Below are 47794 nucleotides of genomic sequence, written 5' to 3' on the forward strand. Positions count from 1 at the left end.
AAAAATAATAAGAGATATAAACATTATATATTCATTATTGAATAAGAGTATGTTAATATTTTGCGCTAACATGGCTATGGTTTATTTTTTATAAAACAGACGCGATAATAAAACATAGTGTCTGATTGTCGCGTTTTGATTATGACCATGTGTATGAGTTTTACCCATTATTATTTATAACAGCAGAGGTTACTATGAGCAACACTATCGATCTAGAAAGCTTGAACGTAGATGAACTACGCGCCATCACTGAAAATGCACAGCAGCTTATCAGCAAAAAACAAGACCAGCGTCTATTTGATGCGTACACGCAGTTTGAAGCCATCGCTGAAGAATGCAACACCACGATTGAAGAGATTCTAAAAGCGGGCGAGAGCTTAGAGAAAAAACGCAACATCAAATACCGCAACACCGAAAATGCCAGCGAAACTTGGACTGGCCGTGGCCGTAAACCAACATGGCTGGTAACCGCATTAGAAAATGGTCAAGACCTAGAAGACTTTGCCGTGTAATTTTGGCAAAGGGAGTGATGATAAAGAGAATGTGTCAATAAGACGTCATAAATCATCATTAGACTGTCATAACATAAATAGGCAGTCTATAAAGCCAGTATCTACCTATACAGATACTGGCTTTTTTATGGTTGTTTTTTACTGTTATTAATGAGCGATTGTTTGTTATGATGGTGGCATTTTTATACTGTTTAAAAGAGTAGTGAGCTGTGGCGACATCCCAAGACTTTGCCCAAAAGCGTCCGCGCAAGCTATGGTGGCTGGTAGGCGGCGTGCTGTTTATGCTGATGGTACTGCTGCAAATGCCCGCCTCTTGGCTACTTGGTAAATACGCACCCGATAACCGCTATATACAGTATGTATCAGGCAATATCTGGCAAGGGTCGCTAATTTGGCAGCTGCCGACCAGTGGCGGCGCGCTCACAGGTTCAGGGACGTGGACATGGCAGCCGTGGCAGCTGTTTTTGGGCAAATTTGGCGCAGATGCCCAGCTGCAATCAGGACAGACGCGGCTGGATGGTCAGCTGAGTATTGGCCGTCATGGCTGGTCTGTGGCAGAGATGGATGGCAAAATTTCGCCAGAGACGCTGCGCCGACTTATTAATTGGCAGCTGCCAGACACGCCCATTCAGGTCAATAATTTACAGCTCGCCTATCAAGACGCCGATAGCGGACAGGCGGCAGGATTTTATGATGCAGATGGGCAGCTGACATGGGTTGGCGGTACGCTCGGTTATCCAAGTGGTGGGCAGCATCTGTATTTGACCATACCACCGATGCGCGCACAATTAAGCGCTGAACAAAAAGACAATCAAGCGCGTCTGCAACTTAATTTATTGGACAATCAAGACAAGCGCCTTGGCGATATTTATATTGATGGCAATCAGATGCTCGATATCAGCTTAACGCAGCGTTTATTAGAGCAAATGCCCAACTATAAAGGCAAAGCGCCGCAAGATACCAATGTGGTGAGCGTGCGTCAGCCGTTGATGCAGTTGGGGGCGCGCTGATGGCAGTAGCAATGAGTGCTTTGAAACCGTGGCTGGCGCGAGTACAGCGTACAGGCGTATTGTGGTTGCTGCTAGCGATATTTTGGCTGTGTTGGGTCGCAGCGCAGCTGCTATGGCTCATCTTAGCACCGCCGCGCGCACCGATGCTGCCGCCTGTGCCCTTGACGCCAAAAAGCACCATGAGCGCACAAAACAGCAGCCTGTTTGCCTTATTTACTGATGACGCGCCCGCCGCTACCAGCACGCCGCCACCCAATGTCAGCTTGACTGGGGTACTGCTGGCTGAGCCTGCATCCCTATCGTCTGCAATGCTGTCGGTCAATGGCGAAGTCGCCAACTATCGTATTGGCAGCACTTTAAAAGGCACGCAATATACCTTGGTGGCGGTCGACTGGAATACGGCCGTCATTAGCGATGCGCAAAACAAACAGACGGTAGTACGTCTTGCGGACAATTTGTCTTTAGATCAAAATCGTCCAGCACCAAACACCGTACAAAATGCCGCTTTGCCTGCCAATACCAGTGGTTTGCCCGCCTATGATGGTTTAGCGAACTTGCCTAATATGATACCCAGCGGGCCAATGGTGAATCCCAATGCACCAGCAAACAATACTGACGATAGAGACAGTGGGGCGGTCGCACCAGAGAGTAATAATCCTGCGGATGCTATCGACAGTGCCGCAGAGGCGCTGAAGAATAACCCTGCCAGTTATTTAAGCCGTATGGGTGTGATGGCATCAGGTAGTGGTTATCAGGTCACAGCGGCGATGCCTGCCAATATACGCAATCGTTTGGGTTTAGAATCAGGCGATAGAGTGCTCAGCGTCAATGGCCAGAGCGTGGGCAGCAATCCTACTCAGGATGCCGATTTGCTAAAACAAGTGCAGCAATCAGGCGAAGCACAGATACAAGTACAGCGCGGCGAGCAGGTAATTACCATTCGCCAGCAGTTTTAAGCCAATACAGCCTCGTGATGCAAGGTGACGGCTATCGATCTATTTTTGGTAATAAGTGACACAACAGCGAGTAACTATGATTACAGGTAAGACCAAAAAAGCAGGGTATTCTGTGGGTAAGGCTGCGCTATCACCTATCGTGGCACCGCTGGTACAAGCAGTGCGTATGCTGTGTTTGAGTGTGCCGCTTTGGGTAGCGGCGACGGGCTTTGCCAATGCTGAGAGTTGGAAAGTCAATCTGCAAGATGCCGATATCAAAGCCTTTATTAATGAAGTGGCGACCATTACCAATCAAAACTTTGTGCTCGATCCGCGTATTAATGGCAATGTCACAGTCATCTCTAACCGCGCCTTATCACGCGAAGAGATTTATCAGCTGTTTTTAAGCGTGATGCAGGTCAATGGTATCGCAGCGATTGATTCAGGCAATACCATTAAGCTTGTGCCCGACGCGGTCGCCAAGCAATCGGGCGTGGCGGTCGACTTGCGTGGTAATAGTGCAGGCGAAGCATTAGCGACCCGCGTGATTTACTTAACCAACACGCAAGCGGCAGAAATCTTGGGCGCGATTCGCCCCTTGATGCCGCAATCTGCGCACGCGGCTGCCGTCTCTGGCGTCAATGCTTTGGTGCTTTCGGACCGTGCTGAGAGTTTAAACCAGCTGACCGCGTTGATTCGTGATTTGGACAGCAATGTTAATGATAGCCTGCGCGTCATTCCGCTGCGTCATGTCGATGCTGAACGTATGATGGAGCTGATCAGCGCGCTGACCGCAGGGACAGGCGGTGCGCAATCGACAGGCAGCAATCAACTCAAAGTCATTGCAGACGCCGCAAGCGACCGTATCTTGGTTAAAGGCAGTCCTGAGATGATTGCCAAAGTCCAAGCGATGGTTGAGCAGCTGGACACCATACCCACTCGCCGCTTAAGTGGCTTGCGCGTTTTTCGTTTAAAGTACGCCAGCGCAGGGCACATTGCTGAGATGCTGCGCGGCTTACTGGCCAATCAATCAATCAACAGCACGGGCGCAACCTCAACCTTAGAGCCTGCCTCGTTAGACAATGCCAGTGGTGGTACAAGTACGTTAGGCAGTACAAGCACTGCAGCGGCTAGTAATACACCCGCCACCAGCGTCACCAATAGTGGCAACGTGAGCAGTGTAGGCACGGGTGGTATTGGTGGACGACCCTTTAGCATTATTGCAGACGAAACCCAAAATGCCGTTATTGTCAACGCCGCGCCTGAGCTGATGCTCGAGATTGAAGATGCGGTCAATCAATTGGACAGTCGGCGTGCGCAGGTCTTGATTCAAGCCGCTATTGTGGAAATCTCAGGCGACGATGCCAAGCAGCTCGGAGTCCAGTGGGCGCTGGGTAATGCCAATAGCGGCTATGGTGTGGTTAACTTTAGCAATGTCGGCGCGAGTGCCACCTCACTTGCCGCAGCGGCGCTCTCGGGCGGCTCGTCAACGGCGATTAGTGCTGCTGCCAGCTCCATTGCAGGCGCGCTCATTGGTATCGGCGACAGCAGCAAAGACAGTAATGGCAACACGCAATTTTATGGCGCGATTTTGCAAGCGCTTGACTCCACCACCAGTGCTAATTTGCTATCTATGCCCTCTATTTTGACGCTTGATAATGAAAAGGCGAGCATTTTAGTGGGTCAAAACGTGCCCTTTGTCACAGGCTCGTATACCACAAGTGGCAACAGCTCAGACAATCCTTTTCAGACCATTGAGCGTAAAGACATCGGTATTAACTTAAACGTCATACCGCATATTGGTGACAACGGCACCGTGCGTCTCGAAGTCTCGCAAGAGGTGTCTTCTGTCGTGCCAGGCAGCACATCCAATGCCAGTGGCTTGATTACTAATAAAAGCCTTATCAATACCACGATATTGGCGGACGATCAGCAAACCATTGCTTTAGGCGGCTTGATGCGCGACAACACCACCACCAATCAACAAAGCGTTCCAGGCCTTGGCAGGGTGCCTGTGATTGGGCGCTTGTTCCGCTCGGACAGCGACAGTACGCAAAAGAGCAACCTGATTATCTTTTTGCAGCCAACCATCTTGCGCGACGGCGGCGCAGTCGCCAGTGTGACTGAGCGCAAGTACAATCAAATGCGCGTGTTGCAACTGGTCATTGATAAAAACGGCACGATTAAGCAACTGCCACTTAGCGGTACTGAGGGCTGGGATGGTGATGTAAGCCAAGATTATGAGCTGATGCCCTTAAATCCTTTAGTGCCCAAACGAGACCAAAGCACGGCACCGTCAGGCTTTACCAGAGTCAGTGAGGATGCGAACACCAGCACGGGTGGGCTGCGCACTTATCCGCTACAGCGCTGAGGATGATAATGACACAATCAAAAGGTGCAACGACGCAGACCGATGCGTCAACGCCCAATAAACAGGTTAAGAGACGTCCTAAAAAATGGCAACTGCTACTGCTAACAGGTATTGCGCTTACACTTATTCCAAGACGCAGTAGTCGCCGTACAGATAGGGTGACAAACAATCTACCTTTAAAGAATAGGACTGATGCAGACAAATAAAGTATAAATTTGTGCCACTCTATGTCTGTTAATGGCGTTTCGTGTAAGTAATGTCATGAAAAGCGATAAGCTGTGCTCCTTTGCGCTATCATTTTGGGTATTATTAAAAGAACTGTCGTTACTCTACTGATCGTGCCCTTTATGACCATTTTTTCTCGTTTTGCTCATTTATTCTATGCATCGCGCTTGCCCTTAAGCATCGCAGTGATAGGGCTGCTGTTTGGCTGCCAGCCGCAGCCCAAATCGATGTTCGAGCAGCAGGCAGAATTTGAGACGGTTGAATCAAGTGACACTGCAGCTACAGATGCGCAAACGAATACGGATACGACCGCTGTGGTAAAACCTTTACAGGCTGTCGATACCTCAGCGCCGACGATAGATGTCGTGCATCGTCAAGCCATCGCTCGGCAGCGTGGCTGTCCCGCTGATAATGCCGATTGCCAATCATTTGAGCTCAATGTTTTACACTTCCGTCCAGAGCAACCATGGCTCACCACCATTATGTGGCAAAGTATTGCGCGTATTTTAGCGCCTGAGATGCCATTAACCAGCCAAGACGAAGCCGCTAAAAAGACGGTTAGTATCTTGTTTAATCAAATTGCCTATAGCGAGCAGCGAGTCAAGACCTTACCGCTACACCAGCGTATTGACACTGACTTGGTTTTAAACCCTCAAAGTACGGCGCAAGCTAAGGCCGCAAACACCCAAACCGACGCGCCCGCTCATACTGGATACTTGGTTATACGTCTGACCAATACAGATACAGGGGCTGAACGCCAGTTTGCACACTATGTAATGCTGGATATGCAAACCCAGTTACAACTGACGCTCTCTGACATTTTGCTGCCGCATATCACGCATGAGCAGTTACTAGACACCTTTCAAGATGCCAAAAAAGAATGGCTCAGCACGCAAGGCATCGCCGCTGAAAAACAAGATGATTGGCCACTTGCTTTATCAAAGCAGTGGTATTTAGATAGCGAAGGACTGCACATGGTCTATCAGTCTGAAGAGCTGCTGGCAGGTAATACCGAGGCGGTAGACTTAATGGTACCTTATGGATTAATCGACGGTTTAATCAAACCGCGCTACATCGTCCATGCCGCTACTGATAAATCAACGGATAATGAAAAAGCACCGAATACGGCGAGCGTCAGCCTAGAGAGCGAATAACCAAATAATTAAAGAATAACAACTATATATCGTCTTAAACTCACAACAAAAAACTTATTAAAAAGGACACCATGCTCACCGCCGACACCATATGCCCACCACCACAGATGCCAATGTATCCGCTGATTGATACCCATACCCATTTTGATGATGCCTCATTTGTGCCTGACCGTCCTGAGCAAGCGCAGTTGGCATGGGCGCGCGGGGTGCGGCATTTACTATTGGTGGGCTATGTAAATGAGCACATAGCGCGTCTGTATCAAGTACAAAAAGAACTAAACCAGCTGGCAACGACCGCTGACCCAGTACCCAAAGCCCACGTGGCGTTAGGATTACATCCCTTTTATATCGACCAGCACACAGAGGCGCACTTAGAGGCTTTAGCAGCACAGATTAAGACAACGCGTCCCATTGCGATAGGCGAGATAGGCTTAGATACCTTTACTACTGATATGAAAGCGCCTGACATGGTTGCTAAGCAAACGCGATTTTTTCATGCCCAGCTAGACATGGCTGTTCAGTATCAGCTGCCTGTGCTGCTACATATCCGTAAAGCACATGCCCAAGCGCTTGCTATATTAAAAAAACATGCTTATAACGCGCATGAGTTAGGCGGTATTGCCCATAGTTTTAGTGGGGGAGAACAAGAAGCCAAAGCCTTTGTGAAACTGGGTTTTAAGCTTGGTGTCACAGGACAAATTACCAATCCCAATGCCAAAAAACTGCGCCGCGCCATTAAAGCGGCAGTGCAAGAATATGGCATCGCCTGCCTCGTCATCGAGACTGACTGTCCTGATATGCTGCCTGTTATGTGTCAGCCTAACCATAACGAGACGGTAGAGGGCGCAGCTGCAATGACACGCAATACCCCCGCCAATTTGACATGGGTACTCAATGCGTTAAGTGAGCTGCTAAACTGCGCAGCTACTGACCTTGCACCGCAATTATGGCACAATAGTTGCTACGCACTACAGTGTGATTGGGCGTATCCCGCTTAAACACATAGCGGCTGTTTATACTAAGATAAGATGAGTAATTATGAGCGTAACAACGACCCACGCAGTCAAAGATGCAAATGTTAGTTTTGATGTGAGTGATGAAACACCATCCAAAGATGATGATCAATACGAGCGCCGTTTTCAAGGGACTAAAACCTTGTATAGCGAAGCGGCGTTTGCGCGTTTTGCAAATGCGCATGTTTACGTGATTGGTGTCGGTGGGGTTGGCTCATGGGCGGCTGAAGGATTGGCACGGACAGGGGTCGGCACGATTACCTTGATTGATATGGATGTTTTGGTCGCCTCTAATGTCAATCGCCAGCTGCCTGCATTAGATGAAACGTTTGGCCAAAGTAAAATCGAAGCGATGGGCGCGCGGTTGACGCAAATTAACCCCAAGCTGACATTAAACTTAGTGGATGATTTTTTAACGCCAGATAACGTTGCCGCATTATTACCTGATAAAGCAGCAGCAAAACAAGCGGCATTAGAAAATAGACCAGTGGTTATTTTAGATTGTGTTGATGATATGTCTGCAAAGCTTGCTATTGCATTGCACTGCCGTTTTAATAAACTAAAGCTTGTGTGTGCTGGCGGGGCTGGTGGTAAGATTGACCCTAAGCAAATTACTGTTAGCGATTTAAAAGACTGCTATCAAGATCCACTATTAGCAAGGCTTAGAAACAAATTACGTCATGAAAAGGGCATCAATAGTCAGTTAAAAGAAAAGTTTGGTATTCGCTGTGTGTATTCTACAGAGCCACCTATTGTTGATAAAAGCTGTCAGACGAACGGTTTGCATTGCGGTGGTTACGGTTCTGCAGTGACGATTACCTCAATAGTTGGTATGATGATGGTCAGTGAAGCGCTTGGGCTGATTGGCAAAGCGTGAGTGCTCATGATACGTGACAAGCATTTAACTCTATTTCCTGTTGAACTATGGAGACTTAAGTGTCTACTTATACTTATCCAATAGCCGCCGATGAAAAAGCACGCATTGCTAAATTGCGCGAATATAAGGTTTTAAACAGCGATGTTGAGCCTGCTTTTTCACGTCTGACCAATATGGTCAAGATGTTCTTTGATGTGCCTATTGTCGCTATTACCTTTATGGATGAAGAAACGCAGTATCTAAAGTCACCTCATGGTCTTGGTAGTGTCTGTAGTACGCCGCGTAGTGCTGCCATCTGTAATTACACGGTATTGTCTAACGATGTGTTTGTCGTGCCTGATTTGAGTGCTGATAAGCGTTTTATTCACAATATTTTAGTGACCGAGCCGCCACATATTCGCTTTTACGCAGGCGCGCCGATTGTTTTAAAAGAAGACAACCAAACATTTCGTTTGGGCTCGCTATGTGTGATAGATACCCAGCCAAAGCACGACTTTGATAAACAAAAACAGCAACTACTTGCTGAGTTTGGTGCGATGGCGGCAGATGCATTGCAGCTACACAAAAACCAGCGCCAAGCCAAACACGACAGTCAAATGAAGTCTGAGTTTTTGGCCAATATGAGTCATGAAATCCGTACACCCATGAATGGCATCATGGGTATGGTCGATATGCTAGACGATACGCCGTTGACAGAGGAGCAGCGCGATTATGTGGACAATATCAAGACATCGACCGACCATTTACTTGTTATTATTAATGGTATCTTAGACCTATCCAAAGTCGAAGCGGGTAGAATGACCATTGATAGTGTGCCGATGAATTTATCGGCGCTTTGTAATGAAGTGGTTAGCCTATTTACTGCCAAAGCGCGAAAACGTGGTTTAACGCTTGATTATCACTACACAGGCGAGCTGTCACCTTATGTCCAAGGTGATCCCGTGCGCTTAAAGCAGATATTGGCCAACTTGGTGAACAATGCCATTAAATTTACCCGCGAAGGTGGGCGCGTTAATATCAATGTGACTTATGCTTTGTACAGTAATTGGTCGTATTGTGTGGTTCAGGACAAAGACAGCAATGATGAAAACTGTAGTGAGATGATATGTATCGCAGTGACTGATACGGGCGTGGGTATCAAGCCTGAGTCATTAGAAGCAATTTTTGATGCATATAATCAAGCAGACAAATCGACGCATCGCCTATATGGCGGCACAGGATTGGGGCTATCAGTATGTAAATCTTTAGTTGAGCTGATGGGTGGCAGTATCCGTGTCAAAAGCGACGTCGGTGTGGGTACGACCTTTGAGGTGATTTTACCATTACCAACACTTGATCATGAGCAATATGAGGTTTCACAGTACGCAACCCGCGTTGAGCCTGAACCATTGACCCAGTGTACAGGACACGTTTTATTGGTCGAAGACGACAATGTGAACGCCATGATTGCCAAAAAAGCCTTAGTCAGCTGCGGTCATACGGTCACACACGTTATGGACGGACAAAAGGCGGTGGAAGCCTTTGCCGATGATCCCAAGCATTATGATGTTATCTTAATGGATCATCACATGCCGATTATGGATGGTATTCATGCCACGCTTAAATTGCGTGAAATGTATGATGAGGCGACGCTGCCACCCATTATTGCTTTAACTGCTAATGCGATGGACGGCGAGCGTGAACGCTATTTGCAAGCAGGTATGCAGGATTATTGTACCAAGCCGTTTAAAAAGGAGCAGTTAAATGCGATTGTTCAATATTGGCTCATGCACAAGTATTCAATGCAAATGGACTGAATTTTTAATGACAATAAAAAAGCGCCTCAATTTGTATGAGGCGCTTTTTTGTTGGCTAAGCGTTGGTAGTGCTTAGTTGACACGCGTCTGATAATCGCCCGTACGCGTATCGACACGAACCACTTCACCTTGTTGTACGAATAATGGCACGCGAACCACGGCGCCCGTTTCTAGTACCGCAGGCTTACCACCGCCGCCAGAAGTATCACCGCGTACACCTGGATCGGTTTCGGTAATTTCTAATTCAACAAAGTTCGGTGGAGTCACTGATAATGGCACGCCATTAAATAGAGTAATCACACAAAGTGCATTGCTGTTGTCTTTTAGCCATTTTCCTGCATCGCCAAGCGCCGCCTTGTCTGCTTGCAGTTGGTCATATGTCTCAGGGTGCATAAAGTGCCAAAACTCACCATCGTTGTACAGATAGTTCATTTCTGTATCGATCACGTCAGCCGCTTCTAAGCTATCGCCTGATTTGAAGGTTTGCTCAAGCACTTTACCGCTGCGTAGGTTGCGCAGTTTGACACGGTTAAACGCTTGACCTTTACCAGGTTTGACAAACTCGTTGTCGATGATGGCACATGGGTTGCCATCGAGCATCACTTTTAGTCCAGCTTTAAATTCATTGGTAGAAAAACTTGCCACAAAAGACTCCTAGGGGGTTGTTAAAAATATGATAATCAACCAGAGCAACGACACGTGATAAGACGTGGTTGGATTTGGTGGGCATACTTTGATAGCGCGCTATAGAACAGCGTATAATGTCGTTTTGAGCGCACATATTAGGCTGTCATGATAAACCATTTAATCACACAAAAAAACTGGCAAACACAATTATCCGAGGCCATCACCTCGGTCGATGAACTGCTTGCGCATTTAGACTTAAGCGCGCATCGAGCAGACGTTTATGTCCCGCAGCATTTTAAGCTGCGTGTCCCGCACGGCTTTGTTGCCAAAATGCGCGTGGGTGATATCAATGACCCATTATTAAAGCAAGTGCTGCCTGATACGCAAGAACAAATCGCAGTGACAGGTTATGTGAGCGACCCACTCTCAGAAAATACCCAAAACCCAATCAAAGGTCTGCTGCATAAATACCAATCAAGAGTTTTGATGCCGATTACAGGTGCGTGCGCAATTCATTGTCGCTACTGCTTTCGCCAGCACTTTGATTACAATGCAAATATGCCCACTGTACAAGTGGGTGACGAGATTGTTGATTATATCCGCGCGCATGCTGATGTGAATGAAGTGATATTAAGTGGTGGTGACCCACTGAGTATCAGTAACAGGCGTCTGTTCGCATGGCTCGATGTGCTTGAAGGTTTGCCGCAAATAGATACCATTCGTTTGCATACCCGCTTGCCTGTGGTCATTCCTGAACGTTTAGACGAGGCGCTGCTGGCGCGTTTGCAGGCGAGCCGCTGTCAAATTGTCATGGTCATTCATTGTAATCATGCCAATGAGTTGGACGCGCATACCGCAAGCTATTTGCAGCGCGCACATGCAGCAGGCATTACTCTGCTCAATCAAGCCGTGCTCTTAGCAGGTATCAACGATAGTCTTGAAGCGCAGGTAAACTTAAGTAAAAAACTGTTTAGTAAAAATGTACTGCCTTATTATTTACATATTTTAGATAAAGTTGCTGGGGCGGCACACTTTGATATTGAGGAATCAGCGGCGATTAAGCTGTACTGGGAGGTATTAGCGGCGCTACCAGGCTACCTTGTGCCCAAGCTTGTCAAAGAGTTACCGAACAAACCCTTTAAAGTGCCAGTGGATATCTATACTGACCCAATATCATAAATATAGATTATAATTGGTTGTCGTTTATCGTTATTTTGACATCTGGCAGCATGGATGTGCTAGCATGCATAATACAGCCTCATAGTAAGCATTTGTTTCCTATTGATTGTTTTATGGTTGGTTTAACATAGGTATCTTACGATACATCGCGATAGCTGTTGCTACAATCTTTTGCAGCGACTGATAAAATGGAGATAGGCATACTTGATATTCATAGGAAGTGAATAGTACAGGCTCTATATTATGATAAAAGGAGCAAGTATGAATGCAACAGCTGCACGACCAGCACAGAGTTTGCTTGACTTTTCGTTAGTCACTGCAAGCCAACAAACAGAAGCCACTAAAGAGCAGCAACTGCTCAAATGGACAGCCAGTCTACCTGCGCAGCCTGAAGACAAACAAATTGCTCAGTTAGAAGCGATTTTAACCACGCTCAATATGAGCACCATAGATGATGTACAACGTCTACAGTTGATGAATACTGTATTGACGGCATTACAGCGTTTGCTTGCTAGGTTGCGTAAGCATTATGTGCATGAGGTTGGCGCATTAAACGATGACCAGCAGCGTACTGTAAAAGCCATAAAGTCTTTATGCTACTTGGCGATTGCAGTCTATGATGGCTTGGTGGTACGTCTGAGTGCGGCCGCTGATTATGCCGCGCATCAAGCGCCAAAAGGTTGGCGTAAGTTATTAGGTGCTGGAGATGAGTCGCCAAATACGGTATTACTCAATACCGCCATCTATCAGTCGATGGTGCTCTACCAGCGTCTTATTTTTGAAAAGGCGCTATGCTATGAGTCTACTCCAGCATACGTCTGGGCGGCGCTTAATCGCTTGTACTTAACCGCCTCGATGCATCACATTACGCATAAAGATATCAGTAAGCAGGTGGCTACCGCCCAGCCTACCAGCATTCATGAGCTGTATAGCCAGCTGTGTATATATGAGCTGTTAAATACTTTAGCGATGCGGCGCTCAAACTTAGTGTTACTACAACGTCTGTTACCAGTATGGAGCAAACATATTGTTGTGACCTTTGAGCCACAGACACGCACCCGCTTGTTTGTGAATTTAAACATCAATCAGCCCCCTGAATATTTGACAGCCTCTAGTACTATTAATCCTTATAAAGAGGGCAGCTTATGCTTGTTTATCGAGCTTGAGCCTTTTTTGTCTTACCTACAAACGCAAAAGTCTGATATAGAAACAGCTGAGGACAAAATCAATGAGTATCGTCTCATCACTGAAGTGCTGTCTATGCTTCAGCATCGCTATATTCAGCGTCAAGTAGCACCGCTCTCACCACAATCGGTGATGCTTGAAGCCAAGATTATTACTGGTTTTGATAATATTCACTATCATGTTGCAGGACAGCGCAGTCTTATGGCACTCATTGCACCTAAGAGTTTGCCTGCCAAACACCTACCGATAGCAGATACCAAGCTACCCGCTAAGGGCGATACCCACACACTAAGCATCATCTTGCCGCAATACAGTCAAGCGGCAGACAGTATTAAAATACTGCGGCTGCTGACCGCACAGGATATTGTAGAGTGCAGTACAACAAAACCGTTATCAGGTGCAAAGGCCACAACCTTACCACCCATATTTACCGCAAAAACTGTCAGTAAAAATACGCTAGGGAATAGCGCCTACACGAACCTACTTGCGACCGCACCACCGCGTCTTAAAAATATGAGTTTGTTTTTATTGGACAGTGATAGTGACACACAAAACTGGTCTCTTGGTGTCGTACACTGGTTAACTATTGACAATGCGTATGTCGAAGCCGAGGCACAAATTATTGGTCACCGACCAACAGCATGTGCATTGCGTCTTGAGCAAGGGGATACGCGCAGTCAGCGATTTGTGCCTGCATTACTGCTTGGGCGTGACAGTCGCTTGCAAACGGGCTGTAGCATTCTTGTGCCCTCGTGTCAGTTTAAAAGTCAAGACCGCGTCATTCTTCGCCTACAAGACAAACAGAAATCGTTACGCTTACAGCGACGGCTTTTAACCACAGAGCGATTCAGTCAGTTTGAAGTGGCGCAATTATAAGTACGGATTATGTATGCAGAGCCGTAAAAAATAAGATAAGGTGTGCTAATATTGTAGAGTATTTTACTGTCTGCTACGAAAACGACTTACAAATCACGGCGCAGGCATCTTTATTACATAATGTATGTCAGGCCATACCGTATTTATATAGGCAGGCGATTAAACTGCTTACAAATGGCCACAGTGATAAGGTTTATTATGCAAACCAGAGCGCTTCTTAATCTGTTAGTGATAGATGATGATCAGCTGTACGCTGAACGTATTGTGGGCCTGTTGTCTCATTATTATGATGAGGTCAATTTAGGCTTTTTAGACGACAAAGAAGAGCTGCTAAAAGCCTTGCGCAGTCAGTGGGATGTGCTCGTATTTGGCCGTGCCTACGACATGAGTTTTACCGATGTGGTCGGCGTTGTACAAGAACAAGGCGTGGATCTGCCAATCATTGGTCTGATTAGTGCCGAGCTGGCTGCAGCCAGTAATGATGATGGGTTACCTATCGCTATTGACGACACTATGGTCAAAGCTGTTGCACCTGAACATGAAGCCCAAGTGGTGCTGAGTATTTGTTTGCAGCATGCCAGCCTATGCAGTCGCCGTGAACTAAAAGGTCTGCGTGACATCTTATCTGAGGCTGAGCAGCGTGCCAATATCTTGATTCGCAACTCCAAAAGCGCCGTGGCGTATCTTGATCAAGGCATTCACATTTATGCCAATGACCCATACCTTGAAATGTTCGGCTACGACAGTATGACCGACATTATAGGCGTGCCTGTCATTGACTTGATTGCTAATAAAGACAATGTAAAAGATTTTAAACAATTTTTGCGCAAGTTTGATAAAGGCAGTCGTGATCAAGTTGAGTTTAAATTTGAAAGTCGGCGCATGGATGGCTCGACGTTTGAGGCCAAGTTGCAGCTGGCAGCCGCGACCTTAGAAGGCGTGCCTGTCACTCAAGTGATTATTCAAAATAATGTGGCAGATAGTGAAGAGATTGCCAGACGCTTAGCGGCAGCGGAACGCCAAGATACATTAACTGGACTCAGTAACCGCCGCGGTCTAGAAGAGCAGCTGGCGCTGGTTTATCAAAAAGTACAGTCAGGTCAAGGCAGCGCGGCCTTGTATTATATTCAGCTCGATAATATCGGCAAAATCAATAGCAGTATTGGTTTACAAGGCGTAGACACTACCATCCAGCAAGTGGGACAGCGTTTAGAAGCGCTGGTTGAAGAGGGTCATGTTAGCCGTTTTGGTGATACCACCTTTACTATTTTGGTGGAAGATTTGACCACGCAATCTATCAAAGATCTGGCAGAACGCCTGCGTAATGAGATTGGCAGCATGCCTATTGAGGTGGCGCAGCGTACCGCCACAACGACCATCAGTATCGGCATCGTTAAAATCGAGCAAGGCGCTGCCGAACCACAGGTGTTACTAGAGCGGGCGATTGATGCGGCAAGTACAGTACAAATTGAAACCAAAAATCATGGCAACAGTTATCACTTGTATGACCCCAGTCAACATGCCAGTAGTGATGATATGGCGCTTGCCGAATCTTTGGTCAATGCCATTACTAACAGCCGCTTTGAGCTGTCTTTCCAGCCGATTTATGACATTGATACTGACCGCAGTGACTTTTTTGAAGTGTATTTAAGTCTACCACTGGGTGACGCAAACGACACGCGCCTCACGCCTGAGCATTTTATGGCAGTTGCAAAAACCCACCAGCTGCGCGAAAAAATCGATCGCTGGGTGCTCATTAATGCTTGTAAACAACTGAATACTGCTCGTAAGCAGCACCCCGATGCGCGTATCTTAGTACAACTGACCAGTGCCTCTTTGGTGGATAAACAGCTGCCCAATGTCGTCAGTCAATTAATTAGAGCCATCGGTGGGGCACCGAATGCATTGACCCTACAATTTAGTGAGCAAGATGTCATCAATCATTTGACCGTGGCCAAAGCCCAGTTTACAGCGCTCAACCAAACTGGCTGCCAAGTCGCGATTCATCATTTTGGTAATTCTGCCAAATCCATTGAAATTGCTGATACGATGCAGCCGCAAATGGTTAAGCTGTCGCGCAACTATATCGACAATATCAACAATGAAGACAACTTAGAGACCGTCAAGGCGCTGATTACCCGTGCCAACGAGCATCATATCGATGTGTTAATGCCCTATATCGAAGATGCAGCGACCATGTCTGTGTCTTGGAGTGTGGGTGCACGTTATCTGCAAGGTTACTACCTTGAAGAGCCAAGTTTACAAATGCACTTTGCCGAAAGCGGCGCATAAAAAGTGATAGTAGAGAGGGTAACATCATCAGTGAACAAGCTGAATGATGGTTGTGGTTTTTAGTAGAGCGGTAAGTAAGTTATGACAGAAACGAGTAAGCGATATTTGGGCGTATTGACAGTAAGTATGTTGATGCTAAGCGGTTGCAAGTCGCCACCACCTGATTATCGAAACCCTGTCAGTTTACCTGCGTATACACAAGGCGATGCAGCAGCAGGACAAGAAATATATAACGATGCTTGCGCGCAATGTCATACCTTAAATCCAGGACACAACAATAAAGGCCCACAGCTGATGAATGTGTATGGCGCGCCTGCTGCTGATTTGAATGATTATGCTTATAGTGATGCGTTAAAAAATACTCACTGGGTATGGGATGCGAATCGTTTAGATCATTACATCGCCGATGCGATGAAAGCCCTGCCAGACACCAAAATGCTGGCAGATCCAATGCCTGATGCTAAAGAGCGCGCGGATGTGATTGCCTATTTGTCCACTTTGCGTCAAGAAAAACCAACAACACTCAATCAATAGTCCATATCAAACCAATTATGTGAAGTAACGACCAATGTAAAATAACAACAAGGTACTGCTTTTTTTATGTCTATTGCCAATCCGCACCAAACCGCTATAACCGATGAGCAGGCGCGCGTGGCGCACTTGCTCACACAGATCAATCAGATTGTCCTTGATAAGCCTAAAGTGGTGAAGCTGGCGCTCAGTTGTGTACTGGCAGGCGGGCATCTGTTGCTCCAGGATTTACCTGGTATGGGCAAGACAACACTGGCGCAAGCCTTAGCGCAGCTGCTTGGCTTGTCATTCAATCGCGTACAGTTTACCAATGATATGCTCCCTGCTGATATTTTGGGCATGAGTATCTATGATCAAAACAAGCTGAATTTTGAGTTCCGTAAAGGGCCGATTTTTACCCAGCTGTTATTGGCAGATGAAATCAATCGCTCCAGTCCTAAAACCCAAAGCGCCTTACTTGAAGCAATGGAAGAAAGGCAAGTGTCCCAAGATGGCAAACGCCATACATTGCCCGAGCCGTTTTTTGTGATTGCGACCCAAAACCCATTACAGCAATCGGGCGTGTATCCTCTGCCTGAGTCGCAATTAGACCGTTTTTTAATGTGTCTGTCTTTGGGGTATCCCTCGCAGGCTGCCGAGCGTGAATTACTGCGCGGGCAAAGTCGCCGCGCGCTACTAGAGCAGATGAGTGCGGTGCTCGATACCGATGCGGTAATGAACGCACAGCAACAAGTGACCGAAGTGTACGTGTCCGATACGGTACTCGATTATTTACAGCGCTTGGTCGCAAAGACGCGCGCCAGTCATGAATATCATGGCTTGTCACCGCGTGGTGTCTTGGCGCTGCTACGTGCTGCACAGGCCTATGCCTATGTCTCTGGGCAGCAAGAAGTCGCCCCTGAAGATGTACAAGCAGTGTTCCCCGCAGTGACGGACCATCGTTTGGGACAGCCATTTTTGCCTGCACATATCGAGCATCATCAACCTACCCAAACCATCGCTCAGCGTATCGTCAATGATGTGCCTGTCTTGACCTAATCGGCGCACAGCGCATAAACAAATAAGGTGGTTATGCCTGTATTTTCACCGTCCCTAACACGCTTACCCAAGACGGCGCTGGCACGTTGGTTTGCCAAGCGCGCACCGCGTAGTGACGAGGCGCGGCTGAGTGTGCGCAATGTCTACATTTTTTTTAGTAAAGAGGGTTTGCTATTTGCGCTACTGCTGCTGATTACTTTTGTGGCAGGTATAAATTACGGCAACAACTTGGTATTAGGATTGTGTTTTTATTTGGTCAGTATTTGGCTGATTAGCTTTCATATCACCTTTGCGCACCTATCAGGTTTGCAGGTGCGATTACTGGAGCTGACTACCGCTGAAGCAGGGGAGCCTGTGTGGGCAACTATTGAGCTGAGCAGCCGTAGCAGCAAGCCCAGACGCCAACTGCGTTTTGTGTTTGATGGACAAGATGCTGATAATAAAGACACGACATCCGAGCAAACCGCCGTGGTCTTATCCAATATTAAGGAGGCGCAAACACTACGCCTACCTATCATGACGAACAAACGCGGTGCGCTGATATTGCCGCGGCTGCACATCAGTACGGTATATCCGCTCGGCATCATGCGCACATGGTCGTACGTGTATTTTGCAAGGCAGACGTGGGTGACCCCCAAGTCATTACCCTTTGATTGGCAAGCCAATACCCAAAGTGTACGTGGTGACGAACAAACCGCAGGCGGACAATATGTGTCAGGCCAAGATGACTTTGAGCGCTTGGATGACTATGTGTCTGGCGAGTCGCTCGCTCGCGTATCATGGGCGCATGTGGCGCGTGGTCAAGGGATGTTTACCAAGCATTTTGCTGACCCTGTAGGTCACGAGCAGGTGCTGCAGTATACCCAAATGCCAAGTATGCATCATGAAGACAAGCTGCGTGAGCTGGCTTACGCTGTTAAGATGCTCGGACAAATGGGCGTGCCATTTCAGATGTATCTGCCGCAAGACAGTGCGGACAATCATAAAGTCGGGCAGGGTGATGCCTTTGTACAAGCGTGCTTGATTCGCTTGGCAAAATTGCCTTAATGGTTTATCTGTATCAGTCGTTAATCTGTTTTTATTGATCAAGCCCAACCACCAGCCAATAATAAAAAAATAAGGGATGAGAAAACCGCCATGGCGAAGGCAAGCGATGTGACCGACACCACAGACATCCATTTTGCCGCATTGGCACTTGGTATGCCTACGCGCACGCCAATACAGCCGCGTACTCGCTGGCAACGTATCATGGCGCTTCCTGCCTATTATTGGCTACTGATTGCTCAAGTCGTCGTTATCGTACCGCATGCCGCGCATCTGCCACTATGGCTCATTGGTTTTGCGCTTATCAGTATTATGGCGCAGCTGCCCGCTGTTAAACGCCGCATCCGCCCCTATGGTCAGATCAAACGCTGGTACCAAGGCATGCAGATGTTTGGGTTTTTATTGGGGCTTTTGGGGTTGTGGCTGACCTATCAGACGGCTTTCGGGCTGGATATGGGTGTGGCGTTTTTAGTGCTGTGCTTGGTCAGTAAGCTGTGGGAGCTGTATAAGCGGCGCGATGCGTATGTGGTCTTAAATCTGTCGTTATTCGTCGTGGCAGCGCTGTTTTTGATGGATCAAGGGGTACTGACAGCGATTCAGGCAGTAATAGGTGTTTTAACGGTATTACTGGCCTTTATTGCTCTAAATGACGATGGCAATACAGACGGTGAAGGTCGTCTGCGTAGCCTTGGGGTCTTATGCGCCGCCGCTTTGCCCTTACTGGTGGTACTGTTTTTATTTTTTCCGCGTTTGCCGCCCTTGTGGTCGGTGCAGCTCTCAGGCCAGCAAGCTAAGACTGGCGTGTCTGATAGCATGTCGCCTGGCGACTTTGCCAATTTAAGTCAGTCCACCGAGCTCGCCTTTCGCGCTGAATTTACAGGCGAGCGCCCTGCCCAAAGTCAGCTGTATTGGCGCGGGCTCGTATTTAGCGATTTTGATGGTGTCACATGGCGACCACACCCAAATGAGGATACGTGGCGCAGCGGTGAGTCAGCGCCTCTATGGATACGCCAAGCGATAGCAAGCATACCAGAAGCGGAACAAAACAGTCTTGAGCAGTACCGCATTATTCTTGAGCCAACCCAGCAAAACTGGCTATTTGCACTTGATTACCCCTTACCAAGTGACCGCTCGATCCTATTGACTTCTAACTTTACGCTACGTAATCAAGAGCCTATAACGCAGCAGCGCCGCTATGACGTACTGCGCTCTCAGTCCATGCAGATTGATGACCAGCTGAGCGAGCGTGATGAACGTATCAATGTCACCTTACCCAGCGCAGGTAACCCAAAAGCGCACGCGCTGGCGAAACGCTTGTTCGATGAGTCTGGCAACGAGCCTATACGCTATATTCAAGCCATAGAGCGTATGGTGCGACAGGGTAATTTTCGCTATACGTTGTCACCGCCGCCACTCGGTGACGAGCGCATCGATGATTTTTTATTCGACACCCAAGCGGGATTTTGTGAGCATTATGCGTCAAGCTTTGCTTTTATGATGCGCGCGGTGGGTATTCCTGCACGTGTCGTGGCAGGCTATCAAGGTGGCAGGTTGTCGCGTGGTGGCGGGGTGTGGGAAGTGCGCCAACTGGACGCGCACGCATGGGTCGAAGTGTGGCTCGCGGGACAGGGCTGGGTACGTATGGACCCTACGGCATTTGTCGCGCCTGAGCGTGTCGAGTCGGGTATGGAGGCGGTCACTGCCTCACAAGGCGCGGCGATGTTCGGTGATGGGGCGGGCGCGCAAATCAGCTATCAACAGTATCAGATGCTCCAAGCACTGCGCCGCTTTTCAGATCAAGCCAGTTATTATTGGCAAAAAGACATCGTCGGCTATGACCAAGACAAGCAAGAAAACGCCCTATTAAAATGGTTTAATATCCGTTCGATGACCGAGCAGCTGCTATGGCTGATTGGTAGCGTATTGATGCTTGCGACTTTGATTGTCTTAACCCTTTGGTATCGCCGCCGTCACAAATGGCATCCTGCCGACCGCCCTTTAGTACAACTGTCCAAGCGTATTGGTAAGCAGCAGCAAGCGCTGGCACGGGCGGATAATGAAGGGCAGCTGGCGTGGCTAAAGCGTCTGGTAGACAGCGGTGAGATTGAAGACAGTGACACCATTGCTGCCTTAAACCTTACCGCGCAGCGCTATCGGCAACTGCGCTATGGTCGTCTTAGTGAAAAAGATATCAAAGACGCGGACTATCAAGCGGCGCTCAAACAGCTGCGTACCGATGTACAAACGGTGTATAAGTAATCTATAAAATGTCTAGGGCGTGTCTTCATTTTTATCCCATTTAGTCATAGACGTTTGAATTGAAGACACGCTCTAACCATCCAAAAAAAACAGCACATCACCGCTTGGTCATGTGCTGTTTTTTAGATAGGCGCAGATAGCGCATATTAATACGCATCATCGACAAATTTAAGCGCAGAGTTTTTAATGCCCCAAATCAGCTCAACAAAGGCGCGATTGTTGGTTAGGGGTTCACCATCAATAATCAGCGCATAGCCTGCGTCATCAATCCACAAAAATACAAAGCTGGTATCAGGAATCAGCAAGTCTACCTGCTGAAAGAATGAAATGGCGCGCCCTTCAACTGCCCAACCGCGTGTTTTTTGGCGCTGCATAAAGCCTGAAAAGTCTGCTGCTGCCACACTTAACGTATCCGCTTCGTCCTGAGTGTAACCAATACGTGCCAAACAAAAACCATCGTCAGAAGCAATGGCCGCGCGGCGCTTACCTGAAAGACTGGCCACCACGTACGGCAAGAATTGATCAAGCGGCAAATCAGGTGCTGGCAAAAAGGTCGTTAGTTTCTCGATAAACCCTTGCTCATCAAAACTCTCAAGCCACATTTCAGGATATTCTTTTAACCAAGTCGATATCAGCATCGTTTCATGATGCGACAAAAGCGCCTGTAATGATAGTTGCATGGCCGTCGGCTCACGCTGCGAAAATGCCTCAAAGACACCCGCAGGTGTTAAGGTAATGTAGGATTTGTCAGCGTTTTCGAGAATAGACATAAAAGCGACCTCATAAAGTGCAAAAGCATCAATAATAAAATGGCAAACCCACAGGCTTGTCATCAGCTAGGGCATATCATACAAGCACATCAAGCAGCGCCCATAGTAGCGGTACGCATCAAGCTTCTGTACCCTTAGTTTCTACATTATCAACTGTTTCGGCATACTGATTTTGTTCTAAAGACTTTTGACAGGCGCGCCAGCGTTCATCAAATTGCCAATTACTCTTACCCAAACGAAACCAAACGATAGAGAAAGCCACACGGTCATTACAGGCCAAGCAGTGCGCAAAAAACTCATCTTCTATTTGTTCAATACTGCGGATGTCATGCTCTGCTTGAGCATGCATCAATTCCACAGTGATGTTCTTGGCAATCTCTTTGGCATCATCGCTACTGATACGCAAGCGATGCGACTGTACATTTAATGATGGCGTAACAAGCACACTCCAGCGCGTCGCAAACGTGCTGCTGTGGCGTATATAATCAAGCTTGTTGATACAGTTTAAAAACGCCTGCTCAATCTGTAGATGCAAGCGCCCTTGTATCATAGAAAATATCTCCAAACCTTCATAAGGAATGTCGTACCAGCAGGCGTAGAAATAGTCGGCAACCGCACCTTGTAAAGGCTCGCGCTCAGAGAGCTGAAGCGCTGCTTTGATACGCGCTTCGTGATAAGGGCGATGGGTTGGATTGGCAAACACCTTACGAGAAAAATGGCGAAATGTACGGCGCGCTACCATCTTGTTATCATCAATTGTAGAAAAATCGACCATGATAATATCCTCTATAATCAGATACCAAACCTATAATGAATCACGAGTGCAACATCACAGCTTTAGTAAAAAAATAAGTAAGCTTATGTGGCGGCATTATCAACGTATCTACCATGCACACAACCTTGGGTCTATCACAGCCGATGGCAAACCATGATACGACCGACCATTAATCCAATAACGTCTCCATCAAATCGAGCATAAACTCGGCATCTTCTTCGCTCATAGCCTCAAAGCCTTCGTTAAAGCCCAGCTCGTCGAGTACCGCTTTACCGTCAGCATCGTTATGAAAGCTGAGTAAGGTCTCCGTAAAGGCTTGCGCATCCTCACAGTTGCCCTTAACCAGCATTACATGGCTGATATCAGCAATGTCGCTTTCAATCAATACCTGTAGTTGCATCTTGGTCAAACGTGACAAACCGTGATAAATCTCAGCTAAGAAAAACCCTGCTTGTGCCTCGCCTTTAATAATCTTGCGCGCAGCAGCTTGGTAAGTGTCAGTGACATCCCAAACCAAGTCGTCTTCGGTTAAATCGACCGCCTCAAGCAAACGCAGACCAATCAATTTAACATCGCGGTTGTCCGCCATAGCAATCTGTGCGCCTTTTGGCAGCATATCTAATGCCGTGATATCACTGTTTGCAGCGGTAGCAATCACCATTTCGTCCGATTTGTTAATCGGACGCGCAACTGCGCGGTAACCATGCGTGCGAATCAGGTCGGCTGCATCAAAAGGGTTGGCGTAAATCACATGAACGTCGCTGCTGCTGACCAAGTCTTCTTGTTCTTTGTGCGAAGAGGGCATGTTTAGGTGCATTTTTAGCCCTGTACGTTTTTGTAGTAGGGTATTAAACATGTGCCAACCTGCAAAGCGCTCTGGCGAGAAATCAGGGGCAATGAGCATGTTATAAGCTTTATCAGTCATGATTTATTTGTCCTCATTGGCAGTCATGTCAGCATATTGCGCGCGTGCGGCGTCAATTTTGCTACGCGATGGTTTACGACGTACTGAGGTAAAGCCTACCGTTTTGCCGTGACGGACATTCGGTACGACCGTGGCATAGACCCAATAATGGCTACCATCTTTACATAAATTTTTGACATAACCATGCCATTTATTGCCCGCTTCAACCGTACCCCACAAGTCGTTATAAGCAGCTTTTGGCATATCAGGGTGGCGCAAAATATAGTGCGGTTTGCCAATCAATTCCTCTTCGGTATAACCACTAATCTCTACAAACGCATCATTAACGTGCGTAATCATACCGTCCAAATCAGTGCGCGAAACGATCAATTTGCCATCAGGATAGGGGCGCTCAATATCTGAATCGTAAACCACACGTGAGCTGCCATCGTGATAGTTCATGGTGACCGCTTTGGCGGGAGCATCAGGTTTTACAGCGTCAGCAAGTACAGAACCCATGCTTAACTCCTTTTATCTGTTTATCATTGTCATCATTATTCATAAGCCAGCGATTATTTCCCACTCACTATGGAGTTATAACAGATTGGCAAGAGCGCTGGCAGCACGTTTAATGTCCAAAAATATCAGACCCAGCTTTGCATTGGGCTTGGCCATAATGGTGAGTACCGCCTCGTCACCTGCAGACGTCATGATAACGTAACCTTGCTCACCTTGAATCATAATGCGATCCATACTCCCGCGCGCCAACTCACGCCCTGCACGATCACCCAATGACAGTAGCGCCGCTGACATCGCACCCACACGATCTTCATCCACATTTGAAGGTAATGCTGAAGCTATGACTAAGCCGTCATTAGAAATCAAAGCAGACGCTTCAACGTCGGTAGAGCCACTGTTCAAATCTTCTAAGACTTGTTGGAAAGAATCTGTACGCATAAGAGTATCTCTATCAGTGATGGTGGAATCGATATGTCGCTAAAAATAAAACCAAAAAATAGTTTTGTTTAAAGGTTGGATATTATAATACCTTACTATCTATATTGATATCCCTATATTGATATAGTTTTTATTATTTTATAGATTATAACCGTTCATCTAATAATTTACACCCCTTATAAACAAATTGTTATAGCTTGTTTATTGAGGATACTATCTTTTGTTGGGTTTTTTGTCATAAAAACGCATATTAATGGTGCTTATAAGTCATTTTATTGGTTTTCGCAATGAGATTGCGCGATGATGACGCATAAACAGCCACTCATCCTATTATAGGAATAATATTTCTATAAGTCTGATAACCGTTCGTGATATAAGTAGCATTAGTTTGTATAGAGGTACATAAGTCTATTAAAAATACTGATAAAAGTAGAACAAAGGTTTTAGGGCGTGTCATCATTTATACAGCGAGGTTTAAAATAAGATAAATCGTCGTCAAACAAGAAAATTGCAGAGAATATAGGCATATTTACAAAACTTTTGATGCTGTTTGGCAAGATTCAGCCAGTTTAAGACCGCTAAATGAGTCAATGTGCTTATTGAGGACGCACCCTAGCGATAAGGCTATTTTCGCAGATGCGCTTATCTTCAAACATAAAAAAGCCCCGAGTGATTCGAGGCAGGGCGTTGTTTATAAGACTGTAAAAATGGGTAAGCGCTTAGCGCCACTGTCCCTGATACATGACGCGCTCGGCAGGATTCAGTCCTATCTGCGCGCACAGATCAGCAGGACGGGCGATGTCCCACAGCACCAAGTCGGCATCACAGCCTACTTCGATTTTGCCTTTATTATCCAGTCCCAGCGCTTTTGCTGCGTGGACGGTCGTGCCTGCTAAGACTTCTTCAGGCGTCAAATAAAACAGCGTGCAGCCCATATTCATCGTGAGCAATAAGGATGTTAATGGTGATGTGCCAGGATTACAGTCGGTAGACAGCGCCATCGGCACGCCATACTGACGCAAGGTATCAATCGGCGGCAAGGTGGTATCGCGCAAGGTATAAAATGCCCCTGGCAGCAAGACAGCGACCGTGCCGTGCGCCGCCATCTGCTGAATGTCGGCTTCGGACAAGTGCTCTAAATGGTCGCTCGATAATCCTTTATATTCGGCGACCAAGCTGCTACCACCCATGTTCGACAACTGGTCGGCGTGCAGCTTGACAGGCAAATTCAGGTCGCGCGCGGTATCGAACACACGCTTGATTTGTGCGGTACTAAAGGCAATGTTTTCACAAAAGCCATCGACCGCATCAATCAAGCCCTCGCTGTGTAACACCTGCATCCAGTCGCACACCGCGTCGATATAGTCATCGCTGCGTTCTTTGTATTCAGCGGGTAGGGCGTGCGCAGCAAGGTAGGTGGTGCGGATATGCACAGGGTATTTGTCTGCGAGTATACGCGCCGCTTGCAGCATCTTGCGCTCGGTCTCAAGGTTCAGACCGTAGCCTGATTTTATCTCGATACTGGTGACGCCTTCTGCCAATAGCGCTTGCAGGCGCTTTTCACTTTGCGCCAGCAAGCTATCCATGCTCGCATCGCGGGTGGCTTGTACGGTCGCGACGATACCGCCGCCTTGTTTGGCAATGTCTTGATAGCTTGCGCCGTGCAGTCTTGCCTCAAATTCATTACTGCGATTGCCCGCATAAACCAAATGCGTGTGGCAATCAATCAGTCCTGGGGTGACCCAGCTGCCTTTGGCATCGGTAATTTTAGCTTTGCTGTAATCATGCAGATGCGGCGCGATGTCTTGCTGTGCGCCCAGCCATGCGATGCGTCCGTCTTTAATACCAATGGCAGCATCAAAAAGTTGCCCGTACAGCTCGGCGTTGTCATCTTTTTGTTTTGCTAAATGAAAGCCATACTTTTTTGAAAAAGTCGCGACGTTGGCGTTAATAATCACGCTATCAAAGTGGCTAAATCGGTCGCTGTTACTTTCATCAATATTGGAATTATTAATATCAGAATTATCAGTCATGCAACGTCTCCTGTGATGGGTTTACGATGAGTGTAGAAGCTGCTGCTCAGTAATCAGTGCCAGCAAGCGGGCAGCAACTTTCGCGCTGCGCTGGTCGATATCAAAGGCGGGATTAATCTCGGCGATGTCCGCGACTTTGACTTTACCTGTAGCAAAAAGATGCTGAATGCAGCGCTCGACAAAGGGCAGGGCGATACCATAAGCGGCAGGCGCGCTCACCCCAGGTACGATGGCAGCGGGGAAGCAGTCCATATCAATGGTCATATACAGCACGTCAATCTCTGCCATAAAGGCATCTATCTGAGCGGCAATCTTTGTCCACGGCTGCTCGGCGCACGCTTCATCACTGATGATAGTGACTTGTAAATCCTCGGCGCGGTCAAACAAAGCAGCGGTATTAGAAAAACGGCTGACACCAATGCAGCAATAGTGAAACGGCTGTCCGTGCGCGTTTAAGTGCTCGCTAATCTGACGAAACGGCGTGCCAGAGGTCGCCATAGGTGCTTGACGTAAATCCAAATGCGCATCAAAATTTAAAATACCGATGCGTGGTAGTTGGTCGTTGTTTTTACGAGCATTGTTGTTATTTTCTTTATCGTTATTGACAGTTAAATGCTGCCATAAGCCTAAAAAGCTGCCGTAAGCAATGGCATGACCGCCGCCAAGACCGACCGCCAAACCGCCTTGATTAAGCACTTGCGTCATTGTGTCGGCGTATTGCTGCTGGGCGGTTTCTAGCACGTCATCGGACAGCGTATCCTCATCGAGACAGTGGATGTCGCCTGCATCGCCGAGCAGCTGTGCCAAAGCATTATCATCACTGTAGCGCTGCTGGATTGCCGCTGTGATGGGCAGTTTGGCAAAGGCTTGGCGAATCATCGGCGGCGCGTCTTTTGCGCCCACACGTCCTTGATTGCGGCGCACCCCTTGGTCACAGGCAAAGCCTACGAGTCCGACCGCCTGTGCACTGTATGGCGCGGCGACTTGATACCAGTAGCGGGCGCGTGCGCTCTCAAAAGGCTCGGCGCGACCTGTCCAAAGATGGCTGTCCATCGCGCTCGTCTGTACGCTGATGCTCATAAAGTGTTTCCTTATATTTTTGCTAAACCTATCCTAAGAGATAAACGCCAACGCGCACTCTAAAAATAGCAATGCGCGTGGTGGTGAAGCTTAGCGGGCGTGATACCAATCGGCGCGCAGCGCTTGCCAATGCTCGGTGAGTGCGCCACTCATGACCAGCTGTTTTGCCGCTTCGATATCGGGGGCAAAGTAGCGGTCCTTGTCATAAAAACTCACCTCATCACGCAAGCGCTGATGCGCGGTATGTAGCGGTGTGGAGGTCGCAAGGTCGCGGTGAAAGTCGATGCCTTGCGCGGCGGCAAGCAGCTCAATACCGATGATGGTCGCGCTGTTATGTGCCATTTCAAAAAGACGGCGCGCGGCATAAGTCGCCATCGACACGTGGTCTTCTTGGTTGGCAGAAGTTGGAATACTGTCCACGCTGCCAGGGTGGGCGATGGATTTGTTTTCAGAAGCGAGCGCGGCGGCGGTCACGTGCGCAATCATAAAGCCTGAGTTGACGCCTGCATTCTCGACCAAAAATGGCGGTAAGCCTGACAAAGTGGCATCAATCAGCAGTGCCACACGGCGCTCAGACATCGCGCCAATCTCCGCAATCGCCAATGCTAAAATGTCAGCGGCGAACGCCACAGGCTCGGCATGGAAGTTACCGCCAGAAATCGCCACAGGACCGTCTTCATTATTAAAAATCAACGGGTTGTCCGTCACGGCGTTGGCTTCAATCAGCAAGGTGTTGCCCGCTTGATTGATAATGTCAAGACACGCGCCCATCACCTGTGGCTGACAGCGTAGGCAGTACGGGTCTTGTACTCGGCTGTCGTGGTCGCCTTGGTGCGAGGCGCGAATCTCGCTGCCTTCGATTAAGTGGCGGTGCGTCTTGGCAATCTGTATCTGTCCATGATGCCCGCGCACTTCGTGAATACGCGCATCAAACGGCGCGTCCGAGCCTTTTGCCGCATCAATTGACAGTGAGCCGACCACGGTCGCGGACTCTAATAAATCTTGGGCTAAGAAATAACCGCGTAGGGCAAGGGCGGTCGAGACTTGCGTGCCATTAATCAGTGCTAAGCCTTCTTTGGCTGCCAAAGTAATTGGCTCAATGCCTTTTGCCGCCAGTGCGTCCGCTGCCGCAACCGCTTCGCCATTGACGTACACATCACCTTCACCCATCAAGGCTAGGGTCATGTGCGATAATGGCGCAAGATCCCCTGACGCGCCGACCGAACCTTTGGCAGGGATATTGGGAATGATGTCATTATTAATCAGCGCCAGCAGACCATCAATCACTGCGCGGCGCACACCCGATACGCCTTGGGCGAGGCTGGCGACCTTCATGACCATAATCAGGCGCACCACGCCATCAGGCAGACGCTCACCTGTGCCGACCGAATGCGAAATAATCAAATTGCGCTGCAAAAGCTCCAACTGGTCATCGCTGATACGTGTCTTGGCAAGCAGACCAAAACCCGTATTGATGCCATAAGCGCTCTTATCACGGGCAATGATGGTCTGTACATTGGCGTGCGAGTCGTCAATCGCTGCATAAGCGCTCTCAGGCAGCGAGACGCGTACAGGCGCGTTATAAATGCGGCGCAGTTGGGCAAAGCTGATGTGTTTGGGGACAATCTCAAAGTGGTTGGTCTGCTCGGTCATGGTGGTGCTCCTGTCAGGTACTTTTTTGTGGGTGCGCCCGTGCTGCGGGCGGTATATATTTTTGGCAAATAGGCGACGTTTAAGTGCGCTCCTCACTTGCCTGATTTTTTATTAAAAATATGGGGGTTAAACGTTGCCGTTTTTCTTAACCACACCGTGTTTATTATCTGTTTTTTAAACTGGTGGTATGCGATTAGACGATATTTTTCTTGCTTGCTGTGACGATGTCTGCAGAGGCTACGAAAAATACCGTCTCATCACGCCATATCAGCTGTATAAAGAATAAATTGTATTTATCCCAACCAATGTAGCGCCAGTGCCAGCTGTCCAAACGCGCCCGCTAATACAATACTGAGCACCACGCGTTGAAACCAGATGACGACCATTTTACCAACCGATAGTGGAATCTCGGTGGCAAGGACGCAAGGAATCATCGCGGAGAAAAACAGCACGCTGCTAATCGAGATGACGCCCGCCACATAGCGCACCAAAATGTCCGCATCCGCCAGCAATAGCGCGGGTAAGAACATCTCTGCTAAGCCTGCCGACATGCCTTTTGCGGCTTCTAGCGGCTCAGGCATACCCGTCACGGCGGTAAAGGGATACAGCGCTAGGCCAATGATGTCAAAAACGGGTGTGTATTTGGCTAAGATAAGCCCTGTCAAACCCACGGCAATGATAGACGGCACAATCGCGGCTGCCATCACCACGCCGTCACGGAAGTTTGACCACAAAATCTGTGGCAAATCGGTCGCACGGCGCGAGGTCGCTAAGCCCAAATCCCAAGCCGCTGCTAAGCGCTTGCCTTTATGGTTGTCCATTTCGGGGCGGTTGGACGTATCGTCGGCGCGGCTAATCGGTGGAATGCGTGCAGTAATGGCGGTCACGATAAAGGTAATCACGAGCGTCGACCAAAAGAACAGATTCCAAAATTCCATCAAGCCTAAAGTCTTGGCAACAATGACCATAAACGCGGCCGATACGGTCGAAAACCCTGTGGCAATGATAATCGCCTCACGCGCCGAATATTGCTTTTGCAGATACACGCGGTTGGTAATCAATAAGCCAATCGAATAACTGCCAACAAAGGACGCCACCGCATCAATCGCCGATGCGCCAGGGGTTTTCCAAATCGGTTTCATAATCGGCTGCATCAGTACGCCAAACATCTCGAGCAAGCCAAAGCCCACCAGAAATGCCAAAATCAGCGCGCCAATTGGCACTATCATGCCCACAGGCAACGCCAATTTTTCAAACAAAAACGGCAGCATGTCCGCTTCCATCATAAAGGCGGGGGCAGTACCCGTGACGTATAATACCGCGAGCACTAAGCCCAAAACCTTAAACACGGTCAAAACAGTATTGGTCATGCTGGCACGCCATGACTTGTCAATAAAGGGCTTGGCAACGCCGTACAGCATCAATAAAAACAGCAACATCACCGCTAAAGTATGCTGCTGGCTGACCAAATAGGTCGCGCCGTGGTCGAATAAGATGGTGCTTTTACCGCCAATGGTAAACGGCACAAAAAACATCACCAGCCCAATGGCGCTAAACACAATTAATTGTACGATGCCGCGTGTCTTGGACAGTAACGGCGCGTCATCCTCGAACGTATTTAGTGTCTCAGTGCTTGGCAAGATAGGCGCGCTTTTGAGCGGTGCGCCCTCAACTGCTACCTTTGAGGTATCCGCGTGTGCGTCTGTCTCGTTTGGCAGTGCGCTTTGGGAGCTTTGGCTGTTACTTTTCATCTTATCCTCCTTGATAAGGGTATTCTAGGGACACGCCCTAGTAGCGACATAGCGTCTGTGAGCTTGTTGTCATCACAGACGCGAGCGCTTTGCTGAGCTACGGCTGATTATCAGTCAATCATCGGTAAGTTTAAGCCGTAGTCTTTTGCCGTTTTAATCGCCAGCTCGTAGCCTGCATCCGCATGACGCATAACACCTGAGCCGCAATCATTGACCAGCACGCGCGCCAGACGTTTCTCTGCCGCTTCTGTACCGTCCGCGACGATGACCATACCTGAATGCTGCGAGTAGCCCATGCCCACACCGCCGCCGTGATGTAGGGATACCCACGTCGCGCCGCCTGCCACGTTGAGCATACCGTTTAAGAGTGCCCAATCCGACACCGCGTCCGAGCCGTCTTTCATGCTTTCGGTCTCGCGATTAGGGCTGGCGACCGAGCCTGTATCTAAGTGGTCGCGACCGATAACGATTGGGCCTTTTAGCTCGCCATTTTTGACCATTTCGTTAAAGGCAAGCCCTGCTTTGTCGCGCTCTCCCAGTCCTAACCAGCAGATACGTGCAGGCAAGCCTTGGAACTGAATGCGTTCTTTTGCCATATCCAGCCAGCGGTGTACGTGGGTGTTTTCGGGGAACAGCTCTTTGATTTTTTGGTCGGTCTTATAGATGTCTTCTGGGTCGCCAGACAGCGCCACCCAGCGGAATGGGCCTTTACCTTGGCAGAACAGCGGGCGAATATAGGCAGGGACAAAGCCTGGGAAGTCAAAGGCATTCTTGACGCCTTCATCAAACGCTACTTGGCGAATGTTGTTGCCGTAATCAGTAGCAGGCACGCCCATGTCTTGAAAGTCCAAAATCGCTTGTACGTGTACCGCGCATGATTGTGCCGCGTCTATGGTCAGTTTGTCATGTTGGCTTGGGTCGTCTTGCGCCGCTTTCCATTCCTCCACACTCCAGCCGCTTGGCAGATAGCCATTGATGAGGTCGTGCGCTGAGGTTTGGTCGGTGACCAAGTCAGGCTTCAAGCCGCCGTTTTGGGCGCGTTTGACCATTTCTGGCAAGATGTCTGCCGCGTTGCCAAGAAGCGCGATAGAAATGGCTTCACCTGCTTTGGTGTGCTGTTCAATCAATTCATACGCGTGGTCGAGGTCGCGTGCTTGCTTGTCCACGTAGCCAGTACGCAGACGAAAATCAATGCTTGATTGCTGGCATTCGATGTTCAGTGAGGTTGCGCCTGCAAAGGTCGCGGCTAACGGCTGCGCGCCGCCCATACCACCCAAACCTGCGGTCAAAATCCAGCGTCCGCTCCAGCTACCGTCATAATGCTGGCGACCTGCTTCGGCAAAGGTTTCGTACGTGCCTTGGACGATGCCTTGCGTACCGATATAAATCCAGCTGCCCGCGGTCATCTGTCCATACATAAATAAGTCTTTGCGGTCGAGCTCATTAAAGTGTGACCACGTTGCCCAGCGGGGCACAAGGTTTGAGTTGGCAATCAACACACGCGGCGCATCGCTGTGTGTTTGGAATACGCCAACAGGTTTGCCCGATTGCACAAGTAAGGTTTGGTCGTCTTCGAGCTCTTTTAATGAGGCCAAGATTTGGTCGTAGCTTTCCCAGTTACGTGCCGCACGCCCAATGCCGCCATACACCACGAGGCTTTTTGGATTTTCTGCCACATCGGGGTGTAGGTTGTTTTGTAGCATACGATAGGGCGCTTCGGTCAGCCAGCTTTTGCAATTGAGCGTCGTGCCTGTTGGGGCTTTGATTTCTCGGCTCTCGTCACGGCGGGTATAGGTGGTGTGCTTGGTCATAATCATTCCTTAATCACATGAGGGGCAAATCGTGAGCAGCAAACGTGGCTGCCTGTTCCATAACTTTATTTGTATATACAAATTATCAAGGAAAAAGACGCTATGCAAGCATTTTTTTAAATTTTTAGTACGGTTTTGTCTTAACTTTTGCAAAATCGGCATGAGTGATAAGTAAAACATGACCATTTGCCGTGCTATGATAAGTTTATTTACGCAAAACGAGCCTGCCATGACCAAGAGCAAACCCATGCCTGCGTATCAACGCATCAAACAAGCCATTTTGAACAATATTCATCAAGGAACGTGGGCCGCAGGCACGGCCATATCGACTGAAATGGCGCTCGCAGAGGAGTTTGGCGTCTCGCGCATGACCGTAAATCGTGCGCTCAAAGAGCTGAGCGAAGAGCGAGTATTAGAGCGTCGCCAAGGTTCAGGCACATTTGTGGCGCAGCAGCAGTTCAATCACACTTTCGTCGAGGTGCGTAACATCGCTGAGGATTTAAAATCGGCCAACCGCGCCTATGAAGCAAAAGTGATGTCCAAGCGCGTCTTGACCAAAGCCATGCTCAGTGAGTCACTACGCCAGCACTTTCACATTGACGAAAAGGGTAAAGGCAGAAAAGCTAAGAAAAATGAGACGGTCGATACCGAGGCGGTACTGTATGAGGTCAAAATTCTGCATATCGCTGATGGCGAGCCGATTCAATTAGAGGAGCGCTGGGTCGATACCAAGCGCGTTCCGCAGTTTATTGAGCAAGATTTTACCGTGGTTAATACCAGTGATTATTTGGTCGCAGAAGTTCCATTAGAGCGTGGCAGCTATACCATCAGTGCGCAGCCCGCCAATGACGAGATTGCCGATGCGCTGAATATTGCGCCGCAGTCGCCGACCCTCGTACTGTGCCGTCAGACGTATTCAGCGGGACAAACCGTGACTGTAGTGCGCATGTGGCATGCAGGCGACCGCTATCAGTTCTCAGGCGAGCTGTAGCGCCTGCGCTCAGTTGCGTATGCAATAGGTCACCACGAATGGGTGACTGCCATCATAGCCGTCATACACAATGACCACACGCAATCGCAACGGAGAGACGCAGCCATTTTCCGTTATAGTCAATTCTATCTGTATTTAAAACAAAAACAGAGCAAAACAGCGCGCTTGTGTCGCTGCTGTCATGCAGTGTTTTTGTCATTGACTATTGAAAAATACTGCTGTTGCCCTTAGATTGTGCAGCCACATGCACAGACTATTATTCGACCTATCGCTCAGCGGCTGATGAGCGCTCGATGCTTTATCATCCAAATATTGAGCGCTTAATCGCTATAGCAATGGGTTTACTGATTAATACAAGGATTTCTCATGAAACGTCGTTATTTAACCCTACTGCCCATTATTGCAGGCAGCGCTTTACTTGCCGCTTGTAACCAATCAGGCAACACCGATACCGCTGCGGACGCCAGCAAAGACGCGGGTTCTGATTTATTGCAGCGCATTGACAATGGCGGCACGATTACTGTTGGTACTGAGGGCACATATCCTCCGTTTACCTATCATGATGAAAGTGGCAAGTTGACAGGCTATGATGTCGAAGTCACCCGCGCTGTCGCCGATAAATTGGGCGTGGATGTTGACTTTAAAGAAACTCAGTGGGACGCAATGCTGGCAGGTCTGGATTCAGAGCGCTTTGATATGGTTGCCAACCAAGTGGCCTTGACCACACCTGAGCGTGAAGCCAAATACGACAAATCAACCGCCTACAGCTGGTCGGGTGCGGTGGTACTGGCGAAAAAAGAAGACAACCGCTACAACGCTTGGGAGTCTATCAAAGGTCTAAGATCAGCGCAGTCGCTTAGCAGCAACTATGGTGAGTTGGCAGAAAAATACGGCGCGACCGTCGTACCTGTAGACGGCATGGCGCAAGCGGTTGAGCTGGTCAAACAAGACCGTGCTGACTTGACCATGAACGATGAACTTGCTGTCCTTGATTACTTGAAAAAGACGCCAAACAGCGGACTTGAGATTAAACTCAAAGCGCCAGCAGCAGAAAAAACAGGCTCAGGCATCATCTTGCGTAAAGGCAACGAAGATGTGCTTAACAAAATCAATGACGCTATGGCAGAGCTAGAGCAAGACGGCACACTGACCAAAATCAGTGAAGAATTCTTTGGCGCTGACATAAGCAAGCAAAACTAATGACGTGGCTTACTGACCTGCTGGCCGTCCTGCCGTTTATGACGCCTGATCGGGCAGAGATTGTCATTAATTCGTTTTGGCCGATGCTCAAAGGCGGTATCTATTATTCGATACCGCTTGCGCTCGTCTCCTTTGCTATCGGTATGTGTATTGCGCTTCTTGTGGCGCTGGTGCGCATCGTACCGCGTAGCAGTTGGTGGCACGAAATTTTGTATCGTGTGGCGCGGGTGTACGTGTCTGCCATTCGCGGGACGCCGATGCTGGTGCAGCTGTTTATTATCTTTTACGGTCTGCCCAATGTCGGCATCAAGCTCGACCCGTTTCCCTCCGCGATTATTGCCTTTTCGTTGAACATCGGCGCGTATGCGTCTGAGACGGTGCGTGCCTCTATTCTGTCCATTCCGAAAGGACAGTGGGAAGCAGGATCGACCGTCGGCATGACCTATTTGCAGACTTTTCGCCATGTGATTCTGCCACAAGCACTGCGCGTGTCTGTGCCGCCGTTGTCCAACACCTTTATTGGTCTCGTTAAAGAAACCTCGCTAGCGTCGCTGGTACTGGTCACCGAGCTGTTTAAACAAGCGCAGATTATCACCGCCCGTAACTATGAGTTTATGCTGGTGTATACCGAAGCGGCATTTATCTATTGGGGCATTTGCTTGTTCTTAAGCTTCTTGCAAGGCAAGCTTGAGACCCGTCTCGACCGCTATGTGGCAAAATAACGCGAAGGCGTCACGCTTGGCGTTATTGGTACAACGATAGGAATGGCTATGATTCAGATCAAAAATATTCACAAAGCCTTTGGCGATAACGAGGTGTTAAAGGGCATTGATTTAACGGTCAATAAAGGCAACGTGGTGGTGATTTTAGGGCCATCAGGCTCGGGGAAAACCACCTTTTTGCGTTGTCTAAACGCGCTTGAGATTCCAGACCAAGGCACAATCAACTTCGATGATGGCAGTTTGAGCGTGGACTTTGCCACTAAGCCCAATAAAAAAACGCTCACCGCGCTGCAGCGCAAGTCGGGCATGGTGTTTCAGTCGTACAATCTGTTTCCGCATAAGACCGCGATTGAAAACTTGATGCTCGGGCCTGTCGTGGTACAGGGTAAAAACAAAGCCGAGATGCGTAAAGAGGCACTGAGTTTGCTTGAAAAGGTAGGTCTTGCAGACAAGGCGGAGTTGTATCCGTTTCAGCTCTCAGGCGGACAGCAGCAGCGTATCGGTATTGCCCGCGCACTGGCGATTGAGCCTGATTTGCTGCTCTTTGATGAGCCAACCAGCGCCCTTGACCCTGAGCTGGTGCAAGATGTGCTCGCGACCATGAAGCAGCTGGCGTCCGAAGGCTGGACGATGGTGGTGGTCACGCACGAGATTAACTTTGCCCGTGACGTTGCTGACCACGTGGTCTTGATGGAAGGCGGCTATGTGGTCGAAGAGGGCAGCGCCAAGCAACTGTTTGAAGACTCCAAGCATCCGCGTACGCAGGCGTTTTTGCAGCGTATCAGTGAGTAACGATTGCGCTCTTTGCTAACCGCGCTTTTGCTAACAGTGCCCTAGACAACCCGCCATAAAAAGCCCCCATACCGTGAAGGATGGGGGCTTTTTTATGCGTTTTTATTTTTAGCATATTTTTTAATCAAACCTGCAATAAAAAATTGCTCAGCAACCGCTTAGCGCCTTCGGTAGCAAAGGATTCAGGGTGAAACTGCACGCCTTGAATCGGATAGTCTTTGTGTCTTACGCCCATGATTTCATCACCGCTCAGCGCCGATTTGTCAAAGTCCAGCGCGCTATTGTCCGCATTGGCGACGACCGAGGTAATCTGCAAGCACTCAGGCAGGGTGTCGGCTTTGACCACCAAGGAGTGATAGCGCATAATCTCCAGCCCTTGCGGTAAGCCGTGATAGATGCCCGCGTCATCGTGACGAATGGCAGAGACTTTGCCGTGCATCGGAATATGCGCGCGCACCACATCGCCGCCGAACACGTGCGCGATGCCCTGCATACCGAGGCACACGCCCAGCAGCGGCGTGGTCTTGCCCAGCGTCTCAATCACCTCGCCACAAATGCCGAAATAGGCAGGGTCATCAGGCGCGCCAGGACCAGGGGAAATGATGATTCTATCAGGGTTGAGCGCTTGCACCTCTTCTAAGGTTAGCTCATTGTTACGCACCACGTTGACTTGTGGCTGTTTTTCTCCGTCCAACGTCTGCAAAATCTCGCCCACATATTGGTATAAATTAAAGGTAAACGAGTCGTAATTATCAATAATCAAAACATTCATGGTATACACTCTTTGTCGCATCACTGGGTAACTATAAAAATCAAGCCTGCATAAAGCTGTCGAGCACCACTTTCATCGCAGATAGTTTGCGCTGAATCTCTAGGTATTCGTCTTCAGGATTGGAGTCGTAGACATTGCCACCGCAGGTCTGCGCGTAGGCGGATTCGCCACTAATAAACAGGCTGCGAATCGGAATGGCAAAGATGCAATCGCCATTAAAATTAAACGAGCCGATAGCCCCACCATACGCGCCGCGTCCGTCTGGCTCCAGCTCGTTGATGACTTTAATCGCTTCCACTTTGGGCGCGCCTGAGAGCGTGCCTGCTGGGAAGTTGCTGGCAAGCGCGCTGAACATGTCTTCGTCAGGGTGCAAGATGCCGACGATTTCAGAGGAAATGTGCTGCACGTGCGAAAAGCGCTTGATGTCCATCAAGTTACGCACCTTGACCGTCCCAAACTGCGCCACGCGCCCAATATCATTGCGGTGTAAATCAACGAGCATATTGTGCTCGGCAATCTCTTTGGCATCATTGAGTAGCGCCCGCGCCAGTTTGCGGTCTTCTGCCACATCGACGCCGCGCTTGGCTGTGCCTGCTAGGGGATAGGTTTCCATCTCGCCTTGACGCAAGCGGAACAGCAGCTCAGGCGATGCGCCCACGATGCACTGCTCGCCAAACTTCATAAAATACATGTGCGGTGATGGGTTCACAGCGCGCAATTTTTCATAAATCGGCATTTTGCTACCCGTGATGCGGTATTTGGATTTAAAGCCCACTTCACATTGAAAGATACGCCCTGAGATGATGTCTTCTTTGACCTGCATCACTGCTTTGGCGTGCGCCTCTTTACTCATGCCATCGCCCAAAAATGCTACGTGCGGTGCGTCATATTCTGGAATCGGTGCGTTCAGTAGCGCTTTGATTTGTTCAATACGGTTGTCTTGCTGCGCGGTCGGGTAGTAAAAATAAAAAATCTCGCCCGTCATTTTATCGAGTGTCAAGCCGTCAAGATACACACCGAATTTAAACGGTTCAAAGTCTTCGCTGGTCTTAGCGGTCAGGCTTGGCTCAAAGAAATTCACACAGTCATAGCCCAAATAGCCAACTAAGCCGCCGCTTTGCTCACGCGCAATGACATGCTGCGGCGTTATCTCACGCAAGAGCTGATATGGATTGTCCGTGTGATACTGCTCGGTGGTCGCCGTCTTATTGTCCGTGATGGCAAGGGTATGGCGGTCAAGCGCGGTGATGGTCATGGCAGGGTCAAAGCCAATGGCATGATGGCGAGAAATGTGGCTGTCTTCGCCCAAAGATTCGAGCAGATAGCAGGCATCAAAGGCGCTTTCGATGCGCTTAAACAATGCCAAAAAATCAATGTCTTCGGTCAGTTTAATGCGCTGCGGCTTACTGGGGATGTCAATCAATGCGGGGCGTTCGGTCGTCGCGGTCATAAAAAATCCAAAAAAAATCCAAAAAAGTGAAAGAGGAAAAAACGTCAAATAGGGCAATGAAAAAATGAAGTGCTAAGTTTAATCAGTCTGGCGTAGCGTATTTAATAGGGCGCTGACGTCTTGGTTTTGTGCAGCCTTTGCCCCGCGTGACACGGTGGCGATACCCACACCGAGCTGTTCGGCAATCTCGCGCTGGGTCACCCCGCGCGCCAACAAATCAAAAATACGGATACGATTGGCAATGTCTTGGCGCTCTTTGTCAGTTAATAAGGCATACAGCAGCGCTTCAATGTCGCTGCGGTCGGTGCACGCTGCCAAATGCTGCAATAAACCTTGATACGGGTCAGTACTCATAATGATTGATTCCAAGCAAAATCGCTAAATCAAGGGATGAACCCTTATTAAGTTTCAGTATCCTAGTACACTAGAACAAATAACACAACTGTAATTTGTTTGGTTGTCAGCAGGTTTGGGCGGCGCTATGATACGCGTCTTTAATGATTGATAATAATTATCGTTAAGTGATTTATGCTATAGCCATCGTGTCACGGGCGTTTGCACTGGGTATTTTAAATAGCTGATATTTTTATTGTTGAAAGTTATTGATTTTAAGACTATTGGATTTGAAGTTACTGGGTTTAAGGTCACCGAATCTAAAGTTACTGGGTCTGTTTCGAGGTTGTGATGTCACGCGCTATTCGTCAAGGTTGCCTTTGGCTGCATCGTTATACAGGGCTGTTTATTGCCGCGTTTTTATTTATCGCAGGCATAACGGGCGCGCTGCTCGCCTTTCATGATGAGCTGGACGATGCGTTTAATTACCAGCTGGCGCAGGTTGCGGTGCAAGACGCGCCCATGCTTAGCATCGCTGCTTTGCATGACAAGGTGATGATGGCTTATCCAAATGAAAGCTTTTCAAGCCTGCCCACGCACATTGATGCGGGTAAGTCGGCAGTATTCAACGTTGATAAGTGGCGCGGCAGTGAGCGCGTCACGCCTGAGCCTGACATCGATGAGGTGTATATTAACCCCTACACAGGGGAGGTGCTGGGCGCACGCAACAAGGACACATGGGCGCTGAATAATGTCATGGCAAAAGTGTATTGGCTGCACCGCGACTTATTGCTTGGAGATAAGGGCAAGCTCGTTTTGGGCATTGCTGCACTGCTATGGACGCTCAACTGCTTTATTGGCTTTTACCTGACCTTGCCGCGTGTTAGCAGTAAAGGTCAGGATAAGAAAAGCAATCAGCGCGCCTCATGGCTCAAGCGCTGGCAACCTGCATGGCGTATCCGCACCAAGAGCAATTTTTTTAAGTTTAATTATGACATCCATCATGCGTTTGGCTTGTGGTTGTGGCTCATGCTGCTCGTCATCGCATGGTCGAGCGTGGGCTTTAACCTACCGCCTGTCTATCAGCCTGTGATGCAAACGCTGGTTGGGCTGGAGCCGTTCGGGTTCAGCGGGCAAGGCACACAAATAGCGCTATCAGCCATAGACCCTGATGCGACCATCGGCACGGATTATCCAAGCCGCGCTCAAGCAAGCGATTATGCCGTTACCAAAGTCAATGGCATCGACTATATGCAAACCCAAGCGACTACTGCTGCAAAGCGAGCGGGACATGAGGTGCAGGCATTGTTGGGTATGCGCTGGGCGATGGATGAGGGGCAATGGCAGCTGCGTCTTAAGACCGATGCCGATATCGGTAAACAAAGCGGCGCGTCGTCCATCTCGGTCGATGCCAAGACAGGCGAGGTGGTGCGCGTGCGCTTCGGTAGTGAGGCAAGCTTCGGTGCAAAGGCGGATCAGTGGCTGTCCACCCTGCACATGGGACATATCGGGCAGGGCGCAGGTCACATGCTGCATCAGATTTTTTTAAGCCTTATCGGTGTGGCAGTGGCGCTACTGTCGGTGTCGGGCGTGTACTTGTGGTATAAGGGCAGGCAAGCGCGCAAAAAGTGGCTACAAACTCAAAAGTAAAACACCATACGCAATTAAACTGCCGCATCACTCATATCGTCAATGGTGTCAACAATCACAGGGCGGCCTTGGTGCTCAAGCACCGTCACATCGACGCCGTATAGAGTATAAATGCTTTGCTGTGTTAACACTTCTGCTGGTGTGCCTGTAGCGGTAATGCGTCCAGCTTTCATCGTCACTACCGTATCGGCAAACTGCGCCGCTTGGTTGACATCATGCAGTACGATGACCACGGTTTTTTGTTCCTCGCGACTGAGCGCTCGCAGCTCACGCATCAAGCGCCCAGCGTGATACATATCTAGATTGTTCAATGGCTCATCGAGCAATACATACGGCGTGTCTTGACAGACAATCATAGCGATGAGTACTCGCTGACGTTGCCCACCTGAGAGCGTGGATAAAAACCGCTCAGCAAGCGCGCCAAGCTCAAAGCGCTCAATCATCTCGTTAACCTTAGCATGATCTTCACTACGCGGACGACCTTGATGATACGGATAGCGCCCGAACATCAATAGCTCATGCACACGCAAACGCCCTTGCACATGATTGTCTTGGCTCAGCATCGCCACCACTTGCGACAGTGTGCGCGCGGCAGTAGTGGCAATATTATGTCCTGCAAAGGCAATACTGCCTGACTGTAACGGCGAGATACGCGCCATTAATGAAAACAGCGTCGATTTTCCTGCACCATTGGGACCAATCAGCGCAATCACCTGCGCGCTCGGTAAAGACAACTGTACGTCATGTAAAATCTGCTGCTCGCCAATCGTATGCGAGACGCCCATTACCTCTATCATCGTGCCCCCGAGGCGCTGCGATAGCGCATAAATATCAATAGTAAAAACACAACACCGCCCACCAGCTCAATCACCACAGACAACACGCCCGCCATACCGAGCACCTGCTCGAATATCGTCTGTCCGAGTACCAAGCAAACCATCGCCAATAGGCTGACCAGTATCAAGCGCTCACTGTGGTGCATATGCCGTGCCATACGGTTGGTCAAAGCGCAAACGAGTAGACCAAAAAAAGTCACAGGCCCAACCAACGCAGTAGATACCGCCACCAAGACGGCGATAATACTCAAAATGCCAAAAGCAAAGCGTTGATAATCAATACCCAAATTAATGGCTTGGTGCTTGCCCAGCATCAGTACATCGCATTTATAGCGCCAGCGCCAAATCAACACAGCGGTCAATGCGCAAATGACACCGCTGATAATCAATAATTTGCTATCCACGGTGGTAAATTGTGCGTAGCTGGCTGATTGTACGACGACAAAATCCATTGGATCGATCAGTCGCGCCACCAATGCGGAGAGACTGCGAAACAGAACACCAAAAATCACCCCAACCAAAATGAGCCGCGTCAAGTCTTGTTGTTGTTTGGAAAATAGCAGTTTAAACAATAACAACGACGCCCCAAACATCAGCAGCGTCTCTAGCGCAAATTTGCCTAAAATGTCCATCCCACTATAATTGACTGCACCGAGTACAAATACCAGTACACTTTGTAGCAAGACATACAGCGCATCAAACCCCAATAATGACGGCGTTAATATTGGGTTTTGGGTTAAGGATTGGAATAACAGCGTCGAAACACCAATAGCATAGCCAACAATCAATAAGGCTGCCAACTTTGTCCCACGAAAGGGCAGTACAAAGTCCCAGTTGCCATGCGCATTTAAGGTTAAAAACAAGGTAATAGACAGCAATAACAACGCCGATGCCCAACCAATAGGGGAGAGCATTGCCAATAGATGCCGTACGCGCTGCCAAGCGGTTAAGGAGTCATCGCTCTTAGACGCAGTGGCGGTAGATACAAACGGAGAAAACATAAGACTCGTCCCTTATTCGCTAGGCGCACGCAGCAGCAACCATAAAAATACCACCGTACCTACCACCCCAAAGACTGTTGCCACAGGCACTTCAAAGGGATAACGTATTGTCCGTCCGATAATGTCACACAGCAGCACCGCCGATGCACCGAGCAGCGCCACCGCAGGCAGGCTGCGTCTGAGCTTATCGCCCATAATGCGACTGACAATGTTGGGCACGACAAGTCCAATAAAAGGAATCATACCCACTGTGACTACCACAACGGCGCTCATCATTGCCACCATCGCGATGCCCAGCCACATAATTTGCTGCTTATTGATACCGAGGTTCAAGGCTATGTGATCGCCCAGCCCTACGATGGTAAGTTTGTCTGCGATGATATAGGCGAGCACGCACAAAGCACCTGTCAACCACAATAGCTCGTAGCGCCCTGCAAGTACCCCTGAAAAGTCGCCAAACTGCCAGACACTGAGCATCTGCAACGATTCAGTTTGATACGCAATAAAGGTTGCTACCCCTTCAATGATACCGCCAAATACAATACCAATCAGTGGTATCATCAAATAGTCGGTTGGCGGTACGCGGCGAATCAGCAGCATAAACAATATCATCCCAAGCGCTGCTGTGAGCGTTGCTGCACCCATCTTAAAGAGTAGCGCACTGGTCGGAAACAATAAGCTCACAAGTAGCAAACCGAGCATCGCGCTTTGGGTTGCGCCCACCATTGACGGCTCAACAAAGCGATTTTTAAGCACCACTTGCACAATCATTCCCGCCACTGCTAGCGCAATGCCTGTCAAAATAATAGCAATCGTGCGCGGGATACGGCTAATAAACAACAAGTCGCTGTCAGTACCTGCTTGATAATGTAGCAGACTGCCCCAGACATTGCTCCATGAAAAGTCTGCGACACCGATAGATAAACTGGTGACGATGAGCATGAGCATGAGAATAAGGCTTGCGCTATTGATCACCCAAGGCGGGAAGGCAGCACGGCGCGTAGAAGAAGGCAACACTGAGAGATTATTGCTGGTAGCAGCTGGCGAGGGATGAGAGCGTGCTCGTCCAAAGAGTCCAGAAAATAATGACATAATAATCCTAGCAGTCCTATGGCACAGCGCATCTTTTGATGCGCTTTACAATCAAAATGCGCCAAAAAGCATAACAGGCGTATTATAGATGAAGACGCGCCTATTCTTAAAATATGTCTTCAAAAAGAGATATTAGCAATAAGCGCGCTTTAGGCTTTAGGTGTCCGTAGGTGTGGATTATGACGCCGTATCTGTTTTGGTGCTTGCCTTGCTAAAGGCCGCTTTAAATTTGTTTAAATCTGTCATCCACTGGTTATAACCACCGAAAGCAAGGTAAGAGTCTGGACTTAAATAAATCACTTGCTTGTTTTTCCATGCATTCGTTTCAGCCACCAACGGATTGTTAAGTACCGCCTCGGCACCCTTACCTTCTTCGCCGATCGCTGCACCACGGTCAAGTACGAATAGCCAATCAGGGTTTACTTTGTTGATATATTCAAAAGAAACAGGCTGGCCATGACTGCCTTCCTTGATACTGTCATCTGCCATGGGTACGCCAAGCAATGTATGGATAAAGCCGAAGCGCGACTCACTGCCATAGACTGAGGTCTTATTGCCATTGACCAGTACCACAAGGCCTGTACCTTTATCTTTAGTGACCGCTTGCGTGTCCTTGATGGCTTGGTCAATGTCACTTTGTAGCTCGGCAGCCTTATCACTTTTACCAAACAAAGCGCCCAAGTCGGCAAGGCGCTGTTTGCTTGACTCATAGATGTTTGCTGTATCAATGGTCATGTCAAGTGTCGGGGCAACGCTTGATAGCGCATCATACTTTTCTTGCATACGTGAGCCAATCAAAATCGCTTGCGGTTGCATGGCGTTAAGGGCTTCAAGATCTGGCTCAAATATCGTGCCCATGGCTTTGGGTTCAGGTTGTGTCTTGGCATGTAGGTTGTCTAATAATAGCTTATCAGGCGCACCATCTACTGCCACATCGAGCGCTGCCAAATCTTGTAGTAGTGTCATGTCATATACGACAAGTGGCGACGGATTAATCGGCATATCGACCTTGCCTTTAACCGTATCTACACTGACCTGCTCAACAGACACCGCGTCATTATTAGCCACATTAGAAGCGCTGTCTGCACTCTTATTTTCCTTCTCTGTATCTGGTGTGGGATCGCTCGATTCGTTTGAGCTACAGCCTGTTACCCCTGCACTTAATAATGCACCGAACACAACGGCCAACATAGGACGCTTGATTGAAGATAAAGAAGAAGACATCAACATAAAAAAACCACTCGCGATAATCAGAGGGACAATAAACCATCTGCGGTAAAGGAAAAGAAGAAACAGCCTATCGACTGTCTATAGACGAGGTCGTTAGCGTAACAGTTATTAAATAAAGCGTACTGCTATGCTAACGACCCTCAACAACTGCCATGATGATAAAGCAAAGCCAAATGTTTATCAATGATAATGATAATAATTGCTATTACTGTTCCTAACAGATCTAGGCCGTGTCATCATTTAAATCGCCAGTTTAAAACCGCTAACGACTTCATGTACTCATTAATGACGCGTCTTAGACAGAACCATGTTTATTTTTCATTGTGACATCTTATGCAGCGGGCAGTAGACATTTAATCAAGTGTGTTTTTGATGCTCTATCCGTTTTATTTGGGCTTTACTAAGTGCGCCACTCCAAAAAGACAAGCATCAGATAAAACGACACCGATGAAACACTTTTGCTTTCTAAATAAATATTGATAATGGTTATCGTTTGTATTACTATTAAGCCGAATTTTGCTCACGGCTTTTAATAAGGTATGACTGCTTTGACGAACATAACTGCGCCATCACGAAAACTGATACTGACCACCATTGGGCTGGTGGTGGGCGCGCACTTGCTCACGGGTGGTGCATTGTCCAACATGGCACCAACTGCATTACCTAAGCAAATTTTACCTGAGCCAAAGCCCATTGAAGTTAAAATGATCACGCTTGCGCCTGTAGAAGAAAAAGAACCTGAGCCTGAAGTTATCAAGCAAAAACAAGCCGAGCCCGAAGTGCGCCGCGCCTCTGCACCCAAGGTGGTCAAAAAGCCGCCGACCAGTACCAAGCAAGCGCCAAAGCCGAAACCAAGAACGCAAACACAGCAGCAATCAACAGCAAAAAAATATCAGCCACCTGCAAAGGTAAAAAAAACGCAGCAAGCGACCGCAACCACTGCAGCAACGACGCAGCCCACGACGACGATAAATAATACCCAAACGATTACCGCTAAGAATAATAATAGTAGTCATACAACACCTACGCCTGCCACAGATAAGGGCACGATTGCGGCTATCAGTGCCGCTGAATTACAAGCACAGCAAATAGAGAGAGAAAGAAAGGAAAGAGAGGCAGAAGAAGAAAGAAAAAGACAGGCAGCAATGAAGGCCGAACAAGACCGTCTTGCTGCTGAAGCGGCTGCCCAAGCCAAAAGAGAAAGAGAAGCCGCTGCTGCGAAGAAAGCAGCTGAAGAAGCAGCTGCCAATCAAGGACCTGTTAATTTTAGTGCTAGTGAAGCCAGTTGGCGTAAGCAGCCCGATATGAGTGGTATCTCTAATGAGCCCGTTACCTTGACAGTAACCTTAAAAGTAGACAAACAAGGTAATATTACCAGTGTGTCAGTCACTGGCGGTGACAGAAAAACTTCAGGCTTAGCAAAGCGGCGTATTAAAGGGGCGAAGTTGAATCCATTTATGAGAAATGGCACACCTGTTGCTGGCACTGTAACACTAACCGTTCAGGCAATTTAACAGATCCCTACATACCTTAATGTTTAACTTACCTACATTCGTATAAGCACTATCCCAATCTAATTATGCAGGTTGGACAACACCTAAAAAGGACATGACCATGGATTTTGCAAGCTATTGGCAATACAGCGATGCCATTACCAAAAGCCTATTTTTTATTTTGCTACTCTTATCCCTGCTGTCATGGGTAACAGGGGTGCTACGTGTCATACAAAGCCGCAAACTAAGCCGTAATGTTAGTGATGATTTGCGTCAGCACATTCAAAGTAAATTGCCTGAAGTTAGTGGTAGTAGTGAAGCCACACGCCGTGTGGTCATTGAGCAGGCACTACTTCAAAACATTGGTCGCTATCGCTTTGCCAGTGAGCGCGGTTTACCTATCTTAGGAACGACAGCTGCCATTGCACCATTTATCGGTCTGTTCGGTACGGTGTGGGGTATCTTTCATGCGCTACACAACATCGGTACGACTGGGCAGGCAGGCTTAGCACAGGTTGCTGCCCCTGTAGGTGAGGCGCTAATTATGACAGGCTTTGGTATTGCGGTAGCGATTCCTGCTGTGGTGTTTTATAACGTTACCGTACGTGTCAATCGCCGCATCATGCACCATGCCAACGATACTGCGCATGACTTGCTGGCGAGTACCTTGAATGATGGACGAGCGCGTCCTGCATCAACGCTTAAGACCGCTAGCAGCACTGAAGCAGATGCCCCAAGTGCTCATTATAGCGCTTCGGCGAGCGCGCGCTCATAATCAATCCACCAGTAGATGCCCGCACAGGCATGTTTTTTTACGATCAATCAAAGGCAAGAGTATTATGGCATTTCAACTCGGTGACGACGATGCTCAAGGTATGAATGAGATGAACCTCATTCCGCTTATCGATATTATGCTGGTATTGATGATTATCTTTTTATTGACTGCCACGGTATTAAATCCTACTGTGCCCCTAGAGCTGCCAAAGACAGCAGCAACAGTCAACGAGCAGCCACCTGAAGTCATCCAAATCAGCATTGATAAAGACGCGGGTATCTTTTGGGACAGCGACCCTATTGACCTTGAGACCCTAAACACCCGATTAAAAAGTGCTGCCGATAGTGGTGCCGACCCAAGCATTCAGCTGCGGGCGGATAAGGACAGCCGCTATGATACGGTCGCGCAAGTACTTGCTTCAGCCAGCGGTGCAGGGCTTAGTAAGATTGCTTTTGTTAATGAATAAAATACAGCAGCGCTAGGGCGTGCCATCATTTACATAGCGAGGCTGAAAATGAGTCAATGTGCTTATTGATGACCTGCCCTAACTTAAAGCGCGCAAATATAACGATAACAATAATAAATAATAAAAACGTTTGCTCTCACCTCGTTTGGCTCGCCATACGGGGTTTTATTTTGTCATTTGGTTTTGTGCGTATTAGGGCGTGTTGAACATTCGCAAATAGGCACTGCTGATTGCTAAAATTGTTCCAGACAAGGCACAAAGCGACGATAATGCAGATGCCTTAGCGAGATTTGTAACGCAGTATGGGGCAATTTTAGCATCAGCCCGCAGGGA

Annotated in this window: 42 protein-coding genes; 24 read left to right on the forward strand and 18 right to left on the reverse strand. The window is 48.5% G+C overall.

The annotated features are described in order from the left end of the window. Positions 1–194 precede the first annotated feature (194 nt). The 9 genes from JIE71_RS09125 (at position 195) to JIE71_RS09165 (ending at position 9893) form a co-directional block, all read left to right on the forward strand. Positions 195–512, forward strand: a complete 318-nt coding sequence (locus JIE71_RS09125; protein WP_199508406.1) for an H-NS family nucleoid-associated regulatory protein — start codon at positions 195–197, stop codon at positions 510–512. Between the two features lie 209 nt (positions 513–721). Then, positions 722–1522 carry a type II secretion system protein N gene (gene gspN / locus JIE71_RS09130; protein WP_323126925.1) on the forward strand — a complete coding sequence of 267 codons (801 nt, stop codon included), beginning with the start codon at positions 722–724 and terminating at the stop codon, positions 1520–1522. Between the two features lie 11 nt (positions 1523–1533). Beyond that, on the forward strand, positions 1534–2478 hold the full coding sequence (locus JIE71_RS09135; protein WP_199508407.1) for a type II secretion system protein N: 945 nt from the start codon (positions 1534–1536) through the stop codon (positions 2476–2478). 166 nt (positions 2479–2644) lie between these two features. Then, positions 2645–4828, forward strand: a complete 2184-nt coding sequence (gene gspD, locus JIE71_RS09140) for a type II secretion system secretin GspD (protein WP_416232030.1) — start codon at positions 2645–2647, stop codon at positions 4826–4828. Between the two features lie 8 nt (positions 4829–4836). Next, on the forward strand, positions 4837–5034 hold the full coding sequence (locus JIE71_RS09145) for a hypothetical protein (RefSeq protein WP_199508409.1): 198 nt from the start codon (positions 4837–4839) through the stop codon (positions 5032–5034). A 141-nt stretch (positions 5035–5175) separates the two neighbouring features. After that, entirely contained in the window at positions 5176–6207 is a 1032-nt protein-coding gene (locus JIE71_RS09150; RefSeq protein ID WP_199508410.1) for a hypothetical protein, read from the forward strand. Positions 6208–6320: 113 nt separating this feature from the next. Continuing rightward, positions 6321–7205: a TatD family hydrolase gene (locus tag JIE71_RS09155; protein WP_199508445.1), complete on the forward strand. Its 885-nt coding sequence runs from the start codon at positions 6321–6323 to the stop codon at positions 7203–7205. A gap of 40 nt (positions 7206–7245) precedes the next feature. Then, the gene (locus JIE71_RS09160) at positions 7246–8097 is read left to right on the forward strand and encodes a ThiF family adenylyltransferase (RefSeq protein ID WP_199508411.1); all 852 of its coding nucleotides are present in this window, start codon (positions 7246–7248) and stop codon (positions 8095–8097) included. 59 nt (positions 8098–8156) lie between these two features. After that, on the forward strand, positions 8157–9893 hold the full coding sequence (locus tag JIE71_RS09165; RefSeq protein ID WP_323126926.1) for a GAF domain-containing hybrid sensor histidine kinase/response regulator: 1737 nt from the start codon (positions 8157–8159) through the stop codon (positions 9891–9893). A 72-nt stretch (positions 9894–9965) separates the two neighbouring features. On the opposite strand, the gene efp is transcribed toward JIE71_RS09165, so the two are convergent. Further along, positions 9966–10538 (reverse strand): elongation factor P, encoded by a 573-nt coding sequence (efp, locus tag JIE71_RS09170; protein WP_199508412.1) that lies wholly within the window; start codon positions 10536–10538, stop codon positions 9966–9968. A gap of 147 nt (positions 10539–10685) precedes the next feature. Between efp and epmB the strand changes: the two genes are divergently transcribed. The 7 genes from epmB (at position 10686) to JIE71_RS09205 (ending at position 20924) form a co-directional block, all read left to right on the forward strand. Further along, positions 10686–11699 carry an EF-P beta-lysylation protein EpmB gene (gene epmB, locus JIE71_RS09175; RefSeq protein ID WP_199508413.1) on the forward strand — a complete coding sequence of 338 codons (1014 nt, stop codon included), beginning with the start codon at positions 10686–10688 and terminating at the stop codon, positions 11697–11699. A 261-nt stretch (positions 11700–11960) separates the two neighbouring features. Continuing rightward, positions 11961–13760: a hypothetical protein gene (locus JIE71_RS09180; protein WP_199508414.1), complete on the forward strand. Its 1800-nt coding sequence runs from the start codon at positions 11961–11963 to the stop codon at positions 13758–13760. Between the two features lie 198 nt (positions 13761–13958). Further along, positions 13959–16052: an EAL domain-containing protein gene (locus JIE71_RS09185; protein ID WP_199508415.1), complete on the forward strand. Its 2094-nt coding sequence runs from the start codon at positions 13959–13961 to the stop codon at positions 16050–16052. An 81-nt stretch (positions 16053–16133) separates the two neighbouring features. Next, positions 16134–16586 (forward strand): c-type cytochrome, encoded by a 453-nt coding sequence (locus JIE71_RS09190; RefSeq protein ID WP_199508416.1) that lies wholly within the window; start codon positions 16134–16136, stop codon positions 16584–16586. 66 nt (positions 16587–16652) lie between these two features. Next, entirely contained in the window at positions 16653–17621 is a 969-nt protein-coding gene (locus JIE71_RS09195; protein ID WP_199508417.1) for an AAA family ATPase, read from the forward strand. 33 nt (positions 17622–17654) lie between these two features. Further along, positions 17655–18668 (forward strand): DUF58 domain-containing protein, encoded by a 1014-nt coding sequence (locus tag JIE71_RS09200; RefSeq protein WP_199508418.1) that lies wholly within the window; start codon positions 17655–17657, stop codon positions 18666–18668. 90 nt (positions 18669–18758) lie between these two features. Next, the gene (locus JIE71_RS09205) at positions 18759–20924 is read left to right on the forward strand and encodes a transglutaminaseTgpA domain-containing protein (RefSeq protein WP_199508419.1); all 2166 of its coding nucleotides are present in this window, start codon (positions 18759–18761) and stop codon (positions 20922–20924) included. A 146-nt stretch (positions 20925–21070) separates the two neighbouring features. Here the strand turns inward: JIE71_RS09205 and JIE71_RS09210 are convergent, their stop codons facing one another. The 10 genes from JIE71_RS09210 to hutU all read right to left on the reverse strand — a co-directional run bounded on the left by JIE71_RS09210 (position 21071) and on the right by hutU (position 32658). After that, positions 21071–21694 carry a hypothetical protein gene (locus tag JIE71_RS09210; protein ID WP_199508420.1) on the reverse strand — a complete coding sequence of 208 codons (624 nt, stop codon included), beginning with the start codon at positions 21692–21694 and terminating at the stop codon, positions 21071–21073. Between the two features lie 118 nt (positions 21695–21812). Then, entirely contained in the window at positions 21813–22469 is a 657-nt protein-coding gene (locus tag JIE71_RS09215) for a hypothetical protein (protein WP_199508421.1), read from the reverse strand. Positions 22470–22638: 169 nt separating this feature from the next. Further along, positions 22639–23394, reverse strand: a complete 756-nt coding sequence (locus JIE71_RS09220; protein WP_199508422.1) for a PhnD/SsuA/transferrin family substrate-binding protein — start codon at positions 23392–23394, stop codon at positions 22639–22641. Positions 23395–23397: 3 nt separating this feature from the next. Further along, entirely contained in the window at positions 23398–23892 is a 495-nt protein-coding gene (locus tag JIE71_RS09225) for a PAS domain-containing protein (protein ID WP_199508423.1), read from the reverse strand. 75 nt (positions 23893–23967) lie between these two features. Beyond that, positions 23968–24330 (reverse strand): roadblock/LC7 domain-containing protein, encoded by a 363-nt coding sequence (locus JIE71_RS09230; protein WP_199508424.1) that lies wholly within the window; start codon positions 24328–24330, stop codon positions 23968–23970. Positions 24331–25049: 719 nt separating this feature from the next. Further along, entirely contained in the window at positions 25050–26363 is a 1314-nt protein-coding gene (gene hutI / locus JIE71_RS09235) for an imidazolonepropionase (RefSeq protein WP_199508425.1), read from the reverse strand. Between the two features lie 21 nt (positions 26364–26384). Further along, positions 26385–27443, reverse strand: a complete 1059-nt coding sequence (gene hutG / locus JIE71_RS09240; RefSeq protein ID WP_199508426.1) for a formimidoylglutamase — start codon at positions 27441–27443, stop codon at positions 26385–26387. Between the two features lie 90 nt (positions 27444–27533). Then, positions 27534–29096 carry a histidine ammonia-lyase gene (gene hutH / locus JIE71_RS09245; RefSeq protein WP_199508427.1) on the reverse strand — a complete coding sequence of 521 codons (1563 nt, stop codon included), beginning with the start codon at positions 29094–29096 and terminating at the stop codon, positions 27534–27536. A gap of 293 nt (positions 29097–29389) precedes the next feature. Continuing rightward, positions 29390–30325 (reverse strand): YjiH family protein, encoded by a 936-nt coding sequence (locus tag JIE71_RS12565; protein ID WP_416232029.1) that lies wholly within the window; start codon positions 30323–30325, stop codon positions 29390–29392. A gap of 632 nt (positions 30326–30957) precedes the next feature. After that, positions 30958–32658 (reverse strand): urocanate hydratase, encoded by a 1701-nt coding sequence (gene hutU, locus JIE71_RS09255; protein ID WP_199508429.1) that lies wholly within the window; start codon positions 32656–32658, stop codon positions 30958–30960. 229 nt (positions 32659–32887) lie between these two features. On the opposite strand from hutU, the gene JIE71_RS09260 reads away from it, so the two are divergent. The 4 genes from JIE71_RS09260 (at position 32888) to JIE71_RS09275 (ending at position 36363) form a co-directional block, all read left to right on the forward strand. Continuing rightward, positions 32888–33649, forward strand: coding sequence for a UTRA domain-containing protein (locus JIE71_RS09260; RefSeq protein ID WP_199508430.1), 762 nt, complete (start codon positions 32888–32890; stop codon positions 33647–33649). A 366-nt stretch (positions 33650–34015) separates the two neighbouring features. Next, complete coding sequence (locus JIE71_RS09265; RefSeq protein WP_199508431.1) at positions 34016–34849, forward strand: amino acid ABC transporter substrate-binding protein; 834 nt, start codon at positions 34016–34018, stop codon at positions 34847–34849. A 38-nt stretch (positions 34850–34887) separates the two neighbouring features. Next, positions 34888–35571, forward strand: coding sequence for an amino acid ABC transporter permease (locus JIE71_RS09270; RefSeq protein ID WP_199508446.1), 684 nt, complete (start codon positions 34888–34890; stop codon positions 35569–35571). A 48-nt stretch (positions 35572–35619) separates the two neighbouring features. Beyond that, complete coding sequence (locus tag JIE71_RS09275) at positions 35620–36363, forward strand: amino acid ABC transporter ATP-binding protein (RefSeq protein ID WP_199508432.1); 744 nt, start codon at positions 35620–35622, stop codon at positions 36361–36363. A gap of 124 nt (positions 36364–36487) precedes the next feature. Here JIE71_RS09275 and JIE71_RS09280 read toward each other — a convergent pair whose 3' ends face one another. The 3 genes from JIE71_RS09280 to JIE71_RS09290 all read right to left on the reverse strand — a co-directional run bounded on the left by JIE71_RS09280 (position 36488) and on the right by JIE71_RS09290 (position 38939). Next, positions 36488–37135, reverse strand: coding sequence for an anthranilate synthase component II (locus JIE71_RS09280; protein ID WP_199508433.1), 648 nt, complete (start codon positions 37133–37135; stop codon positions 36488–36490). A 40-nt stretch (positions 37136–37175) separates the two neighbouring features. Further along, positions 37176–38585 (reverse strand): anthranilate synthase component I family protein, encoded by a 1410-nt coding sequence (locus JIE71_RS09285; RefSeq protein ID WP_199508434.1) that lies wholly within the window; start codon positions 38583–38585, stop codon positions 37176–37178. Positions 38586–38663: 78 nt separating this feature from the next. Then, a complete protein-coding gene (locus JIE71_RS09290) occupies positions 38664–38939 on the reverse strand; it encodes a Trp family transcriptional regulator (RefSeq protein ID WP_199508435.1) in 276 nt (91 codons plus the stop codon). A gap of 330 nt (positions 38940–39269) precedes the next feature. Here JIE71_RS09290 and JIE71_RS09295 point away from each other — a divergent pair, with 330 nt between their 5' ends. Continuing rightward, complete coding sequence (locus tag JIE71_RS09295; RefSeq protein WP_199508436.1) at positions 39270–40568, forward strand: PepSY-associated TM helix domain-containing protein; 1299 nt, start codon at positions 39270–39272, stop codon at positions 40566–40568. A 14-nt stretch (positions 40569–40582) separates the two neighbouring features. Here the strand turns inward: JIE71_RS09295 and JIE71_RS09300 are convergent, their stop codons facing one another. From JIE71_RS09300 to JIE71_RS09315, 4 genes are all read right to left on the reverse strand, one after another. Continuing rightward, complete coding sequence (locus JIE71_RS09300) at positions 40583–41365, reverse strand: ABC transporter ATP-binding protein (protein ID WP_199508437.1); 783 nt, start codon at positions 41363–41365, stop codon at positions 40583–40585. Beyond that, entirely contained in the window at positions 41362–42405 is a 1044-nt protein-coding gene (locus JIE71_RS09305; protein WP_199508438.1) for an iron chelate uptake ABC transporter family permease subunit, read from the reverse strand. The genes JIE71_RS09300 and JIE71_RS09305 overlap by 4 nt, the downstream gene beginning before the upstream one ends. 12 nt (positions 42406–42417) lie before the next feature. Continuing rightward, positions 42418–43497, reverse strand: a complete 1080-nt coding sequence (locus tag JIE71_RS09310; RefSeq protein ID WP_199508439.1) for an ABC transporter permease — start codon at positions 43495–43497, stop codon at positions 42418–42420. A 177-nt stretch (positions 43498–43674) separates the two neighbouring features. After that, complete coding sequence (locus JIE71_RS09315) at positions 43675–44727, reverse strand: siderophore ABC transporter substrate-binding protein (protein WP_199508440.1); 1053 nt, start codon at positions 44725–44727, stop codon at positions 43675–43677. Positions 44728–45275: 548 nt separating this feature from the next. On the opposite strand from JIE71_RS09315, the gene JIE71_RS09320 reads away from it, so the two are divergent. The 3 genes from JIE71_RS09320 (at position 45276) to JIE71_RS09330 (ending at position 47461) form a co-directional block, all read left to right on the forward strand. Further along, positions 45276–46241: a hypothetical protein gene (locus JIE71_RS09320; RefSeq protein WP_199508441.1), complete on the forward strand. Its 966-nt coding sequence runs from the start codon at positions 45276–45278 to the stop codon at positions 46239–46241. A gap of 100 nt (positions 46242–46341) precedes the next feature. Then, the gene (locus JIE71_RS09325) at positions 46342–46995 is read left to right on the forward strand and encodes a MotA/TolQ/ExbB proton channel family protein (protein WP_199508442.1); all 654 of its coding nucleotides are present in this window, start codon (positions 46342–46344) and stop codon (positions 46993–46995) included. A 64-nt stretch (positions 46996–47059) separates the two neighbouring features. Next, a complete protein-coding gene (locus tag JIE71_RS09330; protein WP_199508443.1) occupies positions 47060–47461 on the forward strand; it encodes an ExbD/TolR family protein in 402 nt (133 codons plus the stop codon). The last annotated feature ends 333 nt before the right edge of the window (positions 47462–47794 follow it).

This window comes from Psychrobacter sp. bablab_jr014 (assembly GCF_016464015.1).
Taxonomy (GTDB): domain Bacteria; phylum Pseudomonadota; class Gammaproteobacteria; order Pseudomonadales; family Moraxellaceae; genus Psychrobacter.

Coding starts and splice junctions, on each gene's coding strand:
- JIE71_RS09290 (WP_199508435.1), bottom strand. CDS start 38,939: ATGAGTACTGACCCGTATCAAGGTTTATTGCAGCATTTGGCAGCGTGC.
- JIE71_RS09275 (WP_199508432.1), top strand. CDS start 35,620: ATGATTCAGATCAAAAATATTCACAAAGCCTTTGGCGATAACGAGGTG.
- hutI (WP_199508425.1), bottom strand. CDS start 26,363: ATGACTGATAATTCTGATATTAATAATTCCAATATTGATGAAAGTAAC.
- JIE71_RS09305 (WP_199508438.1), bottom strand. CDS start 42,405: ATGTTTTCTCCGTTTGTATCTACCGCCACTGCGTCTAAGAGCGATGAC.
- JIE71_RS09125 (WP_199508406.1), top strand. CDS start 195: ATGAGCAACACTATCGATCTAGAAAGCTTGAACGTAGATGAACTACGC.
- JIE71_RS09155 (WP_199508445.1), top strand. CDS start 6,321: ATGTATCCGCTGATTGATACCCATACCCATTTTGATGATGCCTCATTT.
- JIE71_RS09200 (WP_199508418.1), top strand. CDS start 17,655: ATGCCTGTATTTTCACCGTCCCTAACACGCTTACCCAAGACGGCGCTG.
- JIE71_RS09295 (WP_199508436.1), top strand. CDS start 39,270: ATGTCACGCGCTATTCGTCAAGGTTGCCTTTGGCTGCATCGTTATACA.
- JIE71_RS09230 (WP_199508424.1), bottom strand. CDS start 24,330: ATGCGTACAGATTCTTTCCAACAAGTCTTAGAAGATTTGAACAGTGGC.
- JIE71_RS12565 (WP_416232029.1), bottom strand. CDS start 30,325: ATGATAGTGCCAATTGGCGCGCTGATTTTGGCATTTCTGGTGGGCTTT.
- JIE71_RS09325 (WP_199508442.1), top strand. CDS start 46,342: ATGGATTTTGCAAGCTATTGGCAATACAGCGATGCCATTACCAAAAGC.
- JIE71_RS09285 (WP_199508434.1), bottom strand. CDS start 38,585: ATGACCGCGACGACCGAACGCCCCGCATTGATTGACATCCCCAGTAAG.
- JIE71_RS09160 (WP_199508411.1), top strand. CDS start 7,246: ATGAGCGTAACAACGACCCACGCAGTCAAAGATGCAAATGTTAGTTTT.
- JIE71_RS09330 (WP_199508443.1), top strand. CDS start 47,060: ATGGCATTTCAACTCGGTGACGACGATGCTCAAGGTATGAATGAGATG.
- JIE71_RS09315 (WP_199508440.1), bottom strand. CDS start 44,727: ATGTTGATGTCTTCTTCTTTATCTTCAATCAAGCGTCCTATGTTGGCC.
- JIE71_RS09210 (WP_199508420.1), bottom strand. CDS start 21,694: ATGTCTATTCTCGAAAACGCTGACAAATCCTACATTACCTTAACACCT.
- epmB (WP_199508413.1), top strand. CDS start 10,686: ATGATAAACCATTTAATCACACAAAAAAACTGGCAAACACAATTATCC.
- hutU (WP_199508429.1), bottom strand. CDS start 32,658: ATGACCAAGCACACCACCTATACCCGCCGTGACGAGAGCCGAGAAATC.
- JIE71_RS09145 (WP_199508409.1), top strand. CDS start 4,837: ATGACACAATCAAAAGGTGCAACGACGCAGACCGATGCGTCAACGCCC.
- JIE71_RS09300 (WP_199508437.1), bottom strand. CDS start 41,365: ATGATAGAGGTAATGGGCGTCTCGCATACGATTGGCGAGCAGCAGATT.
- JIE71_RS09270 (WP_199508446.1), top strand. CDS start 34,888: ATGACGCCTGATCGGGCAGAGATTGTCATTAATTCGTTTTGGCCGATG.
- JIE71_RS09220 (WP_199508422.1), bottom strand. CDS start 23,394: ATGACTGATAAAGCTTATAACATGCTCATTGCCCCTGATTTCTCGCCA.
- JIE71_RS09135 (WP_199508407.1), top strand. CDS start 1,534: ATGAGTGCTTTGAAACCGTGGCTGGCGCGAGTACAGCGTACAGGCGTA.
- JIE71_RS09260 (WP_199508430.1), top strand. CDS start 32,888: ATGACCAAGAGCAAACCCATGCCTGCGTATCAACGCATCAAACAAGCC.
- JIE71_RS09280 (WP_199508433.1), bottom strand. CDS start 37,135: ATGAATGTTTTGATTATTGATAATTACGACTCGTTTACCTTTAATTTA.
- gspD (WP_416232030.1), top strand. CDS start 2,645: ATGCTGTGTTTGAGTGTGCCGCTTTGGGTAGCGGCGACGGGCTTTGCC.
- JIE71_RS09195 (WP_199508417.1), top strand. CDS start 16,653: ATGTCTATTGCCAATCCGCACCAAACCGCTATAACCGATGAGCAGGCG.
- JIE71_RS09225 (WP_199508423.1), bottom strand. CDS start 23,892: ATGGGTTCTGTACTTGCTGACGCTGTAAAACCTGATGCTCCCGCCAAA.
- JIE71_RS09190 (WP_199508416.1), top strand. CDS start 16,134: ATGACAGAAACGAGTAAGCGATATTTGGGCGTATTGACAGTAAGTATG.
- JIE71_RS09150 (WP_199508410.1), top strand. CDS start 5,176: ATGACCATTTTTTCTCGTTTTGCTCATTTATTCTATGCATCGCGCTTG.
- JIE71_RS09215 (WP_199508421.1), bottom strand. CDS start 22,469: ATGGTCGATTTTTCTACAATTGATGATAACAAGATGGTAGCGCGCCGT.
- JIE71_RS09205 (WP_199508419.1), top strand. CDS start 18,759: ATGGCGAAGGCAAGCGATGTGACCGACACCACAGACATCCATTTTGCC.
- JIE71_RS09310 (WP_199508439.1), bottom strand. CDS start 43,497: ATGTCATTATTTTCTGGACTCTTTGGACGAGCACGCTCTCATCCCTCG.
- JIE71_RS09185 (WP_199508415.1), top strand. CDS start 13,959: ATGCAAACCAGAGCGCTTCTTAATCTGTTAGTGATAGATGATGATCAG.
- hutH (WP_199508427.1), bottom strand. CDS start 29,096: ATGACCGAGCAGACCAACCACTTTGAGATTGTCCCCAAACACATCAGC.
- JIE71_RS09265 (WP_199508431.1), top strand. CDS start 34,016: ATGAAACGTCGTTATTTAACCCTACTGCCCATTATTGCAGGCAGCGCT.
- hutG (WP_199508426.1), bottom strand. CDS start 27,443: ATGAGCATCAGCGTACAGACGAGCGCGATGGACAGCCATCTTTGGACA.
- JIE71_RS09180 (WP_199508414.1), top strand. CDS start 11,961: ATGAATGCAACAGCTGCACGACCAGCACAGAGTTTGCTTGACTTTTCG.